General features: G+C 51.3%; 47 protein-coding genes, 5 tRNA genes and 1 pseudogene (2 of these 53 running past the window's edge). 34 read left to right on the forward strand and 19 right to left on the reverse strand.

Going from position 1 to position 57,671, the window contains the following annotated elements:
• From tssH to ACQE3Z_RS08110, 20 genes and pseudogenes are all read left to right on the forward strand, one after another.
• Positions 1–1,138 (forward strand): annotated as a pseudogene (gene tssH / locus ACQE3Z_RS08015) (type VI secretion system ATPase TssH) (its annotated part extends 1,466 nt beyond the left edge of the window); the annotation flags it as partial.
• Positions 1,139–1,337: 199 nt separating this feature from the next.
• The gene (locus ACQE3Z_RS08020; protein WP_426973195.1) at positions 1,338–1,871 is read left to right on the forward strand and encodes a fimbrial protein; all 534 of its coding nucleotides are present in this window, start codon (positions 1,338–1,340) and stop codon (positions 1,869–1,871) included.
• A 101-nt stretch (positions 1,872–1,972) separates the two neighbouring features.
• Positions 1,973–2,746, forward strand: a complete 774-nt coding sequence (locus tag ACQE3Z_RS08025) for a fimbria/pilus periplasmic chaperone (protein ID WP_426973197.1) — start codon at positions 1,973–1,975, stop codon at positions 2,744–2,746.
• Positions 2,747–2,911: 165 nt separating this feature from the next.
• On the forward strand, positions 2,912–5,479 hold the full coding sequence (locus tag ACQE3Z_RS08030) for a fimbria/pilus outer membrane usher protein (RefSeq protein ID WP_426973199.1): 2,568 nt from the start codon (positions 2,912–2,914) through the stop codon (positions 5,477–5,479).
• On the forward strand, positions 5,470–6,057 hold the full coding sequence (locus tag ACQE3Z_RS08035) for a fimbrial protein (protein ID WP_426973201.1): 588 nt from the start codon (positions 5,470–5,472) through the stop codon (positions 6,055–6,057). Before ACQE3Z_RS08030 ends, ACQE3Z_RS08035 begins: the two co-directional genes overlap by 10 nt.
• 89 nt (positions 6,058–6,146) lie before the next feature.
• Complete coding sequence (gene tssB, locus ACQE3Z_RS08040; protein WP_426973203.1) at positions 6,147–6,674, forward strand: type VI secretion system contractile sheath small subunit; 528 nt, start codon at positions 6,147–6,149, stop codon at positions 6,672–6,674.
• Positions 6,675–6,689: 15 nt separating this feature from the next.
• Positions 6,690–8,189: a type VI secretion system contractile sheath large subunit gene (gene tssC / locus ACQE3Z_RS08045; RefSeq protein ID WP_426973205.1), complete on the forward strand. Its 1,500-nt coding sequence runs from the start codon at positions 6,690–6,692 to the stop codon at positions 8,187–8,189.
• Positions 8,190–8,375: 186 nt separating this feature from the next.
• Positions 8,376–8,861: an Hcp family type VI secretion system effector gene (locus tag ACQE3Z_RS08050; protein ID WP_426973206.1), complete on the forward strand. Its 486-nt coding sequence runs from the start codon at positions 8,376–8,378 to the stop codon at positions 8,859–8,861.
• Between the two features lie 153 nt (positions 8,862–9,014).
• Positions 9,015–9,500 (forward strand): type VI secretion system lipoprotein TssJ, encoded by a 486-nt coding sequence (gene tssJ, locus ACQE3Z_RS08055; protein ID WP_426973207.1) that lies wholly within the window; start codon positions 9,015–9,017, stop codon positions 9,498–9,500.
• A gap of 2 nt (positions 9,501–9,502) precedes the next feature.
• On the forward strand, positions 9,503–10,849 hold the full coding sequence (tssK, locus tag ACQE3Z_RS08060) for a type VI secretion system baseplate subunit TssK (protein ID WP_426973208.1): 1,347 nt from the start codon (positions 9,503–9,505) through the stop codon (positions 10,847–10,849).
• Positions 10,849–12,216, forward strand: a complete 1,368-nt coding sequence (gene tssL, locus ACQE3Z_RS08065) for a type VI secretion system protein TssL, long form (protein ID WP_426973210.1) — start codon at positions 10,849–10,851, stop codon at positions 12,214–12,216. Before tssK ends, tssL begins: the two co-directional genes overlap by 1 nt.
• A gap of 47 nt (positions 12,217–12,263) precedes the next feature.
• Positions 12,264–16,061 carry a type VI secretion system membrane subunit TssM gene (gene tssM, locus ACQE3Z_RS08070; RefSeq protein WP_426973212.1) on the forward strand — a complete coding sequence of 1,266 codons (3,798 nt, stop codon included), beginning with the start codon at positions 12,264–12,266 and terminating at the stop codon, positions 16,059–16,061.
• 28 nt (positions 16,062–16,089) lie between these two features.
• Positions 16,090–16,779, forward strand: coding sequence for a T6SS protein Cts1T (locus ACQE3Z_RS08075; RefSeq protein ID WP_426973214.1), 690 nt, complete (start codon positions 16,090–16,092; stop codon positions 16,777–16,779).
• A 27-nt stretch (positions 16,780–16,806) separates the two neighbouring features.
• Complete coding sequence (locus tag ACQE3Z_RS08080; RefSeq protein ID WP_426973216.1) at positions 16,807–19,455, forward strand: type VI secretion system Vgr family protein; 2,649 nt, start codon at positions 16,807–16,809, stop codon at positions 19,453–19,455.
• A gap of 68 nt (positions 19,456–19,523) precedes the next feature.
• The gene (locus tag ACQE3Z_RS08085; protein ID WP_426973218.1) at positions 19,524–19,787 is read left to right on the forward strand and encodes a PAAR domain-containing protein; all 264 of its coding nucleotides are present in this window, start codon (positions 19,524–19,526) and stop codon (positions 19,785–19,787) included.
• Between the two features lie 4 nt (positions 19,788–19,791).
• Positions 19,792–20,634, forward strand: coding sequence for a TagK domain-containing protein (locus ACQE3Z_RS08090; RefSeq protein WP_426973219.1), 843 nt, complete (start codon positions 19,792–19,794; stop codon positions 20,632–20,634).
• Between the two features lie 17 nt (positions 20,635–20,651).
• Positions 20,652–21,449, forward strand: a complete 798-nt coding sequence (locus tag ACQE3Z_RS08095; RefSeq protein ID WP_426973221.1) for a type VI secretion system accessory protein TagJ — start codon at positions 20,652–20,654, stop codon at positions 21,447–21,449.
• Positions 21,436–21,927, forward strand: coding sequence for a type VI secretion system baseplate subunit TssE (locus ACQE3Z_RS08100; RefSeq protein WP_426973222.1), 492 nt, complete (start codon positions 21,436–21,438; stop codon positions 21,925–21,927). The genes ACQE3Z_RS08095 and ACQE3Z_RS08100 overlap by 14 nt, the downstream gene beginning before the upstream one ends.
• A gap of 1,105 nt (positions 21,928–23,032) precedes the next feature.
• Positions 23,033–23,641 carry a helix-turn-helix transcriptional regulator gene (locus ACQE3Z_RS08105; RefSeq protein ID WP_426973223.1) on the forward strand — a complete coding sequence of 203 codons (609 nt, stop codon included), beginning with the start codon at positions 23,033–23,035 and terminating at the stop codon, positions 23,639–23,641.
• Between the two features lie 25 nt (positions 23,642–23,666).
• On the forward strand, positions 23,667–26,528 hold the full coding sequence (locus tag ACQE3Z_RS08110; RefSeq protein WP_426973224.1) for an autotransporter outer membrane beta-barrel domain-containing protein: 2,862 nt from the start codon (positions 23,667–23,669) through the stop codon (positions 26,526–26,528).
• Positions 26,529–26,727: 199 nt separating this feature from the next.
• Here the strand turns inward: ACQE3Z_RS08110 and ACQE3Z_RS08115 are convergent.
• The 6 genes from ACQE3Z_RS08115 to aspA form a co-directional block, all read right to left on the reverse strand.
• Positions 26,728–26,803: transfer RNA gene (locus tag ACQE3Z_RS08115), tRNA-Phe, on the reverse strand.
• A gap of 109 nt (positions 26,804–26,912) precedes the next feature.
• A complete protein-coding gene (dicD, locus tag ACQE3Z_RS08120; RefSeq protein ID WP_426973225.1) occupies positions 26,913–27,491 on the reverse strand; it encodes a division control transcriptional repressor DicD in 579 nt (192 codons plus the stop codon).
• 75 nt (positions 27,492–27,566) lie between these two features.
• The gene (locus ACQE3Z_RS08125) at positions 27,567–29,306 is read right to left on the reverse strand and encodes a protein-disulfide reductase DsbD (RefSeq protein WP_426973227.1); all 1,740 of its coding nucleotides are present in this window, start codon (positions 29,304–29,306) and stop codon (positions 27,567–27,569) included.
• Positions 29,282–29,605 (reverse strand): divalent cation tolerance protein CutA, encoded by a 324-nt coding sequence (gene cutA / locus ACQE3Z_RS08130; protein ID WP_426973229.1) that lies wholly within the window; start codon positions 29,603–29,605, stop codon positions 29,282–29,284. The genes ACQE3Z_RS08125 and cutA overlap by 25 nt, the downstream gene beginning before the upstream one ends.
• A 106-nt stretch (positions 29,606–29,711) precedes the next feature.
• Complete coding sequence (locus ACQE3Z_RS08135) at positions 29,712–31,013, reverse strand: anaerobic C4-dicarboxylate transporter (RefSeq protein ID WP_426973231.1); 1,302 nt, start codon at positions 31,011–31,013, stop codon at positions 29,712–29,714.
• 123 nt (positions 31,014–31,136) lie between these two features.
• On the reverse strand, positions 31,137–32,573 hold the full coding sequence (gene aspA, locus ACQE3Z_RS08140) for an aspartate ammonia-lyase (RefSeq protein WP_250650988.1): 1,437 nt from the start codon (positions 32,571–32,573) through the stop codon (positions 31,137–31,139).
• 386 nt (positions 32,574–32,959) lie between these two features.
• Between aspA and ACQE3Z_RS08145 the strand changes: the two genes are divergently transcribed.
• The 4 genes from ACQE3Z_RS08145 (at position 32,960) to ACQE3Z_RS08160 (ending at position 36,164) form a co-directional block, all read left to right on the forward strand.
• Positions 32,960–33,421: an FxsA family protein gene (locus tag ACQE3Z_RS08145; protein ID WP_250650987.1), complete on the forward strand. Its 462-nt coding sequence runs from the start codon at positions 32,960–32,962 to the stop codon at positions 33,419–33,421.
• Positions 33,422–33,639: 218 nt separating this feature from the next.
• On the forward strand, positions 33,640–33,933 hold the full coding sequence (locus ACQE3Z_RS08150) for a co-chaperone GroES (RefSeq protein WP_275555655.1): 294 nt from the start codon (positions 33,640–33,642) through the stop codon (positions 33,931–33,933).
• Between the two features lie 46 nt (positions 33,934–33,979).
• Positions 33,980–35,626: a chaperonin GroEL gene (groL, locus tag ACQE3Z_RS08155; RefSeq protein ID WP_085069825.1), complete on the forward strand. Its 1,647-nt coding sequence runs from the start codon at positions 33,980–33,982 to the stop codon at positions 35,624–35,626.
• A gap of 190 nt (positions 35,627–35,816) precedes the next feature.
• Entirely contained in the window at positions 35,817–36,164 is a 348-nt protein-coding gene (locus tag ACQE3Z_RS08160) for a DUF4156 domain-containing protein (protein ID WP_085069827.1), read from the forward strand.
• A 77-nt stretch (positions 36,165–36,241) separates the two neighbouring features.
• Here the strand turns inward: ACQE3Z_RS08160 and ACQE3Z_RS08165 are convergent, their stop codons facing one another.
• The 3 genes from ACQE3Z_RS08165 to epmB all read right to left on the reverse strand — a co-directional run bounded on the left by ACQE3Z_RS08165 (position 36,242) and on the right by epmB (position 40,159).
• Positions 36,242–38,194, reverse strand: coding sequence for a fimbria/pilus outer membrane usher protein (locus tag ACQE3Z_RS08165; protein ID WP_426973232.1), 1,953 nt, complete (start codon positions 38,192–38,194; stop codon positions 36,242–36,244).
• Positions 38,195–38,264: 70 nt separating this feature from the next.
• Positions 38,265–38,693: a DUF1090 domain-containing protein gene (locus tag ACQE3Z_RS08170; protein WP_426973234.1), complete on the reverse strand. Its 429-nt coding sequence runs from the start codon at positions 38,691–38,693 to the stop codon at positions 38,265–38,267.
• Between the two features lie 437 nt (positions 38,694–39,130).
• A complete protein-coding gene (epmB, locus tag ACQE3Z_RS08175) occupies positions 39,131–40,159 on the reverse strand; it encodes an EF-P beta-lysylation protein EpmB (RefSeq protein ID WP_250650983.1) in 1,029 nt (342 codons plus the stop codon).
• A 40-nt stretch (positions 40,160–40,199) separates the two neighbouring features.
• On the opposite strand from epmB, the gene efp reads away from it, so the two are divergent.
• Positions 40,200–40,766, forward strand: coding sequence for an elongation factor P (gene efp, locus ACQE3Z_RS08180; protein WP_085069833.1), 567 nt, complete (start codon positions 40,200–40,202; stop codon positions 40,764–40,766).
• 133 nt (positions 40,767–40,899) lie between these two features.
• Entirely contained in the window at positions 40,900–41,034 is a 135-nt protein-coding gene (locus ACQE3Z_RS08185) for an entericidin A/B family lipoprotein (RefSeq protein ID WP_085069835.1), read from the forward strand.
• 89 nt (positions 41,035–41,123) lie between these two features.
• Here the strand turns inward: ACQE3Z_RS08185 and ACQE3Z_RS08190 are convergent, their stop codons facing one another.
• A complete protein-coding gene (locus tag ACQE3Z_RS08190; protein ID WP_426973236.1) occupies positions 41,124–41,663 on the reverse strand; it encodes a lipocalin family protein in 540 nt (179 codons plus the stop codon).
• Between the two features lie 198 nt (positions 41,664–41,861).
• Between ACQE3Z_RS08190 and ACQE3Z_RS08195 the strand changes: the two genes are divergently transcribed.
• Positions 41,862–43,310: a flagellin gene (locus ACQE3Z_RS08195; protein WP_426973237.1), complete on the forward strand. Its 1,449-nt coding sequence runs from the start codon at positions 41,862–41,864 to the stop codon at positions 43,308–43,310.
• Between the two features lie 4 nt (positions 43,311–43,314).
• Here ACQE3Z_RS08195 and frdD read toward each other — a convergent pair whose 3' ends face one another.
• From frdD to frdA, 4 genes are read right to left on the reverse strand one after another with little or no spacing between them, the layout of a single operon-like run.
• A complete protein-coding gene (frdD, locus tag ACQE3Z_RS08200) occupies positions 43,315–43,668 on the reverse strand; it encodes a fumarate reductase subunit FrdD (protein WP_426973239.1) in 354 nt (117 codons plus the stop codon).
• Positions 43,669–43,678: 10 nt separating this feature from the next.
• The gene (gene frdC / locus ACQE3Z_RS08205) at positions 43,679–44,074 is read right to left on the reverse strand and encodes a fumarate reductase subunit FrdC (RefSeq protein ID WP_426973240.1); all 396 of its coding nucleotides are present in this window, start codon (positions 44,072–44,074) and stop codon (positions 43,679–43,681) included.
• Positions 44,075–44,084: 10 nt separating this feature from the next.
• Entirely contained in the window at positions 44,085–44,819 is a 735-nt protein-coding gene (locus ACQE3Z_RS08210; RefSeq protein WP_250650978.1) for a succinate dehydrogenase/fumarate reductase iron-sulfur subunit, read from the reverse strand.
• Positions 44,812–46,602 carry a fumarate reductase (quinol) flavoprotein subunit gene (frdA, locus tag ACQE3Z_RS08215; RefSeq protein WP_426973241.1) on the reverse strand — a complete coding sequence of 597 codons (1,791 nt, stop codon included), beginning with the start codon at positions 46,600–46,602 and terminating at the stop codon, positions 44,812–44,814. The genes ACQE3Z_RS08210 and frdA overlap by 8 nt, the downstream gene beginning before the upstream one ends.
• A 210-nt stretch (positions 46,603–46,812) precedes the next feature.
• Here frdA and epmA point away from each other — a divergent pair, with 210 nt between their 5' ends.
• A complete protein-coding gene (gene epmA, locus ACQE3Z_RS08220) occupies positions 46,813–47,790 on the forward strand; it encodes an elongation factor P--(R)-beta-lysine ligase (protein WP_085069850.1) in 978 nt (325 codons plus the stop codon).
• A 53-nt stretch (positions 47,791–47,843) separates the two neighbouring features.
• On the opposite strand, the gene mscM is transcribed toward epmA, so the two are convergent.
• The 3 genes from mscM to rsgA form a co-directional block, all read right to left on the reverse strand.
• Positions 47,844–51,170: a miniconductance mechanosensitive channel MscM gene (gene mscM / locus ACQE3Z_RS08225; protein ID WP_426973242.1), complete on the reverse strand. Its 3,327-nt coding sequence runs from the start codon at positions 51,168–51,170 to the stop codon at positions 47,844–47,846.
• 9 nt (positions 51,171–51,179) lie between these two features.
• The gene (gene asd / locus ACQE3Z_RS08230; protein ID WP_426973243.1) at positions 51,180–52,079 is read right to left on the reverse strand and encodes an archaetidylserine decarboxylase; all 900 of its coding nucleotides are present in this window, start codon (positions 52,077–52,079) and stop codon (positions 51,180–51,182) included.
• Between the two features lie 104 nt (positions 52,080–52,183).
• On the reverse strand, positions 52,184–53,239 hold the full coding sequence (rsgA, locus tag ACQE3Z_RS08235) for a small ribosomal subunit biogenesis GTPase RsgA (RefSeq protein WP_426973245.1): 1,056 nt from the start codon (positions 53,237–53,239) through the stop codon (positions 52,184–52,186).
• 158 nt (positions 53,240–53,397) lie between these two features.
• Between rsgA and orn the strand changes: the two genes are divergently transcribed.
• The 5 genes from orn (at position 53,398) to ACQE3Z_RS08260 (ending at position 54,838) form a co-directional block, all read left to right on the forward strand.
• Entirely contained in the window at positions 53,398–53,940 is a 543-nt protein-coding gene (gene orn, locus ACQE3Z_RS08240; protein WP_250650972.1) for an oligoribonuclease, read from the forward strand.
• 150 nt (positions 53,941–54,090) lie between these two features.
• Positions 54,091–54,166, forward strand: a tRNA-Gly gene (locus ACQE3Z_RS08245).
• A gap of 147 nt (positions 54,167–54,313) precedes the next feature.
• Positions 54,314–54,389, forward strand: a tRNA-Gly gene (locus ACQE3Z_RS08250).
• A gap of 148 nt (positions 54,390–54,537) precedes the next feature.
• A tRNA-Gly gene (locus tag ACQE3Z_RS08255) sits at positions 54,538–54,613 on the forward strand.
• Positions 54,614–54,762: 149 nt separating this feature from the next.
• A tRNA-Gly gene (locus ACQE3Z_RS08260) sits at positions 54,763–54,838 on the forward strand.
• A 312-nt stretch (positions 54,839–55,150) separates the two neighbouring features.
• On the opposite strand, the gene ACQE3Z_RS08265 is transcribed toward ACQE3Z_RS08260, so the two are convergent.
• Positions 55,151–55,522, reverse strand: a complete 372-nt coding sequence (locus tag ACQE3Z_RS08265) for a hypothetical protein (protein ID WP_426973246.1) — start codon at positions 55,520–55,522, stop codon at positions 55,151–55,153.
• Positions 55,523–55,882: 360 nt separating this feature from the next.
• Entirely contained in the window at positions 55,883–57,022 is a 1,140-nt protein-coding gene (gene queG, locus ACQE3Z_RS08270) for a tRNA epoxyqueuosine(34) reductase QueG (RefSeq protein WP_250650971.1), read from the reverse strand.
• Between queG and nnr the strand changes: the two genes are divergently transcribed.
• A protein-coding gene (gene nnr, locus ACQE3Z_RS08275) for a bifunctional ADP-dependent NAD(P)H-hydrate dehydratase/NAD(P)H-hydrate epimerase (RefSeq protein WP_426973248.1) crosses the window boundary here: on the forward strand, positions 57,021–57,671 show its start. 873 nt of this gene lie beyond the right edge of the window; only the first 651 of its 1,524 coding nucleotides appear in the window; the start codon lies at positions 57,021–57,023; its stop codon lies beyond the right edge, outside the window. The genes queG and nnr overlap by 2 nt on opposite strands.

Raw genomic sequence — 57,671 nt, forward strand, 5'->3', positions numbered from 1 at the left:
TGCGGAAGAGGCGAAAATTCTCGATCGCCGTTGGACGCAAGAGTCTGAACTGGTTGCCAGCATTAACGATACGCGTCAGCAACTTCTGTCCGCTACGAAAGAAGAGTCAGGCGTACCAGAGCAAGAGACCGTGGCCTCTTTACAGGCTCGACTTAACCAACTGGAGGCGGCACTGAGCGAGATACGCGGCGAACAGCCGCTGGTTCAGGCGGAGGTGAATGCCGCAGTCGTCGCCTCAATTGTGGCTAACTGGACGGGTATACCTGTAGGGCAGGTACTGAAAGATGATGTCAGCACAGTCATGGAGCTGCCGCAGCGCCTGTCAGAACGGATCATTGGCCAGCCGTATGCATTGGCGTGCCTAAGTAAGAATATTCAGACTGCGCGTGCTGGCCTTGCCGACCCGCAAAAACCGTTTGGCGTCTTTTTGCTGGCGGGACCATCCGGCGTTGGTAAAACCGAAACCGCGCTGGCGATTGCAGGTCAGCTTTATGGCGGCGAACAGAATCTTATCACCATCAACATGAGTGAATATCAGGAAGCGCATACGGTTTCTTCACTGAAAGGTTCTCCACCGGGTTATGTAGGTTACGGTGAAGGTGGTGTTTTAACCGAGGCGGTACGCCGTAAACCTTATAGTGTGATTTTGCTGGATGAAGTGGAAAAAGCACATCCGGATGTTCATGAACTGTTTTTCCAGGTCTTTGATAAAGGAACGATGGAAGATGGCGAAGGCAGGCAGATAGACTTCCGTAATACCATTATTCTGCTTACCAGTAATACTGGCAGCGATATTATTAGCAGTGCTTGTGCCGATCCTGAAACCATGCCGGATGAAGAGAGCTTATTAACGATATTACAGCCTTCATTGTTAAAAGTATTTCCGGCAGCATTTTTAGGGCGGGTGACGGTGATACCTTATTTGCCGTTATCTGTTTCTTCATTACAACATATTGTCAATATTCATTTGAGTCGTATCGCAGCACGCGCGAAGGCCAATCATGACATTGCGTTAACGTTTAGTGATGAGTTGGTTCAGCATATTGTAGAACAATGTCCAGTAGCAGAAACAGGTGCAAGAATGCTGATTAGGTTTATTGAGAAAAATATTCTTCCTGAAATCGGCAGGGCTGTTCTCAATATGGCAGGGGAAAATTGTTCTAAAAATAAAAATTTTGCTATGCATGTAGTCCTGTCACATAGCAAGGATATCGAAATTATTAGAAACACGGAGGAAATGGCAACAGACTAACTGTTAAGAAAACAGGGCATAAATGGAGATGATAACAGTCTCCTTTTACTTAACGTTTAATAATAAGCATATAAGGGATTATCACATGCGTAATGTAAAACTGACACTGTGCGCAATGGCGTTGGCGGCTACATCGGCTTCGGTGTTGGCTGAAACTCAGGGCACTGTAACCTTTAATGGTGAATTAATTACGGAAACCTGCTCTATCGCCAGCGACTCTATTGACCGTCAGGTACAGTTGCCGACAGTATCCGTTCAGACGTTGAAGACGGCCGGTGCGACCGCAGGTTCAAAAGGTTTCGACCTGAATGTTGAAGGTTGCCCGCAGGGTATCAGCAAAGTGGCAGCGCACTTCGAAGCGATCGGCTCAAGTGGCGTGGATAGCGTTACTGGTAACCTGACTAACCAATTCACTGGAAGCGCGACGAAGGCGACAAATGTAGAGGTTCGTCTGTACAACTCTGATGAACAGCCCCTGAAACTGGGCGAAATGGGTCAAGAGTTCACCGTCAATAGCGGCAAGGCAACCATGCGTTACTATGGAGGTTACTACGCAACAGGTGCCACCACTGCAGGGAAAGTATACGCGCAGGCGCGTTATACCCTGGTTTATCCATAACTGTTGGTTTTTAGCTTGAAGCAGGGCGAGTAATCGCCCTTTTATTAAAAAACTTTGTTGCTATTTAATGTGATGGGATGTCATACATGCAGGGTAGCGCTATGAAATATCAATATGCGATTATTTTAAAATTAATCACTGCTTTTGTTTCTCTGGTTTTTATAACACAGAGCGCTTTTGCAGGTATGACGATTTCCGGAACCCGTATTATTTTCCCAGGGAATACTCGCGAAAAAACCGTACGAACAACCAATAAAGGCTCGGTACCGTTGCTGGCGCAGGTATGGGTTGATGATGGCGGCAAAAATGACGATATCAATAGCATAAAAGTACCGTTCACTGTCACGCCTCCGATTTACCGCGTCGAGCCAGGTAAAGGGCAGAGTGTTCGCCTTATTTATAATGGTATGAGTCTTCCTCAAGACCGTGAATCAGTGTTTTGGTTTAATTTACTGGAAATTCCGCCGGAAAATGAAGCAGTGAAGGAGTTGGATCGTCTTGAACTGGCATTCAGAACGCGTATTAAAATTTTTTATCGCCCGTCAGCACTGAAAAGCGGGAGTATTCAGGAAGTTGAGCAGCTGAAATGGGAAATTATTAGTCCTGCCAGGGGAATTAAAGTCATCAATCCGACGCCTTATTATATTTCATTCGATTCGGCTTATATTACATCCGGTAGTACGAAATCTTCGCTGGCTGTCGATATGATTCCTCCTTTTGGCAGCAAAGAAATGTTAGTTAATAGTAAGGCATCTCGATCAGCAACTATTGACAGCGTCACGGTTCGCCTGATTAGCGATTATGGCAGCATTGCGGAATATCAATTGCTTCCGACGACAGCTAATGGATTAACGATAAGTAAGCTACTCAAATAAACGTATCAGAAATTTTTCTGCAGGCTGAAATGGTTTTTTATTTGAGGTCAGGGAACGGAATTTTCTGCTCAGGGAGGCGGGGAAGTGAAATCAAAAGAAACCAGGGTATACGCACAGCGAATAATACGCGAATCGAAGATTACGTATGCTATCCGACGTACCTTCATGGCTTCTTTAGTTTTAATCGCGAGATTTTCGATATTCGCTTACGGCAGCGCCAATGCTTTACCTGCCAAGACGGACCCGGACATACGTGCAAAAATTGTAAAATTCAACAGTGCTTTTATTCATGGGCAGAGTGTGGATGTTTCCCGATTCTATAAGGGCAATCCAACGCCTGTTGGCGAGTATGTGGTACAGGTTTCCGTTAACGGAGAAAGCCGTGGGCAGCACAAGGTGTTGTTCAGATCAATAGAGAATAGTATTAGCGCACAACCCTGCTTTACGAAGGATGAATTGACCAGCCTGGGTATAAAGTATTCCGTCGAACCATTATCGACGGCACCTGAACAGCAAGATCAAAATAAAGAAGAATATATTCAATGCGCCACGATCGATAAATGGATTGCGGGTGCCGGGGCTAACTATACGGTCGGAGATTTTTACCTTGACCTGACGATTCCCCAGGCCTGGCTTGTACGGTATCCGCGCGGTTATACCGATCCCAACTCCTGGGATTCAGGCGTAACAGCAGCGTTGTTCGACTATAACGGTAACTTTTATGTCCAGCAGAACTCAGGCAGCTTTGTCAGTAATGAGGGCCGCTCGGTCAATGGCAACCTTACAATGATGGCCGGGTTAAACTTTTACGACTGGCGTTTGCGTAAACGGCTTAATACTAACTGGAGCAGCGTTGGCTCAAAGCATACAGAGTCTTTCCTTACTTATCTTCAGCGGGATGTTACGGCGCTGAAAAGTCAGTTGACCCTGGGCGACAGCACAACCAACGGCGATCTCTTCGACAGCCTGCTCGTACGCGGCATTCAGTTGCAGTCAGACGATCGTATGCTGCCAGACGGGCTTCGTTATTATACTCCGCTGGTACGCGGCATCGCTGAAACGAATGCCAGGGTTCAGGTCACGCAGCGTGGGAGGATCCTTTATGAAACCACCGTTCCGGCGGGGCCATTTGAACTGAGCGATATTGGTGCGATGGGCTATGGCGGCGACTTGCAGGCAACAATTATCGAGGCGGATGGCCGCCAGCGAACGCAGATTGTGCCTTTCTCGGCGCCGCCCATGTTGCTGCATGATGGTGTTTTTCGTTTTGGCGTTGCCGTGGGTAAAGTGCAGGACAAACCGTTGTCTGAAAAGCCGAGCCTGGCGCAGCTCTTCTGGCAGTATGGTTTGGGTAATATGTACACGCTATACGGCGGTGGTCAGTTTTCCGAAAATTACACCGCCGCTGGAATGGGTAACGCTTTCAACACACCGTTAGGTGGCTTATCGATAGATGTTATCCGTGCGTATAGCGAACTGGAGAAGGGTAAATCCTCCTCAGGAAACAGTTACAACATTAGTTTCAGTAAGTATTTGGATACAACCTCGACAGATGTCACGCTTGCCGCCTGGCGTTATTCCTCTAAGGGATTTTACAGTTTGAGGGATGCAATGCTGGAGCGCTACGGCACAAGAATCGATGATTATATGGTGGACTATCGGACCCGCCAGCGCTTTACCGTCAGCGTAGGTCAGCCGCTCTGGAATGGCGGAAGAGTGAATTTTTCCGGTAATTTTTACCAGTACTGGAAAGATCGTTCGGCGACCAGCCAATATATGCTCTCCTATAGCAAATCCGAGCGCTATTTTTCGTGGTCGCTTTCCGCTTCGCGCGCCTATAACAGCAATGGGCACAATGTAAACAGCGTTATGTTTTCTATCAGCGCACCTCTTGGCCGCAGCAATATGATAGATAAACCGGTTTTTAACACGATGTATTCCACCGTCTATCATGATAACGATGGTCGCAGCACGTTACAGGTTAACGCTATTGGCAGCCAGGGTGAGCAAAATGAGCTGAGCTATGGCGTTGCTACCTCAGTGAGCAACGCGAAGAATAACGTAGCGCACAGCACCTTTAACGGTAACGTCAATTATAGCTCGCCGGTCGGGCAGTTTGGTTCGACAGCATCGGTGGGGAACAAATCGAGCCAGTTATCGTTTTCGGCAAACGGCAGTGTAGTGGCGCACAACGGCGGCATCACCGCCGGGCCGCGATTGGGGGATTATCCCTTTGCGTTAGTGGAAGCGCCAGGTGCCGAAGGTGCCAGGATGTTGAATGGTTATGGCTCGCAAATTGATGCCAATGGTTATGCCATCGTGCCGTCGCTGACGCCATATCGTAAGAATACCATTGCGGTAAACACACAGGGCCTTCCGGACACAGTTGACATTCTGGAGAGCGAAAGCTCTGTTATTCCTCGCATGGGCGCGGCGGTTAAGGTCAATGTAAAAACACAGGTGGGCGAACCTGTCGTGTTAATTATCAAAGATTCGAAGGGTAAACCGTTACCGATTGGCTCTGATATCTACGATGAACGCAATAACAGTCTTGGTATTATTGGCCAGGGTGGTATGGCGTTTATTCGGGGATGGCAGGCGGAGAAAAATAACCTGTATGTTAAAAACGCCTCCGGTCAGCGCCTCTGCACTATTTATTCTAATGCTACTGTTACCCGGAAAATTATGGAAGCAATGGGACTTGTTACTCAGGTAGGAGTGTTATGTCACTAATTACCATCACCACTGCGAACTATAAATATCTTCGCAACTTGTTATATGCAACCCTGGTCAGCGGTATATTCATTTTCTCGGCCCGGGCATGTTTAACCAATTGCTCGATAGATTTAAATTTTACCGGGATCTATATAGATGAAACCTGCGAAGTTGTGATAAATAATGACAGCAGTAATGAGATAATAACGTTACCCCGAATCTCAACCGCATCGCTGCAAAATAATGGCAGTGAAGCTGGCAGCGTACCGTTTGATATTACGCTAAAGAATTGCCCCGCAAGCCACACAGTGACTCTTTTCTTCGATAGCAGCGTCACTGCGGCGGATAATAAAACAGGTAATTTAGTGAACCGTACCGGATTAACATATAGCGACAATGTGCAGATCAGATTAAGAAAGGAAAATAGTTCGCAGATTATTATTGATGATGCCGCTTCAGGACAGGATTATATTATTTCTTCTGCGGCTGAGCCAATAAGCCACAGATTTACAGCGAGCTATTATGCAAATGGGGACGCGGTGGTAACTGCCGGGAAGGTTTATGCGATAGCAGGCGTCGAGCTTGTTTATAAATAAAGGGAGGTTGGGCTGGCTGATTATTTTAAGTTAACCATCAAACGAACAACAATTTATCCATGAACGGTTATTGAAGAGTATTGACTACTATGAGCAAAAGCAATTCGCAGAAATTTATCGCACGTAATCGTGCTCCGCGCGTACAAATTGAGTACGACGTGGAAATTTATGGCAGTGAAAAGAAAATTGAACTGCCATTTGTAATGGGGGTTCTGGCCGATCTGTCGGGTAAACCGTTAGAGCCATTGCCGCCGATTGCCGACAGAAAATTCCTTAGCATCGATATCGATAACTTTGATGAGCGTATGAAAGCGATGCGTCCTCGCGTGGCATTTGCAGTACCAAACACGCTAACAGGAGAAGGTCAGCTAATGGTCGATATGACTTTTGAAAGTATGGATGATTTTTCTCCAGACGCTATTGCGCGCAAAGTCGATTCTTTAGCACAGATGCTGGAGGCCCGTACTCAACTGGCTAACCTCCAGACCTATATGGATGGTAAAGCTGGTGCGGAAAATCTGGTCATGAAAGTACTGAATGACAAATCGCTGCTGAATACGCTGGCTTCGGCGCCGAAGCCGAAACAGGCTGATGAAGCCACGTCCCAAAAAAATTGATGTAGAGAGAGAACTATGGCTACCCAAGTAGAAACTTCAAAACAGACAGCCACGAAGGAAGCGTCGCATAGCGATTTCAATACGCTATTAACCCGTGAGTTTAAGCCGAAATCCGAACAGGCGAAAACGGCGGTTGAACTTGCGGTTAAAACCCTGGCGGAACAGGCGTTAACCACGTCGATCACCATGGCTGACGATGCGTATAAGAACATCGCGGCGATTATCGCGGAGATCGATCTTAAGCTTTCCGAGCAAATTAACCTGATTCTGCATCACGAAGAGTTTCAGCGTCTGGAAAGTGCGTGGCGCGGTTTGCACTATCTGGTCAACAACACAGAGACTGATGAAAAGCTGAAGCTGCGCTTTATGGATATCTCCAAAGATGATCTGCGTCGCTGCATGAAGCGTTATAAAGGCATCGCCTGGGATCAGAGTCCGCTGTTTAAGCAAATTTATGAAGAAGAATATGGTCAACTCGGCGGCGAGCCTTATGGATGCCTGGTTGCGGATTACTATTTCGATCATAGCGCGCCGGATGTGGATCTGCTCTCGTCTATTGGCAAAGTCGCGGCTTCCGCTCATATGCCATTTATTACCGGAGCTGCGCCGTCCGTGATGCAGATGGATTCCTGGCAGGAACTGGCTAATCCTCGCGATCTGACGAAAATCTTCACCCAAAACCTGGAGTATGCGGCATGGAACTCGTTGCGTCAGTCTGAAGATTCCCGTTATATCGGCCTGGCGATGCCGCGTTTCCTTGCTCGCCTGCCATATGGCATCAATACCAACCCGGTGGATGATTTTAACTTTGAGGAGACCACTGACGGTGCCGATCATAACAAATACGCCTGGGCGAATGCCGCGTATGCGATGGCAGTAAATATTAACCGTTCGTTCAAGCATTATGGCTGGTGCACCATGATTCGCGGCGTTGAAAGTGGCGGCGTGGTGGAAAATCTCCCTTGCCACACTTTCCCGACTGATGACGGCGGCGTGGATATGAAGTGTCCGACAGAGATCGCAATTTCTGACCGTCGTGAGTCCGAACTGGCGAAAAATGGTTTTATTCCGCTGGTGCATCGTAAAAATACGGATTATGCGGCGTTCATTGGTGCGCAATCGCTGCAAAAGCCAGCTGAGTACTACGATCCGGACGCCACGGCAAACGCCAATCTGTCTGCCCGTTTACCATACCTGTTCGCTTGTTCACGCTTTGCACATTATCTGAAGTGTATCGTGCGCGATAAAATTGGCTCTTTTAAAGAGCGTGAAGATATGCAGCGATGGCTGAACAACTGGATAATGAATTATGTGGATGGAGACCCTGCTAACTCTTCTCAGGAAACCAAAGCGCGTCGCCCACTGGCGGCAGCGGAAGTGGTAGTGGAAGATGTTGAAGGTAATCCGGGTTATTACCAGGCGAAATTCTTCCTGCGTCCACATTTCCAACTGGAGGGGCTGACCGTTTCTTTACGTATGGTCGCGAAATTACCTTCGCTGAAAAATGTTGCCTGATATGGGCAATTAAACCAAAGAATAATCACGTCATTATTCTTTAAAGATGCGGATGCGTCGGGGATTACTGCGCTCCGTGAAAAGTCAGGAATTAATTTTTTTATTAAATAAGTTATATTCCTGGCGAAAACTTGCTGTTACACATTGTGTAACTTTATCCAATGAGAGCTGAAAAAAGGAAATATTATGGCTCAAGATATGTTTATTAAAATCGATGGCATCGAAGGCGAATCTCTGGATGCTACCCATAAAAATGAAATCGAAGTGCTTTCATGGTATTGGGCCAGCAGTCAGCATGCTAATATGCACAGTGGCTCTGGCGGCGGTTCTGGTAAAGCGACCGTTGAAGATTTCTGCTTTGAGCATTACGTTGATAAAGCCAGTACCAACCTTCTGAGCTACTGCTTGTCTGGTAAGCATATCAAGGAAGTTCAATTTGTTATGCGTAAAGCGGGTGGCGACCCTCTGGAATACCTGACCATTAAATTCACCGATGTCATTATTACTCGAGTGGAAACCGCAGGCTCCAGTGCAGATGAAACGCGTCCGCGTGAGAGAGTAACCTTTGCGTTTACCAAAGTTACTCAGGACTATGTCATGCAGAATGCTGAAGGCGCTAAATCCGGCGTTATTTCTACAAGTTACGACGTTAAAGCTAACCAGCGCAGTTAATCCTGCCCTGGTAAGCAATGAATTTTGCCGCTTCGGCGGCAAAATTCTCATCAGCTATATCGAACAAACCGTTTCATATTATGAAAAAATAGCGTGGTCAGGGATATGTTTTGCAGAACAGACATCAACCAATATTGGCCGAGAATGCTACAGATGCTGGCAGCAATTATGTTGGCAGTGGTTCTGGTTTCCTGTAGCAGCAATAGTGAGAGAAAAACAGCAGCCGGTGAAATAAAAATAAATCTAATTGCAGACAAAGATATTAACCCGAACGCCAGTGGACATCCGGCCCCGCTAAGTATTTTTATTTATAACATCAAGGAAACGGATGTTTTCAGTAACGCTGATTTTTTTGAAATTACTGATGGTAGCAGTAAACCTTTGTTGGCCGCTTCATCAAAAATCTATGAAGCGATATTACAACCAGGGGAAGCACGCAGTATTTTTATTAATCTCAATAACGATACGCGAACCCTTGGGTTTATTAGCGCATATCGCAATCTCAACGATTCGATCTGGTTAGCTACGTGGGATTTACCAAAGAAGACATCGTGGTGGGAAAAAGTCTTTAGCGACGATTCGCTTGAGTTGAATGCGCACTTTCATAAAACAGCAATGACAATTAAAAAAGTGGATTAACCATGAGAACAAATAAAGTCGTCTGGAGCGAAGGATTGTTCCTGCGCCCTCAGCTTTTTCAGCAGCAAGAACGTTACTTTGAGTATTACGCACACAAGCGAGCATCGACATTGAGTCCATTTTTCTGGGGATTCTCGCAGTACGAAATCGACCACGAAGCGCTGACTTACGGCAAACTTGTACTCCGTACCGCCCGCGGTGTTCTGCCGGACGGCACACCGTTTGACGTACCCGACCACGCCGACTTACCGGAACCGCTGACTATTCTGCCTGAACATCTTGGCAAGATGCTTTATCTGGCGGTTCCGCTGCGTCTTGATAACAGCGATGAAACCATCTTTAACCAGCACGATGCCAGTTCACTGGCGCGTTTCCGCGCCCAGGAAGCGGAGCTATGCGATACCAATGCTATTCGCCAGGGGCCGAAGCCGGTTCAACTGGCAATGCTTCGGCTGAAGTTGGTTTCGGAAACTGAGATGACAGAATCATGGATCGGTCTACCCCTGGCCCGGGTAAAGGCTATTCAGCCGGACGGCAGCATACTCTTGCATACGGATGATTATATCCCGCCTGTGACCGGATATGCCGCAAGCCTGCTGCTCAGAGAGTGGCTGACGCACCTTAACGGCCTTGTAAAAATGCGTGCTGAGATGCTGGCGAATCGCCTCTCTACCTCGGATGGCAAAGCCAGCGCCAGCGCGGAAGTCGTGGACTATCTGCTGCTGCAAATTTTCAATAAATATGAGCCGATTCTGGACCATTTACGACATATTCCTGAAATGCCGCCGATCGTTTTGTATGAAGAACTGGCAAAACTGGCGGGTGAGCTTTCAACATTTGTCCGTACCAAAACGCGTCGTCCGAAAACGGCACCCGGCTATGACCACGCCAGGCTGTATCCCTCAATTCGCCCGCTGGTGGATGACGTTCATGATTTGCTGAACCAGATCCTGGTACGGGCTGGGCAGCTTATCGACCTGCACGCTAAAGGTAATGGCGTCTGGTCCGCTTCGGTTCTGCCCAATGAACTGCAGTCGTTCTCAAACCTGGTGCTGGCGGTGCATGCTCAGCTGCCAATGGATGTCCTGCACCAGCAGTTCCAGGCTCAGACCAAAATCAGCGCTCCGCAACAACTCCATGAACTGGTTCGCTCGCACTTGCCGGGGTTGGTATTGCAGGGACTGCCGGTACCGCCGCGCCAGATCCCTTACAGCACAGGTTATGTCTATTACGAACTGCTTAAAAGCGGCCCTTTTTGGGACAAAATCTCGACGACCGGAGCGCTGGCGTTACATGTTGCCGGTGACTTCCCGGGCCTGAAAATGGAACTTTGGGGTATCCGGAGCTGATGAAAGACGATATCAACCCGCAGGGAGCGAATGCTTCAGAGAATGTTCACGACGAGAATGCTTCGCCGCAGGCGATGGGGAAATTTCTGCTGGATGATCAGGGCGACTGGATTCAGGATTCTGAAGCAGCGCCCATCAGTCGTAGCGATATGGCCGGTATGCACCAGCAGCCATTTAAAGATGACCGCTCCCTGCGAAGCGAAAGCGTACAGCAACGTGTATTAAAGGTAAAAGCCGCCAGGAACTCATTACTGGAAGCCGCTCAGCCTTTGTTGCGCGCACTGAGTGATATGCCTGAACAGATTAGCGACATTTCCCAAGTTGAACTCCTGAAAAACATGCTCAAAAGCCAGATTAATCTTTTCAGCATTGTCTGCGATGAGGTCAATATCCCCTGGAAAAAAATGGCTATTGTTCGCTATTGCCTTTGTACCGCGCTTGATGAAGCCGCTCACGCAACACCGTGGGGCCTTGAGGCTGGCTGGTCACAGAGCAACCTGTTGAACTACTTTGAAGGGGACAACGACGGCGGAAATAAATTCTTCCTGTTGATTGGGCGTCTATCGATGAATCCCAATGAGTTCGCTGACGTGCTGGAGGTGCTGTTACGCATTCTCGGCCTTGGTTTTGAGGGGCGCTACAGCATTATTGAAGACGGCGATCGACAGCTGACCAAAATTCGTCAACGTTTACTGACGCTGATTCAAAGTACGCGCAATACCACGCAATCGATCTTATCACCGCATGGGCTACAGCCTCCAGGTCCGGTGTTACGTGAAAAAAACATCATCCCGGTTCGGCTGACAGCCCTGTGCGCGGGCGTGCTGATTGCATCTACTTTTATCTGGTTTAAGTACTCGCTATTGAAACGCCTCGACGGTATCACCAGTGAGATCTACGCCATGCACAATATCAAAGTCACCACACCACAGCTCAAAATACGTCTCAGACTGGCTGTCTTGCTACGCAATGAAATCAAGAAACAACTGCTCAGCGTTGATGAAACCCAGAAGCAAAGCAAAGTGGTATTCAACGGAGATTCGTTGTTCCTCTCCGGCTCCACCTCGGTGCAACCAGAGATGGCGGAGATAATTAAACGTGTCGCCCACGAAGTTCGCCGCGTGAATGGTGAAGTACTGATTGTTGGCCATACCGATGCTACGCCTATTCATCGTCCGGAATTGCCCAATAACATCGTACTGTCGCAAAAACGTGCAGCAGAAGTGGCTCGCTATTTTGTTGCCGCAGGCCTGCCAGAGGACAAAGTAAAAGTCGAAGGGGCGGGCAGCAGTCAGCCGCTGGCATCTAATGATACTGCTCAGGGACGGGCGAAGAATCGCCGCGTAGAGTTTTTTGTCACGTATTAACGAGAACAACAATGCCTTATTTTAATAGAATCTTTGCGGCACGATTTTTGAAAACGCTGCTGATTGTATGTTGTATCGGGTTATTAATCGCTGCTATCTGGTTTCTTGGACCCTTTTTTGGTTTTGGCGATTCTCGTCCGTTACAGAGTGTTGAATCGCGCATAGTTTTTATCCTGCTGGCCGTGCTGTGTCTGGTTATTTTCTGGTTACGCTGGCCACTATTTATCGCGATAACCGCAACGCTGTGCGTGATGGTTTGGGTCTTTGGCCCGTTCCTGCTTGCGGGTGAAAACCATCCGCTGGCGCCGGTGAGCGTCAGGCTAGCGATTATTGCGATTTTTTTGGCCGGTGCACTACTGTATGGCCTGTGGTTGCTTCTGTTGGCGTTAAAAGATAATCCGGCGCTGTTGGATAAGTTTGCCCGCCGCAAGACCCCTGCTGCGGAAAGCGATACGTCCGAAATCTCTGCGGTTATTGCCAGCGCTATAGATTATGTGAATAAAAGTTGCAGCAATCTCTCTTTCTTTCAGCGTGTAATTTTAGCGCGTAAGCCCCTGGATCTTTTGCCGTGGTATATGGTTCTCGGTACACAAGGTGCAGGTAAGACTTCTGCAATTCTGGGGGCAGGGCAGAACTTCCCGCTGCCCGAGCAACTGAATCAGGTTGGAAAACCGGCGCAGCAAACACGTAACTGCGAATGCTGGTTTACTAATGACGCGGTCTATGTTGATACCTCCGGGAAATACGTTAGCGAGCCGGAAGCAAATATCAACGAATGGCACGCAATACTCAAAGCCCTGAAAAAATATCGGCCTGTGAAAGCGTTAAACGGAGCGGTAGTGACATTTACTGCCGCTGATGTGCTGGAGCGAAGCCAGGCTGAGCTGTTTGAACTGGCGGCAAGCCTGCGCGCCAGAGTGGATGAATTGCGCCAGACGCTGGGCGTACGTTTCCCTGTGTATGTCATGGTGACCAAGCTGGACCAACTGCCGGGGTTTGCTGAGTATTTCAGGATTTTAACTGAGCAGGAACGCGAGCAGGTCTGGGGAGTAACTTTTCCCTATGGCGATGCCAGAACGGCGTCAGTCGGCGAACTGAACGATCAGATAAAAGAAGAATTTTCTTTGCTTGAGGATCGTATTGAGCGGGACATGATCGTTCGCCTGCAGGAAGAGTATGACAACCGCGATCGCAAGAAGATGTATGCACTGCCGCAGGATTTCCTTCTGTTGTCAGAGCGGGTAGCCGAGGTTGTTCACAATATCTTTTTTGCTTCCCGCTACGATGAAACGCAAAGCTATACTCTGTTGCGCGGTATCTATTTTTCCAGCAGTCATCAGCCTGTAGGATTAAGTCTGCTGAATAACCAGAGCATCATACATAAATGGTCAAACTACGTTGAGGGCAAAACGCCAACGGCGGTGGCTTCGTTAACTGCCCAGCCGGAAGAGAGTAATTTTTTAATCAATAACGTGTCGTACGGTCGTCAGTATTTCCTCAAACAGCTGTTTAGCGAAGTGATCGTCAAAGATCTGGGGCTGGCGCGGTATAACCTGGCGAATGAATCGAAATATCGCCTGCAGCGTTTTTTTGGGCATACGTTCTCTATTTTGCTGGCTTTCATACTACTGAACGGTTTCTGGAATAGTTACCAGTATAACAACGATTATCTGGACGCTGTGGATACGAAAGTCAGTACGCTGGGTGGCGAAGTAAAACGTTTTGCCGATACCACAGCGGACAACTTGTTGCCGCGCCTGCTTACGCTTTCGCAATACCTTCCGGAATATCGCTCGCTGGATATATTCAATCCGCCGCTCAATTGGCGCTACGGCCTTTATACCGGTGACGAAGTTGCCAGGGCTTCTGATTCGTTATATCAGTTTTTCCTGCAACGACTATTATTGCCGCAGATTGAACACCAGGTTGCTCTGGCGCTTCAGGAGACGATTGATAACGGTAATTCCGAACAAATTTATCGTCAATTGAAAATTTATTTGCAGGTATACGGCCAGGGTGAATTCGATAAGCAGTACATGATCGCCAGTATTACCCATTTGTGGGAAATGACGAATAAGCTTCAGCCCTACGAAGAGCGTCGAATTTTTATCTCACACCTGAATAATCTTTTTGATTCTCCTGAGTGGCGACGCTTCGGGCAGGAGCCGGATGAAGGATTAGTGAAGTACGCTCGAGCCATGCTCGAACGTAAGGATCTGGCCAGCCGTTTGTACGAACGTATTAAAGACTCGGTGGCGCAGGATGTGCCTGCTGATTTGACGTTAAGTGCGATGGCTAAATCACGCGGCGGAGAGTTATTTTCGCCGCTCGACGAAAATGGAACAACGGTTATCCCCGGTCTTTTTACCCATGCCGGTTATTACGAGGCGTTTAAAAAAAAAATGGGTCCTAACCTGATTCCGCTGGTTCGTGAGGATGCCTGGGTGTTGGGTAAAACGGAACCTGACAACGCAGTCGCGCCCGTTATGCAGGTCAAAATGACTAACAGCGGCGCCTTGGTTAACCCCGTACAACAACAGATCCTGACGCTCTATTTGGATGAGTATACGCGGCACTGGCAGGATTTTCTGGGCAATATCCGCATCAAAATGCATGCGTTGTCTTTAGACTATGGTCATGCAGGTATGACGGCGGATATCTATATGCTGCGACAGTTGAGCGCATCGGACTCGCCGTTGGTTAACTTCATTACTCGCGTAGTCAGCGAAACCACGCTGATTAGTAAAGAGAATAAATCGCTGCTCGATAATGTCAGCAACAAGGGGCAAATCTTAAATGCGGCCGCCAAAGTAAATCTGGCCTATGCGGCGATGGAAAAGAAGTTGCTTCAGGAACGGGTAGATAATCATTTTGCTCCGCTGCGTGAGTTTGTGACCGGAGCCCGCGAGTCGGCGGGCGGAGCCTCTGCAATGGGGGGCGGCGCGGAGCTGAGCAAGCTGATGGGTGCGCTCAGTGAGCAATACACGTTGTTCGTTATCTATAACGATGCGCTGAAAAATGGCAATGCGATGGCACTTTCTGATTCCATGCGTCAGCTAAGTGCAGAATCGCAAACCTGGCCCGACCCGCTGCCAAACTTGATTGTGCCGTTACTGGAAGGCGTGTGGCATCGGGCGAGTGAGGGGGCTGTTGTCAGAAGTAATCGAGATATTGATGAGAAACTTGGCCGGGTATGTCGTGCTACTTTGCAGGGGCGCTATCCCTTTGCGAATAGCCAGCGAGAGGCGAAGCTCGCTGATTTCGAACGTTTCTTTGCCTCTGGCGGGCTGGTGGACGAGTACTTTAAAACTCATCTGACGAACATCGTGGATACCTCATCACGACCATGGCGCTACAAAGGCGATGTGGCGGATAGCGCAAACACCCTGGATATGTTCGAAAGAGCGGCGGAAATTCGAAATGCTTTTTTTCAGGACGAAGGAGGGCGTCGTTTTTCGCTCACTTTTGATATCTCGGTGCCTTATTTAGCGCCAGAAATTACGCAGTTGAATATGAATTTCGACGGTAAGCAGGTGAATTATGCGCACTGGCCTGTTTCTCCAGTTTCGGTTATTTGGCCTGCGTCGCGTATGACCTCAAGAGTGACGCTTAATGCCACGCCGCGTGTTGCGTCAGGAAATTCATCGTTAATGTTTACCGGCCCGTGGTCCCTGTTTCGCTGGATAGACAGCGCCAGTGATATTGTGGCGAACCATTCCGACGATATGCAGCTGGTATTTGATTTAGATTCACGACGGGCAAATATCGAAGTCACGGGGTTAACTTATAAAGACCGGCCTGTAATGGAACTGTTGAAAAATTTCCGCTGCCCCAGCGATTATTAAAAAGTGGCGACTATATATAGAGGGAACTATGTCGATACGCCTGTGTTTACTTGTCGATGAATCGTGTGCAGGTCAGTTTCGCAGGTTGAGTAAAACGCAGCGCGAAGTGCGCTCGATTATTACGCAGCAAATACTGCCAAGCATCGGATCCTCAATACTTGATAAATATTTACCGGAACATTATCCATGGTGCTTTGTTATTTCCGCTGCCTCACTTCGACAAAGGCATTCCTGCGTCGGCGCGTTTATGGTACTGCCGGATAAGCAAGGGAAAAAATTACTTGTTGTTGTTTATAGCCCGGTCTCTTATTCATGGTTGCAAAAAAATATGCATGTTGAATTTCCTCTGACATTCTGGGCTTCAAGAATTTTAAACATGGCACGGAAAAATGATCTGGTGAAAAAAGACTGGCAGCTGTTATGGCAATGGGTGAGGGCGCTCGGACGAAGTTATTCCCCCTGGTGGGAAAGGGTGCTGACACCAGCCTGGCAATTTAAAAATCAATCTCAGGTGTTACTCAGGGAGGGATCGCAGGAAGACTATTGCATTCGAAATAACGATGGTGTCGAGATTATGCCGTGGAAAAACTGGCCTGACTGTATTCAACAGGATGCAGGCATCTGGATTTGGCGGCAAAGCCGACACGGGAAAATATTAGATTCGCGGAGAATTCCGTTACAGCGCGCTGAGGCTAAATTGCCTGACGCATCATTTTAAGCTACTCACAACGCATCAGGTGATCGTATGTCACGAACCATTAAATTAAGTAGCCCGGCGATGCCACTGCTGCTTGGAGAGCCAGCGTTGATAATTTCAAAGCTGGATGGTGAAGAATCGCTTTCTTCGCTCTATTCTTACCTGATTACTGTCAGGACACCTTCTAATCCGCTTATTCCCTGGCAGGAGGCGTCGAATGTTGATTTGAAGTCATTAATCGGCAAAGAGATGACTGTTGAAATTGAGCTTGATGGTAATGGGCTTGGGGATTTTACTGGCATTGGCAAAGGTATCCGTGAAATATCCGGTATAGTGCAAAGAGCGCGATATATTGGTCGCGATGGCTACCAGGCGCTTTATGAAATTATCCTGCGGCCTTGGCTTCATCTTGCGGAATTAACTACCGACTTTAAAATATTTCAGCAGAAATCGGTGGTAAATATTATCGATGAGGTATTAGGCGATTATAACTTCCCCTTTGAGAAACGACTGTCAGGAAGCTATCCACTGCTTGATTTTCAGGTGCAGTATGGCGAGACGGACTTCGCTTTTATTGAACGACTGATGGAAGAGTGGGGGATTTACTGGTTCTTTGAACACAGTGAAAAAAGTCACAAGCTAATTCTGGTTGATAATGTCGGTGCGCATAAGCGTTTCCCAAGCGAAGCCTACCACGTTATTCAATATGCTTCCGACAATCCGAAGATGGATGAAGAATACATCAACCAATTCCATTTACAGGAAACGATTACCTCTGGAAAGTGGGTAACAAATGATTATGACTTTACTAAATCCCGAGCCGATATTATGGCGCTCGACAGTAAACCGCGGAAGACCAGTTTTAACCAGATGGAGATTTTTCACTGGCCAGGAGATTACGAGCAACCTGCTGTCGGTGAGCATCTGGCACGGGTGCGGATGGAAGAACGTGGAGCGTTAGGTTCGCGCTGCGAAGGTTCTGGCGAGTTGCGTGGTATAGCCTGTGGTTGCAGTTTTGAACTCGTGAATTACCCCGTAGAAAAAGCTAATCGTGAATATATGATAATGCGCAGTCATCTGTTGGTGGAGGAAATTAATCAGCTTTCTTCACAGGATGAATTTCGCTACAGCTGTGATTTTACCGTTCATCCAATGACCAAGATTTACCGACATCCGGTGACGGTAGCAAAACCAAAAACCAGTGGCCCACAGACAGCAATCGTCGTTGGGCCTCCGGGTGAGGAAATTTGGACAGATAAATATGGCCGCGTCAAAGTCCGTTTTCTTTGGGATCGCTACGGTAAGAATCGTGAATCTGATTCCTGCTGGCTGCGCGTCAGCCAGGCATGGGCAGGGAATAAATTTGGCGGGATCTATATTCCTCGTATTGGTCACGAAGTGATTGTCGACTTTATTAATGGCGATCCAGACAGACCCTTAATCACAGGCAGCCTTTATAACAACGTGACGATGCCGCCGTGGGATTTGCCAGCTAACGCGACACAAAGCGGGCTTATCACTCGTACCGTTGGCGGCGGGCTCAGTAACTACAATGGCATTCGTTACGAAGATAAACCGGGGCAGGAGCATTACTGGGAGCAGGCTGAACGGGATATGTCCCGTCTGACTAAGCAAAACGAAGTACAGACCATTGGTATGAACTCTGACGTCAATGTTGGCCAGTCGCGCAATCTGTTTGTTGGCGGGGACTATAAGTCTGATGTTGTCGGTAATAGCAGCGCTATGATTGGCGCTGCGTTGGCGATTCAGGTTGGTGGAAATCAGGACGACAATGTTATAGGAGCGAAAGGGATCAATGTCGGCGGCGCCTTTATGACTGCCGTCGGAGGATATCACTCGCTTTCCGTTGGCGGCGCTCATCAGGTGAATGTGGGAGGCTATCACTCCCTTGCCGTAGGCGGCGCGAGCACCATGGTAGCAGGCGGCGCAATGACACTCACAGCGGGGGGCGAGTTGGTTATTGCGGCTAAAAAAATAAAAATCATCGGTTCCAGTCAGGTGGTTATCCAGGGAGGACAAGTTGATATTAATCCCGGTGATAACTCTGATGGCGGCGGCGGCGGTGGCGGTGGCGGTGGTGGCGGGATGATAGGTTTACCGGGATTACCGGCCGTTTCCGCGCTGTTTGGCGTAATTATCCCATTACCGCCTATACCAACACCAACGCCGACCGTGTCGCCGACCGTGACGCCAACCGTGACGCCGACCGTGACGCCAACCGTGACGCCGACCGTGACGCCGACCGTGACGCCAACCGTGTCGCCGACCGTGACGCCAACCGTGACGCCAACCGTGACGCCGACCGTGACGCCAACCGTGACGCCGACCGTGACGCCGACCGTGACGCCGACCGTGACGCCGACCGTGACGCCGACCGAGACGCCGACCGAGACGCCGACCGTGACGCCAACCGTGACGCCGACCGTGACGCCGACCGTGACGCCAACCGTGATGCCGACCGTGATGCCGACCGTGATGCCGACCGAGACGCCGACCGAGACGCCGACCGAAACGCCGACCGTGACGCCGACCGTGACGCCGACCGTGACGCCGACCGTGACGCCAACCGTGATGCCGACCGTGATGCCGACCGTGATGCCGACCGTGATGCCGACCGTGATGCCGACCGAGACGCCGACCGAGACGCCGACCGGGAGTGAAACCATCGAACCTTAATTGTTTATTGAACTTAGTGGCGAGTCGCTTGCGCTCTCGCCATATTATTCCAACAAGGAGAATTAATAATGCAAAACGCAGGACGAGTAGGTGATGCCACCTCGCATGGTGGTGCGTTATGTTCTGGATCTGGAAATGTCTATATTAATGGCCTGCCCGCCGCAGTTGCCGGAGCAAGCGTAGCACCCTGCGCGCTGGGACACGGAGCCGCGCCAGTCGCGACAGGCGCTGTCACGGTTTTTATTAATGGTTTACCGGCAGCTCGCCTTGGTGATGTCACGGGTTGCGGTGCCGTTGTTGTGTCGGGGTCTGCTAATGTTTATATAGGCTGATGTCGTGAATATTCAATTTGAATGGCCCGCGTCGCGGGAAGCGATGAGTATTTCCAGAAATCTGACTGCTGACAATGCTGTCACGTTTGATGCGGTCAATGGAAACTTTAACGATCATAATAGTCATTTGGGTCATGATGCCGTTATTTTCTACTGGCGCATGGCCAGGCCCGTAATGCTGAGTTTGTGCGCGAGTCATGTCTGTTATCTGGATGGTATTGAGGTGTCATACGGAAGTGTTCATCCGTTGCGTGAGGCAAGCAAAATTCAGGTCGGGCACTTCAAGTTAGTTATAGTCGGCGAGGGCAATGACGAGATCGATGATCAGTCGTTCTTTCGGCTCATTTATCCCAATGGCGTTTGGCAGACGAGTGATAAACTTCCTGAGGTTGAAAACATTCTTCCTAACGGCGGGAGTTACGTTAATGATCTGCGCTATTTCAATGACGTCATACTCGCTCAGAATAAAGGCGACGATATTCTGAAAATGCTGGAATTAGAATATAAGCGATTTCTGATCTGGCAGGAGCAGGATAGCGGTTGCTTTGACGGAACTTCTCATCAGACTAATCACATTTTTAAAAAGGACTATCGTTTTGAAAGAATTAGAGAGCAGCTCAAAGACAAAACGCTGACTGAATGTGTTGTCGACAGAACTTTTCTGATGGAGAAAGTATGGCCGGAGCTGGAGCAGGGTGAACAGTGGGATGAACTTTTCGGGGAAGAAGAGAAATCCGATCTGCTTCGCTCTTTGTCTCCTGAACACATTGTTGCGAAAAGCAGATATCAAGTCCCTGAACTGGTATTTCAGGACTTCTATAAAGTGGGTCTGGACACTTATTATTAATCGAAGGAATCGATACTATGCAAAATTTTACATCTCTTACTCAAATGCTCAAAACTTCATCGTTGAATGAGCTGCAGAAACAGATACTGGAGCAAGTTAAATCGCAGCCCCAGGATCTGAAAGCACGAGAAATACTGTTCAAACTCTATTGTGTTGATGGTGCCTGGGATAAAGCGTTACTGCAGCTACAAACGCTGGCTCTGATAGATGATGGATTGAAAACACAGACTGAACTCTACAAAAACCTGGTATTCAGTGAAATGCAGCGTCAACAGGTATTAACCGGCGGGCGTCTGGCCGCAACCTTGCAGGATGATATGCCGGCGTGGATGTTGAAATTACATGAAGCGAACGCGGAGCATTATCAGGGCAACACCGAGCAGGCAGTTATATTGCGGGAAGAAGCGTTTGGCCTGGCACCCGAAAGCGCCGGGAAAAGCGACACCTTAGGGAACTTTTCATGGATAGCCGACAGTGATGGTCGTCTTGGTCCGATATGTGAGTTTATTTGTGCAGGCGGATACCGTTGGCTGCCTTACTCTTCCATCCAACAATTGAGCGTATCCAAACCTGAAGATCTTCTGGATTTACTATGGCTGCCTGCAACGATAAATGCAGATGGTGAAACATACTCCGGTTATATCCCGGCACGTTATCCCGCGGAAAACGCAGATCCCCAGGATAATAAATTAGGATTAAAAACGGAGTGGCAGCAATGGTCTGAAGTACTTTCTACAGGGAGCGGTAGGAAAGTTGTCATTACCGATATCAGTGAGCACTCAATTATGGAAGTTGGCGAAATTGTTTTCGGATAATAAGCGACAATATCTTCCCATCTTACTGGAGCGTCTTCAGGATGATGAGCCCAGAAGTCCTCACGATCGTGTCAGATCAATTGATATCAGAAAGATGCGCAGCATTGTTCAAAAGGATATTACCGATCTGATTAACCATACTAATATTGAGGATACACTGAATGAACGCCAACATAAGTTAGTTATGGAGTCGGTACTCAATTATGGCGTTTCGCCTTTGATCGGTAACATGGAGAATCATCGTAACTGGAATGTAATAGAGAAAACTATTCGTGATGCAATTTTACGTTTTGAGCCTCGGATAATTCCTGAGACGTTTCTTGTTCGCTCTTTACAGGACAAAGATGGGCTGGCCCGGCATGCTGTGGTTCTTTTTGAAATCAGAGCGATGATTTATTGGCAACCCAGACCCATTGATCTATGTATGAATGGTCATTATGACTTTGAGTCCGAAAAAGTAGATCTGAAACTGCTGTGATTATTTTTTATTTTCTCTTTTAACAGACTATTTCTGAGTTTTGGGGAATATCATTAAGATTTTTCTTGATTATTTATCCCAAAATTGCTCTAAATTATATTTTAAGGAGGGGTTATATTCCGAAAGAAATTTTTTCGGAATACACCCTTAAAAAATTTTAACTAATTATATGCTTGTTGTTTATTTTATTGATTATAATTTAATATATAGTTATTTTTTTAGATATATTTTATCGTTATATATATAAGATGTAAAAGGAGAACCGTTGGATAAAATTCCAGGTAGTGAGAGTAAAAACAAAAATGTATTTTAAGCCTTTTCTTATAGTCTTTCTTTATCTGTTTTATTATAATTCTCCTCCGTCTGTTATACATCGCTTCTGATCGTTCATTTTTTTGCTGGCTGGCTTTTGCTGTGCATGGAGTAATTGCAAGTGTATGGAAATCACGAGGTATGGGTGTGATGTATGTTAAATATACTATTGATGGATTGAAACTTTTATCAGATATCAGGATTAATTTTCTTAATCTTTAACCAGTTCGCTGATGATCGTAAAGGGCAGGTTATTTTTTATTGTCATTAGAGGAAAAAAACGTGATATTGCGTGTGTCATTTTTAGCGATGACATAGTGACAATTTGTACTGTTAATAAAAGAACTGTCGCAATCTGAATGTTGCTTATTTTATAGACTGTAATTTTCGGGGTTTTATTTTTTCTGATATTTTCTATTACTTTCTATGCCAAATGTAAACAGAGGACTATTGGACAGGATGTCAGGTAGTGAGTGTGAAGAGGAATTTTGAGCCTTTTCTTATGATTTTTCTCTGTCTATCTCCATGTAATTTATGTCTCTGGTTTATTTAATTCAATAGGTATCTTTCTGTCTGATCTGTAGTCTGTCTTAACTATTTTAATATAGATGGTGCACCATGATGCGGGAGGGTAGCGTTTAAAAGACCATTATATTGTGACCCAAACAGGTTGCGCCTGAATGGCCTGGCTTAGTAAGCCATTTCTGTTCGTTTGTTTTGTTTGCACTGTCTGGTGTTCGCTGTACTTGAGTAATTGTAAGTGGGTTGAAATTACAACGCATGGATGTGATGTATGTTGAATATATTATTGATGGATTCAAACTTTTACCTGATGTCAGGATTGAGCGCCTTAATTTTCAACCAGTGCACCGATGTCCATAAAGAGGAAGTTCTTTTTTTATTGCCATCACAAGAAAAAAACCATGATATTGCGGATATTATTTTCCGCGATGACATGGTGACGATTCGGATTTTTAATCAAAGAAGTATCTGCACTAGCCATGGATCAGGCCGGAGAGGGGATGAAGGGATGACAATTCACGTTCCATTTATAACCAAAAACCTGACCCTGGATGAAATTTCCATAAAGATCGGCAAAATACTTTCAATAGCCAGAGCCGATTATAACTTGTTGGTCAACAGGGAAGAGGCGTACTGGAATTTTGGCTTAAAAAAATATGCTCAGCTTTCAGATACTGAAAATGATGTAATGATTTTGGTTGGACGGGGTTACGACAGCACGGACATATCAAGAATTCTGAATCGTTCACGGAAAACAATCAGTACTCATTACCGTAATGCCAGCCGCAAGATGGGAGCGGTTAATCGGGCGGAATTTTACCGATATGCCTCATTTATTGCAAATTGCCGTCGGGATGAAAGAAATACGCTTTGCCTGTAGCTGAACAACTTAAAAGGAATTGACTATGAATAAGGACTTACATAATAAACGGCATTTGTATCTTTCTTCGCATTGCCAACTGTATATTTTACCCGTTTATCTTGTTTCATGTTCATACGTATGGGCAGTGAATACTGATGCAATTATAGCTAATGGGACTGTACGCACAATTGAAAATATAACCCTTGCCAATGGCACTAACGGCAATTTTATTATTGAGGCAAAAAACGGCGCAGATTTAACTGCCACAAATGTTGAACTGAATAGTTCCAGCATTCATGGAGGCGGAGCCTGGGTTGATAATAGCAAGCTCACGGCTCAAGGGTTGCAAATCAATGTCACCGGTCATCGGGGTGCCGGATTATATCTGGCAAACAGCAGTGTTGCCGCGATTGATAATATGACCATCACAGGCCAGGGAAGCGCGAATGGATTGGTGCTTGATGGTAGCTGGTCTGGCATGGGTAGCCTGGCAAAGGCAGACATCACTGATGGAACGATTACGATCGATTCTGGCGAAGCCATTCGAGTCAGCGCGGGCGAACTGACCTTAAAGAATGTATCGGCCAGTACCCAGGGCAATAGCAGCTATGCAGTCAATGTTAACTCAAATGCAAAAGTCGTTATTGAGGGAGGAGATTATTTTACGCAGGGCGCATATAGCGATGCAGTTTGGGTCGCCTCATCGGATTCCTCCGTTACGGTGGACAACGCTACCATTACTACTCAGGGTGACCGATCTATTGCGGTTAATGCTCAGCGAGGAAGAGCAAGCGTCACGAATAGTACTCTTGAAGCGCAAGGTGAAAACGCCTACGGATTGTATACCGAAAGCCAGATCCAGGGGGATGGACTGGCGGTCACAACCACGGGAACAGGTGGCGCGGGGATGTTTACGGCGTCTGGAGGGCAAGGGAGGCTGAATAACAGCACAATTGCAACGTACGGTAAGCTGGCTCCCGGCCTGCTGGCTTACCCTGGCTCGAAAATCACCGCCAATAATGTGGAGGTCAATACCGCAGGCAATAAAAGCTTCGGGGTATGGAGCCATGCCGGCACGCTGGATATCAGCAATAGTCTTATCTCCACTTCTGGCTATGGGGCTAGTGGATTGTTTGTGAATGGCTATTCCTCATCGCTGAAAAATGATGTATCGCTGGACAATGTGATGCTTCACGCAGATCAGGCACAGGCGATTCAAGTTGATACCACCAATCTGGTGCTGGAAGTAAAAAACTCCGTACTGACAGGAGGGAATGGTCAATTGATGACAGTCAGCAATTATGAAGATGCGCTCGATCCTGCCAATAACCTCTACAGCGACGTAACGTTTAGCGCAGTAAATAGTACGCTAAATGGCGATATCTCTGTGTCAGATCCAGGTAACGCGGTAGTGGTGAATCTTGCATCTGGCTCGGTGCTGACGGGAGCGGTTACTCATACAACTTCTCTCGTGCTTGATGACAGTAGTCGCTGGAACATGAGCAACAGCTCAAGCGTCGGGCAACTGATAAATAACGGCACTATTACATTTTCTGACGTAAACAAGTTCGACACCCTAACCGTAACGGGCAATTACTTGGGTGATGGTGGTCTGTTGGTGATGAATAGTGTATTAGGCGATGACGGTTCACCGTCAAACAAACTGATTGTCGGAGGGGACGTTCTCCAGGGAACAACCCGTATTTCCATTAATAATCTTGGTGGATATGGCGCAAAAACCGTTGAAGGTATTGAAATTGTTGATGTTGGCGGTACTTCCATCGGCAACTTTGTTAAGTCGGGCCGTATTGTTGCCGGGGCATATGATTACGATCTCGTTCGTAAGGGGGAAAGCTGGTATCTGACCAGCCAGTTAACGCCGGTTGACCCCGCGCCGACACCCGATTTCGGGTCGACGGCTGTTGTTCGCCCGGAAGGTGGAAGCTACATCGCAAATCTGGCGGCGGGAAATACCCTGTTTATGATGACGCTACACGATCGACTTGGAGAGCCGCAATTTAGCGATACGCTCCTGAGTCAGAGGGAAATCACCAGCCTGTGGCTACGACAGGTCGGCGGGCATAACGTGTGGCGCGACGGTAGCGGGCAGTTAAAAACCCAAAGCAATCGTTATGTGGCACAGCTAGGAGGAGATGTCGCGCGCTGGAGTACCGATGGTACAGATCGCTGGCATGTCGGGTTTATGACAGGCTATGCCAATAGCCACAGCACGACAGATAATCGCGTAAACGGTTATCACTCGAAGGGCTCTGTTAAAGGGTATAGCGTCGGGGGTTATGCAACATGGTATGCGAACCAAGAAAACCATACCGGGGCCTGGCTGGATAGCTGGTTACAATATAGCTGGTTTAATAATGAAGTGAGCGGCGAAAAACTGGCGGCTGAAATTTATAAGTCGCACGGATTTACCGCTTCGCTGGAAGGCGGTTACACCTGGAAAACCGGCCAGTTCTGGGGCAGTCATGGCACACTTAATGAGTGGTTTGTTCAACCGCAGATTCAGGCGGTGTGGATGGGTGTACGCGCCGATGATCATCAGGAAGCAAATGGCACCCGAATACAGGGCAAGGGCGACGGGAACTGGATGACCCGAATGGGCATTAAAACCTGGCTTAACGGTCACCACATGCGCGATAACGTTAAGCAGCGTGAATTCCAGCCTTATATCGCGTTGAACTGGTTGCATAACACGCGAAATTTCGCCACGAAAATGGATGGTATACGGGTAAGCCAGAATGGCGCGACAAATCTGGCTGAAGTGAAGATCGGGCTAGAAGGAAAAATTAATCCACGCTTGAATGTCTGGGGTAATGTCGGCGTACAGATAGGCGATGCTGGCTATAACGACACTGCCGCGATAGTAGGAATGAAATATAACTTTTAACAACCAGCTCTTGTCATGCAACAATTTGATGACGATGAAGCGGATAAACATGGTCCGGGACTTGCCTTCCTGCTGACACAGCGCTTGCGCTGGCCCTGTAGGATCAGCCTCAGGAGAGGGCGAATAATCGAATGCGTTCGATGAAGAGTCCGTACGCAGGAAAGCAAAAACCCGCCTTGTGGGCGGGTTCTTTAAATAGTGGTGCCCGGACTCGGAATCGAACCAAGGACACGGGGATTTTCAATCCCCTGCTCTACCGACTGAGCTATCCGGGCAACGGGGCGCATTAAACCGTAAAGGCTAACAGGGGTCAACGGCTTTCTGTGAAAAAGTTACGAAAATGCGGCCGATCGCCTGCTTTTCGCGCAGAGTGACGAAAAATTGTCAGGTTAGCGCGCCGTTTCGACGACAAAGCGCGATATGCAATACATCTTCCGCCAGCTGACGAGCAATAGCCACATCCTGCTGATTGCGTTTCACCAGCAGCTTGCTCAGACAGCCTTCCAGCACCAGCTCCATCTGATCGGCTATCAGCGTTGGATTATCCGTGCCCAGCATTGTTAACAGCTCATGGGTGTATTGCCAGGAGGCGCGTTTTTGCTGCTCGGCCAGCTGATGCACCGGGTGATCGGCCTGCGGGTAAAAACTACAGGCGGCAATAAACAAACAGCCCGGAAAGCGACCATTGCCGACGGATTCTTCCAGCACTTTATAACGTGCCAGCAGTTTCTCCTCGGCGCTGAGGGTGTCATCCAGCAGGAGCTGACGACGCCAGCTATCGATCTGTTGACCATGATAGCGCAACGCGTCATACAGCAACGCCTCACGGTCGGGCCAGAAACGTTTTAGTTGATCATAAGGGACCGCAACCTGACCAGCCAGCTCCTCCAGCGAGACGGTGCCCGCAAGACCATTTTGTTCCAGTACGTTTAGTGCGTGGTCGAGTACCTGTTCACGTTGCACGTAAAACCTCTCCTGTAAGCGTTTTTCTGTCGGTAAATCGGCAGTCACGTTCATTGAACCAGACTCCAGTGTCGTTTACCGCGCCAGTTTCTGCAAATGCGCCTGAAACGCGGCGGCGTTCAGATAACCTGTTATACGCGAGCCAGGGATCTCTTTGCCCTGTGCATCAAAAAACAGAATAGTGGGCAGCCCCAGCACCTGTAAATGCTGCAACAGCGCGCTATCCTGCTGGCTGTTGGCAGTGACATCCGCCTGCAGCAGCACCATCGACATCAACGCCTGCCGCACTCCGGCATCGCTGAAGGTATATTTGCTGAACTCTTTGCAGGCAACGCACCAGTCGGCATAGAAATCCAGCATGGTTATTTTGCCGTGCGCCTGCTGTAGCCGGGCATCCAGCTGCGCGACGCTGCTCACGCGAGTGAAGTTCAACTCCGTATGCGCAGCGGCAGACGTCTGCGTGCCGAAGGCCCACTGCTGCAAAGGCTGTGCGCTGACCAGCGCCGCCGCCAGCAGCAGTACCTGCGCCACGCGTAACCAGCCACGCCGCGCCTGCAGGCTGATAATAAAGGCCCAGGCAAAAAAGCTGACTGCCAGCAGGCTCCAGAGCCGCAGCCCCCAGCTATCGCCAAGGATACGCTCCAGCAGAAACACCGGCAGTGCCAGAATCACAAAGCCAAATCCTTCTTTAACCGTCTGCATCCACGGGCCGCTTTTCGGCAGCAGGCGATTGCCAAACAGCGTAACGGCAATCAGCGGCAGGCCCATGCCAAAAGCGTACAGCCACAGCGTGCCAGCGCCCGCCAACATATTGCCGCTTTGGGCAATATAAAGCAGGATGGCGCTGAGCGGCGCGGTGGTGCAGGGGGAACAAATCAAGCCCGCCAGCGCGCCCATCAAAAATACGCCGGGCAGCGAACCACCGCGTTGACGGTTGCTCCAGAGCGTCAGTCGCGTTTGCAGGCTGGCAGGCAGCTGCAGAGTAAAGAGGCCGAACATTGATAACGCCAGCAGCACAAACAGCAGCGAGAGCGCGATCAGCACATACGGATGCTGCAGCGCCGCCTGAAAGCGTAAGCCTGCGGCGGCAACCACCACGCCCAACAGCGTATAGGTCAGCGCCATGCCCTGTACGTAGACCATAGACAGCGCCAGCAGGCGGCCGCTCGATAGCTGACGGTTGCCGCCAAGAATGATGCCGGAAATCAATGGATACATTGGCAATACGCAGGGCGTGAAGGCAACGCCGATACCAATCAGCAATGCCCACAAGGGTGAGAAGGGCAGCGGCGTGCTCTCCGTTAGCGGCTTCTTGGCGGCGGAAGAGGTAACCGGCGCTGCAGCGTCGAAAGCGGGGGCTGGCTTCGTGAATGCCGCCGCGACCGCCGACAGCGGGATTTCACGCGTTTCCGGCGGATAGCAAAAGCCCGCTGCGGCGCAGCCCTGATAGCGCAGCGTCACACTGGCATTATCGCCAGCTTCCGCAATGGTTACCGGGATGGTGAGATCCTGCGGATAGATTTCACTCTTGTCGTAAAACTCATCCTCATGCGGCTGGCCTGTCGGCAACTGCAGCGGAGCCAGCTTCGCCTGCTTAGCGGTCAGGCTGATTTGCTGGCGGTAGAGGTAATAGCCGGGTTTGACCTGCCAGCGCAGCGTTAAACGATCGCCCTGCTGACTAAAATCAAAGGAGAAGGCCTCATTAACCGGCACAAAGCCGCTTTGTGAACCTTTATCAAACAGCCCGGCTTGCGCGGGCAAACAAAGAATGGCGCTAATGAATAATAATATTATCGAAGCGATGCGCTGAGCCATGACAGGTAATCACTCTCTCCATGTTGTACCGGCAGCACCAGTAGTTCGGGCGTATCGTAGGGATGTTCCGCTTTCAGCAATTCGATTAGCGCCTGCTGATGAGTGACATCGCTTTTAAGCAGCATCTGCACTTCGCTGGCGCTTTCGCGCTGCCCCTGCCAGACATAATAAGAGGTCGCGCCTGGTAAAACGGTTACGCAGCCAGCCAGCCGCGCCGAGAGCGCTTTATCAGCCAGCTGTTGGGCGGTGGCGCTGTCGGGGGCGGTACAAAGAACAATGACGGCGGTAGATAAAGTCATGGCTCGCTCCTGAGACTAAAAGTGCAATCATAGCACGGGCCGATGCGGATATTTTTGACTGGCGGTAAGCAGAGGTAACCCGGCGTGCACCGGGTTACCGGGGATGCTACGAAAACAGCTGTCCGAACAGAAAACCAAACGCCACCGACAGCACAATCGCGAGCGTGCCGGGGATCAGAAACGAGTGGTTAAAAACAAACTTGCCGATGCGCGTGGAGCCGGTGTCATCCATCTCAACCGCAGCCAGCAGCGTTGGGTAGGTAGGCAACACAAACAGCGCGGAAACGGCAGCGAAAGAGGCCACGGCAGTGATCGGTGAGACGCCCAGCATCAGCGCAGCAGGCATCAGTGCTTTCGTGGTTGCCGCCTGGGAATAGAGCAGGGTGGAAGCAAAAAACAGCACCAGCGCCAGCATCCACGGATGATTATTCAGCAGCTCTCCGGCCAGCATCTGAATATCATTGATATGCCCTTTTACAAAGGTATCCCCCAGCCAGGCGACCCCCATCACACAGATACAGGCGCTCATGCCCGATTTAAATGTGCTGGCGCTGAGGATAGCGCTGGTATCCACTTTACAGCTCAGGCAAATCAGCGTGGCGATGGTCAGCATAAACACCACAATCGCTTCGTTGCGCGGCAGCAGCGGATTCTGGATCAGACCGACATTTTCGCTGATTGCGGTGGCATAAAGCATGACGGCCACAATACCGATCAGAAACAGCAGCACCGAGCGTTTTGCGCCCGGCTTCTCTTCGAAAACCTGCGAGCCGCGCAGCGTCACTTCCCCTTTTGCCAGACGCGCCTGGTAAATTGGATCGTCCTGCAACTCTTTGCCGAGAAAGTTCGTTACCAGCGCCGCCACGAAAATCGCCGCCATGGTAGAAGGAATTGCCACGCCCAACAGCGCCAGATAGCCGATACCGCGCGGCTCAAGAATCCCGGCGAAATAGACCACGGCGGCAGAGATCGGTGAGGCGGTAATGGCAATCTGCGACGCGACAACAGCGATAGATAGCGGGCGTGACGGACGCACGCCTTGCTCTTTGGCGACTTCGGCAATAACCGGCAGCGTAGAGAACGCAGTATGGCCGGTGCCTGCCAGCAGCGTCATACAATAGGTCACCAGCGGCGCGAGGAAAGTAACGTAGCGGGGATGCTTACGCAGAAGCCGCTCAGCAAGGCTCACCAGGTAATCCATACCGCCCGCCACCTGCATAGCGGCAATAGCGGAAATCACGGCCATAATAATTTCGATAACATCGAAAGGAATGGCCCCCGGCTTCATTTGGCACAATAGCGTCAATACCAGCACGCCCAGACCGCCTGCAAAGCCGATGCCGATACCCCCCAGCCTGGCACCCAAATAGATTGCCAGCAGGACGATAACCAGCTCTACTCCCACCATAATATGACCCCTTATAAAGATGATAAAAATAATAAAAAGAAGTTAAAAATTTGTATGCTGCGGCAATAAAAAAGGCACGTTGTTCAGCGAACAGACGTGCCTGCAATGCGTTAAGAGTCGGGCTTAATTTTCATTTTCATCGGTATAGCGTTTTGCTTTATAAACAGGACGCATCAGGTTAGGAACGGAAAAGATATCGTCCAGTTCGGCTTCGGTCAGCAGACCGCGCTCCAGCACCACGTCTCTGACGCTTTTGCCGGTTTCAGCACAGATTTTTCCGACAATATCACCGTTATGGTGACCAATGTAAGGGTTGAGATAGGTCACGATACCGATAGAGTTAAACACGTACGCTTCACAAACCGCTTTATTGGCGGTAATGCCGTCAACGCATTTTTCCAGCAGGTTATAGCAGGCATTGGTCAGGATCTGAATAGATTCAAACATCGCCTGGCCGATTACCGGTTCCATCACGTTAAGCTGAAGCTGGCCTGCCTCGGAGGCCATGGTCACGGTAGTGTCATTGCCGATCACTTTAAAGCAAACCTGGTTTACTACTTCCGGCACCACTGGGTTCACTTTGGCTGGCATAATAGAAGAACCTGCCTGCAGCTCCGGCAGGTTGATTTCGTTCAGGCCGGCGCGCGGACCCGAAGAGAGCAGACGTAAATCGTTGCAGATTTTCGACAGCTTGACCGCCAGGCGTTTCAACGCGGAATGCACCATCACATAGGCGCCGCAGTCGGACGTTGCTTCGATCAGATCTTCAGCAGGCGTAACCGGCAGGTTGGTGACCTCGGCCAGTTTTTCTACCGCCAGTTGCTGATAGCCCTCCGGCGTATTCAGACGCGTGCCGATGGCCGTAGCGCCAAGGTTAACCTCCAGCAGCAGCTCGGCGGTTCGGGTAATGTTTTTAATCTCTTCTTTCAGCAGGACGTTAAAGGCGTGGAATTCCTGGCCCAACGTCATCGGCACGGCATCCTGTAGCTGCGTGCGACCCATCTTCAGAATCGTTTCAAACTCGATGGCTTTACGCTCAAAACCATCGCCCAACTGGGCGATCGCATCCAGCAGTTTCAGAATGGAGGCGTAAACCGCGATACGAAAGCCGGTAGGATAAGCGTCGTTGGTGGACTGGCATTTATTGACATGGTCATTCGGGTTCAGAAACTGATATTCCCCTTTCTGGTGCCCCATCAGTTCAAGCCCGATATTAGCCAACACCTCATTGGTGTTCATATTTACCGAGGTGCCTGCGCCCCCCTGATAGACATCAACCGGGAACTGGTCCATGCATTTGCCGTTATTCAATACCTCATCACACGCCTGGATAATGGTATTGGCAATATGACGAGGGATGGTCTGCAGCTCTTTATTGGCCAGCGCTGCCGCTTTCTTCACCATTACCATGCCGCGCACAAACTCAGGAATGTCGCTGATTTTATGGCTGCTGATACAGAAATTCTCAATCGCACGCAAAGTATGAACGCCGTAATACGCATCCGCCGGAACTTCACGCATGCCTAGCAGGTCTTCTTCGATACGAATGTTATTTGCCATGGGAACCTTCTTGTTAGAGCTACCGGTTACATCATTACAGGTGATGTGGTTATCGTGTCGGATTAAGCCCGGCAGATAAATTGTCCCTTATCGGCCTGGCCGCACGATCATAGGCTTAAGCGACACAAATATCTGAGTCCAGATCGCGATTCGAAGAAAAGCTGACGCAGAGCCAGCTTTAGGCTGTGATCATAATCCCAAAATCGCCGCAGGTGGGAAAAATCCAGCACCCTGGTTGAAAATTAACGTGCGCGCACCCATCTCTGTAGCTTATCTGCGCCATAGTTTGCTATGACGTTAACGCGACAACGCAGGTTGATCGCGTTTGAACTAAAGAATATCGCCGCTGCGCCGCAGGCGTGGCAGCCCGACTAAAGGAGAATACGGTGCGCTGGTTACCGTTACTAATACTGTTTTTATTCGCCTGGATTGAGATCACCCTGTTTATTCAGGTGGCGCACGTAATGGGCGTTTTACTGACGATGCTGCTGGTGATCTTTACCTCCGCCATCGGCGTGTCGCTGGTAAAAAATCAGGGCGTGAAGAACTTTCTGCTGATGCAGCAGAAGCTGGCGCAGGGAGAAAGCCCGGCGGAAGAGATGATCAAAAGCGTTTCGCTGATTATTGCTGGTTTCCTGCTGCTGCTGCCGGGATTTTTTACCGACTTCCTTGGCCTGCTGTTACTGCTGCCGCCGGTACAAAAACATCTGACCCTGAAGCTGATGCCGCACCTGCGCGTCTGGCGCGGGCCAGGGGCTGGCCCGGACAGCGGCTACACCATGGAAGGCGAATACGAGCGTAAAGACAGCGATCGTATTGGCCACGATAAAGATCATCAGGATCGTTAAAATTTTCACTCTGAACATGGCGGCAATGAGCCGCCATGTTTTTTTCTGCAGCCGCTTAGCCGGGTCGGCAAATTGATCCCAAACAAAAATTTTTTTTGTGTTGCCCCTTGAAAGCGATAACGGCTGTCCCTATCTCTTGAGCCACGAGGCCGGAAGCCCATAAGCCCGGCATTCATCCCTAAAATGACTGATTGGACTTCTCAAAGGAGAGCTATCAAATGAACATTCGTCCATTGCACGATCGCGTAATCGTCAAGCGTAAAGAAGTTGAATCCAAATCTGCTGGCGGCATCGTTCTGACCGGCTCCGCTGCGGCTAAATCTACCCGTGGCGAAGTGTTGGCTGTGGGCAATGGTCGCATCCTGGAAAACGGCAGCGTGAAGCCGCTGGATGTGAAAGTGGGCGACGTTGTGATTTTTAACGAAGGTTACGGCGCGAAAACCGAGAAGATCGATAACGAAGAGGTGTTGATCATCTCTGAAAGCGACATTCTGGCAATCGTTGAAGCCTGATTAGGCAAAAACCACATCGAACATACGAATTTAAGGGAAATTTCAAATGGCAGCTAAAGACGTAAAATTCGGTAATGACGCGCGTGTAAAAATGCTGCGCGGCGTGAACATCCTGGCAGACGCAGTTAAAGTTACCCTGGGCCCGAAAGGCCGTAACGTAGTGCTGGATAAATCTTTCGGTTCGCCGACCATCACCAAAGATGGCGTCTCCGTTGCACGTGAAATCGAACTGGAAGACAAGTTCGAGAATATGGGCGCGCAGATGGTGAAAGAAGTCGCCTCTAAAGCAAATGACACCGCAGGCGACGGTACCACCACCGCAACCGTACTGGCTCAGTCTATCGTTAACGAAGGCCTGAAAGCTGTTGCTGCGGGCATGAACCCGATGGACCTGAAACGCGGTATCGATAAAGCCGTTATCGCCGCTGTGGAAGAGCTGAAAGCGCTGTCCGTACCTTGCTCTGACTCTAAAGCCATCGCTCAGGTTGGTACCATCTCCGCTAACTCCGATGAGTCTGTCGGTACCCTGATTGCTCAGGCAATGGAAAAAGTGGGTAAAGAAGGCGTTATCACCGTTGAAGAAGGCACCGGTCTGCAGGACGAGTTGGACGTGGTTGAAGGTATGCAGTTCGATCGCGGCTACCTCTCTCCTTACTTCATCAACAAGCCGGAAACTGGCGCAGTAGAACTGGACAGCCCGTTCATCCTGCTGGTTGATAAGAAAGTCTCTAACATTCGTGAACTGCTGCCGGTACTGGAAGCAGTAGCGAAAGCCAGCAAGCCGCTGCTGATCGTTGCTGAAGACGTTGAAGGCGAAGCGCTGGCTACCCTGGTAGTGAACACCATGCGCGGCATCGTGAAAGTAGCTGCGGTGAAAGCGCCGGGCTTCGGCGACCGTCGTAAGGCGATGCTGCAGGATATCGCTATCCTGACCGGCGGTACCGTTATCTCTGAAGAGATCGGTATGGAGCTGGAAAAAGCAACGCTGGAAGACCTGGGTCAGGCTAAACGCGTTGTGATCAACAAAGACACCACCACCATCATCGATGGCGTGGGTGAAGAAGGCGCTATCCAGGGCCGCGTTTCTCAGATCCGTCAGCAGATCGAAGAAGCAACCTCTGACTACGATAAAGAAAAACTGCAGGAGCGCGTAGCGAAACTGGCAGGCGGCGTAGCCGTACTGAAAGTTGGCGCAGCAACTGAAGTTGAAATGAAAGAGAAAAAAGCACGCGTTGAAGACGCCCTGCACGCGACCCGTGCTGCGGTGGAAGAAGGCGTGGTAGCTGGCGGTGGTGTTGCTCTGGTTCGCGTTGCAGCGAAACTGTCTGAGCTGACTGGCCAGAACGAAGACCAGAACGTGGGTATCAAAGTTGCGCTGCGCGCAATGGAAGCTCCGCTGCGTCAGATCGTTTCAAACGCCGGTGAAGAGCCGTCCGTTGTGGCTAACATGGTTAAAGCTGGCGACGGTAACTACGGTTACAACGCGGCTACCGAAGAGTACGGCAACATGATCGACTTCGGTATCCTGGATCCGACCAAAGTAACCCGTTCTGCGCTGCAGTACGCGGCTTCTGTCGCTGGTCTGATGATCACCACCGAATGTATGGTGACTGACCTGCCGAAAGACGACAAAGGCGACTTAGGTGCTGCTGGTGGTATGGGCGGCATGGGCGGTATGGGCGGCATGATGTAATTGCCCCCAACGGCTTAGATTGTCTTAACCCCCTGTCAGAAATGGCAGGGGGTTTTTCTTTTGCCGCTGAAAAAGGTATAAGTAAACGCGCAGGTTTATACTGAACGTTTGTGGCAAGGGATGTTTAAGAAAACGCTCTCTTTTCTGATACGCTCAGACCGGATACTGACGATAATAAATGAGGAATCACATGCGGATTAAAGTCTTGCTGGGGCTTTCTGCAGCAGCGTTGCTGCTGGCGGGTTGTAGCACCTCCAAAGATCTAAGTGCGGCTGGCCAGCGCGTCACCTTTACCGATCAGCAACCGGGCAGTACCTGCCAGCTCCTGGGTGAGCTTACCGGTAGCCAGAGCAACTGGCTGAGCGGCGCTGGTGGTGAAAACAGTTCTCTGCGCGGCGCGGCAAATGATCTACGCAACCGGGCGGCGGAGATGGGCGGCAATGTGATTTATGGCGCAACCAGTCCTACGCAAAATATCTGGTCCAGCTTCGCTCCGCTCGATAGCAAAATGACCGGCCAGGTCTATAAGTGCCCGTAAGCCTTTTTTACCAGCCATAATCTGTAGCGTTATGCCGGTGCCTGTTGTGATATTTCCGGCTTAACGCTGTTATAAACTTATCTCCCTTCACCTCTCTCCGCCGGTAAAAAAACCGCCTTTACAATTGCGCCTTTGCTCGGCATCACGCTGTATTCCGTTTCAGGTAAAGAGACATTGTCCGGTAGCTGCCAACTGTTCAGCACTAACGGGTTAGCGCGCCAGGGCACCAGATAACCCACCAGCGCTTCACCTTTGGCGTTAGTGGTTACGCCGAATTGTTGATAGTTACCGATTCCCGGAGAATTCGGCACCACGATAAGCGCCATGGTATCGCTCATTGCCTGACCGAAGGTCACACCCTCTGAATGCAGTAAAACCGAACCGCTAATATCAAGATGATATTCGCTGGCCTGATTATCCTGCACAAAGCGCAAGGTGCTTTCTCCTGCATTGTACTGGTAACCCAGAGAAGCATCATACCGGCTGGCGTTGCGCGCAAAGTGCATCGCAGTTAGCTGGTAACGCAGGCTGTAATCAGGAAACATCGCGCCACTCAGGCCAATCTCCTGACTGGATAGCGAACCCCGGCTACGATTATGGCTGTAACTCAGACTGGGCGAACTGCCACCGGGGAGCGCTGGCAGCGACAGGCTAAAGGTTAATCCCAGCGTGGTTTCACTGCGGCTGTATCGCTCACGGCTGTGACCCAGCCACAAACTGATATCGAAATTATCCCGCGTCAGCAGGTAGCTCAGTGACAGCTCGCGTCGCTCTCCCGCCAGCCGCCGCCAGGTTTGTTGGGTATAGCGTAAGCTCAGGCTCTGATCTTCGTCTAGATAGCGGTTGATCCAAAATTCCTGCGTCAGCAAACGATACGGGAGGTCATCACTCCACCAGGCGCGCTCTTCTCCGACGTAGGTAATCTTTTCTTCCAGCGAACGATACTGCTGGCCGGATGGATAATAACGAAACAGGGCATTAAAGCTGGTGGCGCTGTCAAAAAACGCTTTAGCGTAGCGTAAACGCCAGACGCTGCCCTCCTGGCTTTGCGCGGAGGAACGATAGCGTGCCCAGGTGACATCGGTTGAAAATGCGCCCAGTCTGTGCAAATTAACACCTGCGCCTGCGAGATAGCTGGCATATCTTTCACTATGTTGTACACCGGCATAGAGTGTGATATCTGAGGCTACTCCCCGCGCCAGGCTGGCCTGAACAAAAACAGGGCGCGGCAGCGCACTGCCTCGCCATGGCCGGTATTGTCCGGCCACCAGTTCATAACTGCTATGGTTCTGTTGAACCAGAGCGGGCATATCAGTCCAGGGCAGATAACGGTTTGATTCGCTGCCGTCGCTCTCTTTTACCGTAAGCACCAGCGTTCCATCACGGGTGGAGGGGTAAAAATCCTGAATAACAAAGGAGCCAGGCGGAACGCGCCGCCGGTACAGGATCAGGCCATTCTGGCTAAGGGTTACTTCAGCATGATTTTTAGCGTAACCCTTTATCCAGGGAGAATAAGGACGCCATCTGTCGGGAAACATCGCCTCACTGGTCGCCAGGGTTATGCCGCGAAAAGGAAGAGAATCAAACAAGGTGTGGGTTGTTTCACTATCGCCTGCCAGCAGTTCTGCTCGCCAGGAAGTAATACTGCGCCAAAGGGTGGCCGAGCGGGTATATATGCCATGTTGGCCGGTGGGGCCCCGCCAGAGGGTATTTTGATAACGCAGTCGCCACGGACCGTAATTAAGGCCGTTATCAAGTTCTATTTCCAGCTCAGCGCCGGAGACAGTACAGCAACGTCCGCTCTGAAGATGGGCCAGCCGGGCGCGATAATCAATGAAAAATGCGTTAATGCCATCATCCCAGCGGCTGAAGCTGACCCTGCTCTGCCGTGGAGACATGGTGTTTTCAGGAATAACCCGCGTTAGCAGCCTGGCTTCTGGCTGATGGTTGTCATTTACTATTACCGGTACCGGCAGACTGGCATTGCCCTGCTGGCCAAACGCTATACCGAACAGCAAAATTAATGGCAAAAATTTCATCACAGAGGGAGGGCGGTCAGAAAACGGAAGCAGGGCGCTTCCGTTTATCAAAGCAGTAAGGTTATTTCCTCAGGGCAGCCAGTTCAGCACGGGCCTGTGCCAGTTCTTGCTCAATTTCCCGCAGGTCGGCCTGTTTTTCTTTTAGCTTGCGCTGATATTTTTTTACCTTATCCTGTCGGCCTGATGCCTGCGCTTCATGTAAATCCGCCTGTACTTCTCGCAGTTCATCCTGTTTTTTAGCCCGCTTTTTCTCCAGTTTGGCAACATCCTTTTGCGCACTGGCGATAACCCTGTCATGGGTACAGTGGGCTTTAACTTCTGCCAGCGCCTGTTTCAGGCCGTTAACTTTATGGATATTGCCATGATGCTGGGCAATTTCGATCTCTCTTTCCAGTACGGCGCGCTTAGTTGCACAGTCACTGTTACTGGCATGGGCGATATTAGCTATGCCGGTGAAAATAATGGCGGAAAATAGCGCAAGCTTTTTCATCGTAACTCCTTGTAAAAAAATATTATCCGAACTTTTTCTTTATATTTACCAACAGCAGTGGAGTAAACGGTAAATAAAAAAGGTAAAATCCGGCAATGCTTTCTCTTCCCGAATCACAGCGTTTACCCTGAACATCTGGCGCTATTTACATGATTATCGGCAAAGATTATTTATCTCTGGAAGGGAAAGGCCAGACTATTGTCGGGCAAAAACAGCTGTGCTGGCTATTTAATTTTCGTTATGGGTTATTTGAATGAGCTTTAGCGATTGTTGGTAACAGAAAATACTTAAAATAAATAATATTTTGTAGCTTATTTAATAAGTGAGAAAAATAGTGTTAAATGAATTTTCTGTTTCTTAAAAAATGAAGCCGGCATTGGCATAATTTTGGTCAGGGAAAATATTGTCCGGTAATAAGATCATTACCGGACGTCCAGTCAGGATTGTCTGAGCTGTAAATCGAGCGGTGTTTTGCTTGGCTCGCCACCGATTTCCCGCGCCAGTTTCGGCACCAGATAACCGGAGACCAGCGCCAGCAGCTGTCGCATGATGGCGCGGGCCGTCTCGTCCGGAACATAGAAATGCGCTGCGCCCTGCACTTTATCCAGCACGTGCAGGTAATAAGGCAGTACGCCAGCATCAAACAGCGCATTGCTGAGCGCCGCCAGCGTGTGTGCGTCATCATTGATGCCGCGCAGTAAGACGCTTTGATTAAGCATGGTTACGCCAGCGCGCTTCAGCATGGCGATACCGTGGCGTAGCGCGTCATCAATCTCCTGCGCATGGTTGATATGGGTCACCATAAGCACCTGCAGACGCGAGCTTGCCAGACGCTGGCACAAACTCTCTGTGATCCGCGCCGGGATCACTACCGGCAAACGGCTGTGAATACGCAGACGCTTTAAATGCGGGATCGCTTCCAGTTCGCCGATCAGCCAGTCCAGCTCATGATCCTTTGCCATCAGGGGATCGCCGCCGGAGAAAATGATCTCATCCAGCTCCTGATGATCGCGGATATAGTCCAGCGCGCGCTGCCAGTTGCGCTTGTTGCCCTGATTATCCTGATAGGGAAAATGACGACGGAAGCAGTAGCGGCAGTTCACCGCACAGCCGCCTTTTACCAGCAGCAGCGCCCGATTTCTGTATTTATGCAGCAGCCCAGGCACAACGCTGCTCTGCTCATCCAGCGGATCGGTACTGTAGCCGGGCGCATCAATAAACTCCTGGCGATCGGTGATCACCTGCAGCAGCAGGGGATCGTTGGGATCGCCTTTTTTCATGCGTTGCGCAAAGGCACGCGGCACGCGCAGGGCAAAAAGCCGACGCGCATCCTCTCCGGCAGCCAGATGTGGATGGTGATCCAACGCTAAAAAGCGTAGTAATTCATGGGGTTCAGTGATGACGTCTGCAAGTTGTTGCAACCAATCTTCTCTGGATGGGGTATTTAGGGTTACAATGTGTGCCATTTTTTTGGCTAAGTACCAGTATTAATTGTAGAGGGCCTTTATGGCGACTTATTCTAGCAACGATTTTCGCAACGGTCTCAAAATCATGTTCGAAGGCGAACCTTACGCTATCGAATCCAGTGAGTTTGTTAAACCGGGCAAAGGCCAGGCGTTCGCACGCGTTAAGATGCGTCGTCTGCTGACCGGCAAGCTGATCGAAAAAACTTTTAAATCTACCGACTCCGCCGAAGGCGCTGACGTGGTGGATATGAACCTGACTTACCTCTATAACGACGGTGAGTTCTGGCACTTCATGAACAATGAAACCTTCGAACAGCTGGCTGCTGATGCGAAAGCCGTAGGTGAAAATGCGAAATGGCTGCTGGATCAGGCCGAGTGCATCGTGACCCTGTGGAACGGTAGCCCGATTGCCGTTACGCCGCCGAACTTTGTTGAGCTGGAAATCGTTGATACCGATCCGGGCCTGAAAGGCGATACCGCAGGTACTGGCGGCAAACCGGCCACCCTGACCACCGGCGCGGTGGTGAAAGTTCCGTTATTTGTGCAGATCGGCGAAGTGATCAAAGTCGATACGCGCTCTGGCGAATACGTATCTCGCGTAAAATAAGCTTTTATCAGGCGCATCTCCCGGATGCGCTTTTTTATTGCGAGTCATTTCCTTTGCGGTTACGGGCAAGCTGTTAATTTCCGGCTATGCTTTATTTGCTGTACTTTCAACTGTAACCAACAAGGAAATGGCTATGTCTAAGAAAAGTATTGTTGCTATCTTTTCCGCTCTGATTCTTACTACTCTGCTCTCCGCTTGTAATACTACGCGCGGCGTAGGCGAAGATGTTGAAGCTGGCGGTGAGGCGATTCAGCGCGGCGCCCAGTAAATTGAACGGTGCGGAACGCTGTTCCGTACCGGCATTTTAGCCTGCCCGCACTGTTAATACTCGCTCACCACTCTGCTTTAATTACCCGTTTACGGTGCCGTCACGCCGTCCTGTTTTACCCATATCAGCTTATCCACCGGGAAACCGGCCGTGCGCGCCTGTGCGGTGAGCTGCTGTTTAATGGACTCATCCAGTTGCGGAGTTCGCGACAGGATCCACAGATAATTATGGTTCGGCCCGCAGACCAGCGCATAGCGATAGTCGCTGTCGAGCGCAATCACGTTATAACCAGCATAAAACGGGCCAAAGAAAGAGACTTTGAGTGCCGCACGCTGCGGCGAACCGGTAAAGTAAGCTTTTCCGATGCTCTCTTTCCAGCGCTGCTTTTCAGGGCTGTAACCGCGATTAATGACCTTCAGACCGCCATCGTCCCGTTTGCTGTAAGTGGCAGTGACGTGATCAAGCCCGCGTTCGAAGCGGTGATCGAGACGGGCAATTTCATACCAATGTCCCAGATAGCGATCGGCCTCAAAGTTCTCCACTACCGTGACATTTTTGGGCGGCGTCGTACTGCAGGCGACCGAGAGCAGGGCACCTACGCTGGCAATAAAGCTTTTCCACAATGACATAATGCTTTCCTGATAAGTTTTAACGGCTTAAGTATAGGACGTCAAAACGTGACGCGCCGTTAACTCAAAAAAAATCAGTGGATCTGCAAAAAAGCCGCGCGATGCCTGGCGGTAAGCCTGTGTAAACCCGTTAAAGCCATCTGTTTCTGCGCCGATAACCTTTCTACTCTAATAACAGTCAGTGAAGAATTTCTTATCATGGCGACCATTAACACCAATCTGTTATCAGCCAATGTGCTGAAAAATCAGGCAAAGGACGCCTCACAGCTTAGTCAGACTATTGCACGACTTTCATCGGGACTACGTATTAATAACGCGAAAGATGATGCTGCCGGTCAGGCAATTGCTAATCGTATGACTGCCAATCTTGGTGCCGATAAGGTTATTGGCCGTGGGCTGGATGATGGCATCAGCCTGTCGGAAACCGCTGACGGCGGACTGGACTCTATTTCCCAGCTGTTGATCCGTGCGAAAGAGCTGGCAATCCGTTCGGTGAACGATGCGTTATCTGACAGCGATCGCCAAAGTTTGCAGGATGAGTTTCAGCAAATCAGCGACACTATCGATCAGATCGCCGGTAACACAGAAATTTTCGGTAAGTATCCGCTGGCTCCGGCGCAGGCGGAACTGCCGCTGAAGCTGGGCAATGTGTCGTCGGCAAACAGTAAATTTCCAGTGCCGGGCTCCAACTATAGTTTTACGTCCGGGATCGTTTCACTGACTTATATTCCGGCGGGCGCAACCAATATTAATTTGCGCATCGACTCTTACTCATACGATGACGATATCCAGATTTTTACCCGTGACGGCAAACATCTGACCGGCACGGCGCTGCAGGGCAGCGATGCTGATTCCACCTGGCTCAGCAAAGGGGTTTCCAGCGCGGCCCAGGCTGACAGCAGCGTGATTACCGAAGCGAATGGCTTTTTGCCAGGCGCCAGCTATGATGACTCTCTTTTGTCGCAGGGTGGCAGCAGCTATAACATCAACGGCAGCGCTACTCAGAATTATAATGGTATGACCATTACCTATAGCGGCGATGGTGATCGTTATGAAGATGCCAGCACCGGCGGCTACAACGATGGCACCGTTTCCACCGGCAATTCACGGGAAAATATCGCGATTGATAACGTGACCGAAGACCTGCTGATCATGGTGGTGGGCAACGGCTCTTTTGCGGCGCGTATGACCTGGGGAAATATGCCGACGCCGACCTATACGCCCGCAGAACCGGTCAAGGTCAGTACCCCCACGCAAATTGTAACCAGCGCCAATTTTGGCGACGATTTGCAAACCAAAACCATCCCGCCGACGCCTTCCGATAGCGCCTCGTTAGGACTGGCAGCGACGCGCCTTAATCCAAAAGAAGAGGCGACAAGAGCGCTGGGCGCGCTGGATACGGCGCTGCAAACCGTTAGCGGCTATCGTGGCGAATATGGCAGCACGATAAATAGTCTGGAATCAACCCGGGCAACGCTCTCCGCGCAAACGCAGGCGACCACCGCAGCGCGCAGCCGCATTATGGATGCAGACTATGCGCTGGAAGCCAGTAATCTGACGAAAGCGCAGATTATCCAGCAGGCCAGCAATGCGGTGCTGATCCAGGCGAACCAGCAGCCGCAGATGATGCTGTCGTTGTTGAAATAACGGCTTACAGCGTTAAAACGCCGATAGCGGCCACCACCGTAAGGATCGCCGCCAGCCCATAGAACCACCATTTGCTGGCGGGAATAGAAAACTGAAGATCGTGCGCGCCATGATGCAGGCGATGCAGCGCGCACCATAACGGCAGGACGATCGTCAGCAAAATCAGCCCGCGACCGGGCATGGTAGCGGCAAACTGCCGAATACGCTCATAGCTTAGCGCGTCCTCCGGCCACCAGCCCAGCGGCAACAGCAGACCAATCAGCAGAACCGCAACCGGCGATACCACAGCCGCCCACATTCCTCCCGCGCTAAACAATCCCCAAAACAGCGGCTCATCCGATCGTTGTGGTTGTTGCATTGTTTCCTCCTTATTGCGCCAGAGCCAGCCACAGTGCTGTCAGCGTTACCAGCAGAGTGACGATCCACAGAGCGAAAATAATCGGCTGCGGCTTCAGCTTTTCACCTTTCACCATCACAATGGCTGCCCTGGGCGCCAGCCCAAACCAGGTTTTGCTGTGCAGCAGCGCGGCGGCCAGCGTCGCCAGGTTGAACAGCAATATCGCCGGATGCTGGAGAAAATCCACAAAGCTCGCCCAGGATTCAGGGCCTCCCTTCAGGGCATAGAGGCCGAAAATCAGTTCCAGGCTAAACCATAGCGCAGGCAGAGCGGTGCCTTCACGCAGCATATAAAAGCGATAAAAAGCCAGCTGCCGCCACCAGTTGGTTGATACCGGCGCCAGATAAGGTTTGCGTTTACTTATCATTCACAGCTCCTTAGTGCGGTTTCAATCGGGCGATCAGATAATCTTTGGCGCTAGCCACCTTGCCCTGCTGGATAGCCGCAGCCGGATCGACATGTTTAGGGCAGACTTCAGAGCAAAAGCCAACAAAGGTACAGGGCCAGACGCCATTGTCGCCGTTTAACAGCGGCATACGTTCAGCCTTGCCGCGATCGCGGCTGTCCAGATTGTAGCGATGCGCCAGGGCGATAACGGCCGGGCCGATGAACTGCGGATTAAGGGCAAACTGCGGGCAAGCGGCATAGCACAGGCCGCAATTAATACAGCCGGAAAACTGATGATAGCGCGCCATCTGCGCCGGGGTTTGCCGGTTGGCGCCCTGCGCCGGAACGCGTGGATTGCCAATAATGTACGGCTTAATCGCCTCCAGGCTGGCGATAAAGTGGCTCATATCCACCACTAAATCGCGCTCAACCGGGAAATTAGCCAGCGGTGCAATGCGCAGGCCCTCCGGGTAATCACGCAAAAAGGTTTTACAGGCGAGTTTAGGAATACCGTTAACCATCATGCCGCAGGAGCCGCAAATCGCCATGCGGCATGACCAGCGCCAGGCCAAGTCCAACGCCAGGTTATCTTTGATATAACCCAGCGCATCCAGTAACGAGGTTTGTTCATCCCATGGCACCGCAAAGTGTTCATCATGCGGTTTAACGTCCTGTTCCGGGTTATAGCGCTGGAGAGTGATATTCAGAGTCGGCTGTTTATTCATGAGGCGTCTCCTGCGCCTGCGCGGCGTCCGCCTGTGCGCCATATAAGCGCTGGGCAGGCGGCAGGCGGGTAATGGTTACCGGGGAGGTTTCGATGCGCGGCGCGCCATCGGCGTTAAAGAAGGTCAGCGTATGATACAGATAATTTTGATCGTCGCGCTGTCGGCAGCCCTCATCCAGCCGCTGATGAGCGCCGCGGGACTCTTTGCGATGCATCGCCGCATGCGCCATACATTCGGCTACGTTCAGGCTATGCTCCAGCTCAAGGCTGTAAAGCAGTTCCGTATTGAAAACGCTGCTGCTGTCGCTGATATGCAGGCGCTGGTAGCGCGCTTTTAAATCCGCCAGCGTATCGATCGTCTGCTGCATCAGCTCAGGGGTGCGATAAATCCCGCAGCCCAGTTCCATACTGCGGCCCATCTCATCACGCAGCGCGGACCAGCGCTCTGTGCCTGGCTGATTAACACGCGCCAGCAGGCGCTGTTCCACATCTTTCGCCTGCGCGGTTAACGCCCGCTCGCTGCTGGCAGGATTCTCCAGAGCCCGTTCCGCCGCCTGTTCGCCAGCCAGACGCCCAAACACCACCAGCTCCGCCAGCGAGTTAGATCCAAGCCGGTTAGCACCATGCAGGCCGATGGCGGCACACTCTCCGGCGGCAAACAGCCCATTGATACGCGTTTCGCCGCGCGCGTCGGTTTCAATGCCGCCCATGGTGTAGTGCGCCGTCGGACGTACCGGAATCGGGGCGGTAACCGGATCCACGCCAACGTAGGCTTTGCTCAGCTCACAGATAAAAGGCAGCCGCTCATGCAGTTTCCTGGCACCGAGATGACGCAGATCGAGATGAACCACTTCGCCGCGCGGGCTGGAGAGGGTGCGGCCCGCCTGCCACTCATGCCAGAACGCCTGCGACACTTTATCGCGCGGCCCCAGCTCCATATATTTGTTTTTGGGCTGGCCGGGCGGCGTTTCCGGCCCCAGGCCGTAATCCTGCAGATAGCGATAGCCATCCTTATTCACCAGAATTCCGCCTTCGCCACGGCAGCCTTCCGTCATTAAGATGCCGGAGCCAGGCAGGCCGGTAGGGTGGTACTGCACAAACTCCATGTCGCGCAGGGGAACGCCGTGACGCAGCGCCATGCCCATGCCGTCACCGGTAACGATGCTGCCGTTGGTGTTATAGCGGTAGACACGTCCGGCACCGCCGGTGGCCAGCACTACGGCGTTGGCGCGCAGCGTGACCAGCGTGCCTTCCATCATATTCAGTGCCACCAGACCGCCGACACGCTCCTCATCCACCAGCAGATCCAGGACAAAGTGCTCATCGAAGCGGCGAATTTGAGGATATTTCAGCGAGGTCTGAAACAGCGTATGCAGCATATGAAAGCCGGTTTTATCAGCGGCAAACCAGGTACGCTCGATTTTCATGCCGCCGAAGCGACGCACGTTAACCGTACCGTCCTGTTTGCGGCTCCATGGGCAGCCCCATTGTTCCAGCTGGATCATCTCCTGCGGACAGTGCTGTACAAAGTAATCCACGACATCCTGCTCGCACAGCCAGTCGCCGCCAGCAACCGTGTCGTGGAAATGGGCATCAAAACTGTCATGCTGCTGGGTAACGGCGGCGGAGCCCCCTTCGGCAGCCACGGTATGGCTACGCATAGGATAGACTTTTGACACAAGGGCAATGGACAGCTGCGGTTGCGCAACGGCAGCGGCAATCGCCGCTCGCAAACCCGCGCCGCCCGCGCCGACAACCACCAAATCGGCCTGAATGCTCTGCACGGTGACCTCCCGTCGAATGTTTGATAACTCTTTTGGGGTAGGAAGTATATGCCACCTGGAGAGGCGCAAAATTGACCTGTTCAGGTATTACGGTGGGAAAGCCGGCCTGGTCCGGCGGAATAAAGTTTGTTGGATTTATCAGCCGATATTTGTTTGATAACCATGATACGAGTAGACTGCATCCCCTTGTTTGACTGAGGAGTAAACCCCATGAGCGAGACGGCAAGCTGGCAGCCGAGCGCACCCATCTCTAACCTGTTGAAACGCGCGAAAATCCTTGCGGAAATTCGACGTTTCTTTGCCGATCGCGGCGTACTGGAGGTGGAAACCCCGGCAATGAGTCAGGCAACGGTAACCGATATTCATCTGGTCACCTTCCAGACCCGTTTTGTCGGACCCGGCGCTTCGCAGGGGTTAGATCTCTGGTTAATGACCAGCCCGGAATATCATATGAAGCGTCTGCTGGCGGCAGGCAGCGGGCCGATCTACCAGATGGGCCGCAGTTTCCGTAATGAAGAAGCGGGACGTCACCATAATCCGGAGTTCACTATGCTGGAGTGGTATCGCCCGCATTATGATATGTACCGCCTGATGAATGAGGTAGACGATTTGCTACAGCAGGTGCTGGAGTGCCAGCCGGCGGAATCGCTCTCTTATCAGCAGGCGTTTATCCGTCATCTGGAGATTGATCCGCTCTCGGCGGATAAGGCACAGCTGCGTGAAGTAGCCGAGAAGCTGGGCGTAGGCGATTTAGCGAATGCCGAAGAGGATCGCGACACGCTGCTGCAACTGCTGTTTATGTTGGGCGTGGAAACAAAGATTGGTCAGGATAAACCCACCTTTATTTACCATTTCCCGGCAACGCAGGCTGCGCTGGCGGAAATCAGCACCGAGGACCATCGTGTCGCGGAGCGGTTTGAAGTCTATTTCAAAGGGATCGAGCTGGCGAACGGCTTCCGTGAACTGACCGATGCGCGCGAACAGCGTCAGCGCTTTGAACAGGATAACCGTCGTCGCGCCGCGCGAGGCCTGCCGCAGCAGCCGATTGACAACAATCTGCTGGCCGCGCTGGAACATGGCATGCCCGCCTGTTCTGGCGTCGCGCTTGGCGTTGATCGTCTGGTAATGCTGGCGCTGAAGGCGGAATCCCTGAGCGAAGTGATCGCTTTCCCGGTTGACCGCTGTTAAACCCATCCGGCAGGCGTGCGTTTAACGCCGCCTGCCGTTAAGCCAGCGATCGACTACAGCCCGCCCGATTTAAAGGTATGCGAGGCGGGTGAGCCGTTACTGGCTGGATTCCGCTTCGCCGCCGTCTCCATACGTACCTGGAATGGCGGGAACGGCATCTCAATATCGTGCTCACGAAAGCCCTTCAGGATCAGCTGATGCAGCTCATGACGCAGCGGCATACGATGTACCATCTCCGCCGCGTGAATACGTAGCTCAAACAGCTGGATCCCCTGCTGCAAATCCACCAGAAACACTTCCGGCACGGGCGTATCCAGCACATAGGAACAGCGTTCGCAGGCGCGTTGCAAAATCGTCGTAACCTGTTCGCTGTCTACGCCCGCTGGCGCAGGCACGGTAAGCACCACGCGCGTTACCGAGTCAGAAAGCGACCAGTTAACAAACTGCTCGGTAATAAACGCCTTATTCGGCACGATAATCTCTTTGCGATCCCAGTCGGTAATGGTGGTTGCACGCGTATTAATGCGCGTAATGCTGCCGGTGAGATCGCGGATAGTCACCGTATCGCCAATGCGAATCGGCTTTTCAAACAGAATAATCAGGCCGGAAATAAAGTTGGCGAATATCTCCTGCAGGCCGAATCCCAGCCCTACACCCAGCGCCGCCACCAGCCACTGCAGTTTCGACCACTCAATACCGATCATGGAGAAGCCCATCAGGCCGCCAATCAGCAGCAGCAGGTATTTGGTCAGCGTGGTAATGGCGTAGCCGGTGCCGGGCGTCAGGTTAAGATGCTGTAACAGCGCCAGCTCCAGCAGAGCGGGCATGTTACGCACCAGCTGCGTGGTTACAATAAAGATCAGAATCGCGATCAGCACCGAGCCCAGCGTAATCGGATGCAGGCTCTCCACGCCCTGTACCGTACTACTGACGTCCCACAGGCGAATATTCTCCAGGAAAGCGAAGGCTGAATGGATTTCAGACCACAGTACTATTACCGAGAGCAGCGCTATCAGCGTCAGTATCGAACGCACCAGACGCAGCGACTGCGCGCTAATGGCATCCAGATCGATCACCGGTTCGTCAATCTCGACGGCGTCCGCCGTTTGTGCGGTGGTTTCTTCTTCACCGCGCGCGCGTTGTGCCAGCATTTCAGCACGACGCTGACGCGCGCGATCAAAGGCGATGCGGCGGCGCTGAATCAGCATCCAGCGGCGAATAATATGGTAAATCACCAGCAGCAGGAACCAGATGGCGACGGAGGTTTCCAGCCGCGCCAGCAGCGCCTGGGCCGTAGCCAGGTAGCCGGTGCAGGAGGCGAGTGCCGCCGCCAGCGGAATACAGATCAGGATATTCCAGAAGATCCGGTTAAGAACGTTATCACCGCTGCCTTCATTATCCAGCCAGAGCGGAATACCGGCGCGTTTCAGGCTGACCGTAACCAGGCTCAGCGCCCCACAGATCAGAATAAAGCACAGTCGTCCCAGCGTGGCGGAAAACTGGCGATCCTCCAGATTTGCGAAGGTGATCAGTAACATAATCAGCGGAACCATCAGACCGATAGAGAGCGAGTAGTAGCGCATCGCGCGTGCGACCCGCAGCTGCGGCCAGCGGAAATGAACGATAAATAAGCCGTTCGAACGCGCAAAGGCGGCGCTGATCATAAAGGCCCACAGCAGCGGCAGCGTGGCGGTGACGCCATCGCCAATGGCGACCGCCACCGGATAAGGCCAGGCATGTTGCAGACCAAAACCAAAGGCGGCCCACAGTACCGGCAGGGGCAGGGCAACCAGAATGGACCAGAAAACGGTGCGCAGCGTCAGGGTGAAATGATCCTGCGTTACTTTGCCCACGCGGCTGGCGGAGCGCGCCAGAAAAGCGTTGTAATGACGGCGCGAGCTGATGCTGAAGCCAACCAGCAGCACGGCGCCCAGAATCGGCAACACCGTTTCACGATTGGTTATCATCATCATCAGCGCGCCGCCCAGCTGGCCCAGCGTATCCAGCGACAGCAGCCTGGTCAGGTCACGCGCCACTTCCAGCGGGTAGCTCAGGCTCAGAGGATTGACATCGGCGGTCCAGAAAAGATAGCGGTGGGCGGCCTCTTTGATTTCACCCAGTGCATCCTCCAGCTGGCTGTTGGCGACCTTCAGCTTGGTAACTTCCAGAATCAGGGTGTCGCAGCCGGAAATCAGCGAGCCGAGCAGCTCCCGCTGGGTTTTGATCTGAGCATCAAGAATACGGTTCTGCTCACTGGTCAGCGGCTGGCCGTTTTCCTGCTTCAGCTGGCGCAACTGCTGCTGCTGACTGAGCAAGTCTTCATAATGCAGGCGCTGTACCCGTAGCTGCCCCATCTCACTATCCAGCTGCTGTGAAATCGGCATTTCCGGCAGGCGCGCCACCTGGGCGCGCAGCGCCTCGCCAAGTAAATTAGACGCGCCAAGCCACTGCGACTGCTCGCGAATAGTGCTGAGCGCCTGACGTACCTGAATGGTTTGGTTGGTGGCCTGCCGCTGTTGCGAAGCAATTAGATCAAGGCGTTGGGCCTGCTGATTGAGCGCGGCGGAAAGCTCACGGTTAACATGAAACTGCTCGGTGATAGATGCTGGCAGATCGCCGCTGTTTTCCGCCAGTTGTTCGGTACGCGCCAGCGCCAGCTCCGCTTCATGCTGGCGCAGACTGTTTAACTGATTACGCAGTGCCTGCAGGTAATCATCCAGCTGCTCCGCTTTTTTCTGATGCACTTCGGCGCGCATGCGCGCCAGCTCCTGGCGATTGTTCGCCGACAGCTGTGCCAGCTCTAATTCGTCAACGCGCGCTTTTAAGGCCGCCGACTCCGCCTGGCTTGCATAACTTTGTGCGTGAGCGAGAGCGCCCGATGCGGCAGAAGGGGCCTGCAGGGCGCGATCGCTTTCGCTTAGCGCACGCCGCGCTTCGGTTTGCTGCTGCGGTAGCTGACCAAGCGAATCACTGATCTCTCTGGCGCGATCCTGCTCCTGCTGCGCCTGACGCCCTTCCTCCAGCAGCTGGCTGCTGATTTGCAGGATCTCCTGCTCCAGCTCAGCGCTGCTCATCCCGTTGCGTAGCGAGCGCGCACTATCGTTCAGACCGGCAAGCTGCTGGCGCAGTTCACGCGCCAGTTTAGGAAAATCATCAATGACTTGCTGATATTGCTTTGCCCGCTCCAGCGACTCGTTGCGGGCTTCAAGAAAGCTCAACGCTGATTCCAGCGTTTGTATCACTTCAGCCTGAGCAGGCGTGGAGCGGGCGGATTTCGCCAGCTCCAGCTCCTGGCGCACCAGCGCCGCATCGGGTGCGCTGGCAGCGAAGGCGGACAGGGTGAAAAGCGAGAAAAAAAGAAAACAGAGAATCAGGCGCACGCTAGAGTCTTATTGGTGATGTAAAACGGTTTCCGCATCGGTACGCGCCAGAGCCATAGCCATCGGCTGGCCAAGACGCGTTTTGCTTTCAGCCTCCAGACTTTCTGCCAGCTTAATGCGACCCGGTGCGAACAGATTAATAACGGTTGAGCCAAGCTTGAAGCGACCCATTTCCTGACCTTTCAGCAGCACTACCGCGCCTTCTGCATCGGCACCCGGCCAGCTCCAGCGTTTAATCACCCCTTCACGCGGCGGCGTAATGGTGCCCGCCCACGCGGTTTCAATACTGCCGACAATGGTAGCGCCAACCAGAATCTGCACCATCGGGCCAAACTCGGTATCGAAATAGCAGACAACGCGTTCGTTACGGGCAAACAGGTTGGGAATATTACGGGCAGTAAGTGGATTTACTGAATAGAGATCGCCCGGCACGTAAATCATTTCGCGCAGGATACCGTTGCAGGGCATATGTACGCGGTGGTAATCACGCGGTGCAAGATAAATAGTGGCGAATTCGCCGTCGCGGAACTGAGCCGCCATCTGACGATCGCCTGCCAGCAGCGCTTCCAGGGAATAGTAGTGGCCTTTTGCCTGGAAAATGGTTTCGCCTTCAATATGGCCTAACTGGCTGATGGCGCCGTCGGCCGGCAACACCAGCAGGTTCGGATCGGCATCAATCGGACGCGCTTCATCGCGCAGCGGACGGACAAAAAAGTCATTGAAGGTACGATAGCTGGCGGTATCTGGCTTTTGCGCTTCGGACATATCGACCCGGTAGAACCAGACAAAGATATCGATCACTGCTTTAGTCAGCCAACCGGCACGTTTGCCAGCCGCCCAGCCAGCCAGCTCGGTGAGCCACTTTTTAGGGAGCAGATGATTCAGGCCGAGTTTAATTGAATCCAACACGTTAGCCTCCTGGCTTAATCACACGACGTTGAAGAAAAAGGGGGCGAATTGTAGCAGCGACAGCCCGTTTAGGCTAACGCGCCGATGATGCCATAATTGCAGCATTAGTCTTCGCTGTTACCAAAGTTTTTACGCGTTTTTACCTGCGCCATGCTCTCCAGAATGCGGTGATAATTTTCGAAGCGGGATGCATGAATCATCCCGTTTTCCACGGCTTCACGGATGGCGCAGCCGGGATCGTTATCATGCTTGCAGTCACGGAATTTGCAGCCGCCTAAAAATGCACGAAACTCGATAAAACCCTGAGTAATTTGTTCCGGCTCCAGATGCCACAGGCCGAACTCGCGCACGCCGGGCGAATCAATCACGTCGCCGCCATGCGGGAAATGGTACAGGCGCGCGGCGGTGGTGGTGTGCTGGCCTAATCCGGAGACGTCAGAGACATCATTGGTCAGGATCGTTTGGTCGATCAATTCCAGACCGAGCAGCGCGTTAAGCAGGCTCGATTTCCCCACGCCTGACTGACCGGCGAAAATACTTATCTGACCGGTTAACGCGGCTTCAAGATCGGCAAGACCCGATTTTTCATAGCTGGAAACCATCAGCACGCGATAGCCGATATGGCGATAAATATCCATCTGCTCATTGACAAAAGCGCGGCCTTTATCATCCAGCAGATCGGTTTTATTCAGCACCAGCACCGGTTCAATACCGAGCGTTTCACTGGCGACCAGATAGCGATCGATAATATTCAGCGACAGTTCAGGCACGATAGCGGAAACAATAATAATCTGATCAATATTGGCCGCAATGGGTTTGACGCCGTCATAAAAATCGGGACGCGTCAGCACCGTACGACGCTCATGTACCGCTTCAACAATGCCTTTTACCGTTGCGCCGCCTTCAACGCCAGGACGCCAGAGAACACGATCGCCGGTAACCAGAGAGCGAATGGTGCGGCGAATATTGCAGCGGTGAACCTCGCCCGCGCTATCTTCCACGTCCGCATGCATGCCGAAGCGGCTAATGACAATGCCGTCCTGCGCTTCACCAAACAGGCTGTCATCTGGTTCAGGCTTATCCGCACGCTGTTTTAATCGACGTTCGTGGTTGGCGTTAACGCGACGCTGCTGGCCTTTAGACAGTTTATTTTTACTCACTCTTCCTCACAGGGATTCCGACGGTTTCGCCTTGTCAGGCAAAACGTCTATGATACACCGTGGGCTGAATTACGGCGAGCGACGCGGCGCGGCTTTGCGCGGTCTCTTGCCGTTCAGCCTGATAAACCAGACTGAGACTGCCAACTGCGGGATAAAACATGGGAAATGAAAACAACCTTATCTGGATCGACCTGGAAATGACCGGGCTGGATCCGGAACGCGATCGTATTATTGAAATTGCGACGCTGGTAACGGATGCCAATTTAAATATCCTGGCGGAAGGGCCAGTGCTGGCAGTACATCAGAGCGCGGAACAACTGGCGCTGATGGATGAATGGAATGTGCGCACTCATACGCAAAGCGGGCTGGTGGAGCGCGTCAAAGCAAGTGAATATGGCGATCGCGAGGCGGAGCTGGCTACGCTTGAGTTTCTGCGTCAGTGGGTGCCTGCTAACGCTTCGCCGATTTGCGGCAACAGCATTGGGCAGGATCGTCGCTTCCTGTTTAAATATATGCCGGAGCTGGAAGCCTATTTCCACTATCGTTATCTGGATGTCAGCACGCTGAAAGAGCTGGCGCGACGCTGGAAGCCCGAAATTCTGGCGGGCTTTAAAAAAGCAGGCACCCATCAGGCGCTGGACGACATCCGTGAATCAGTAGCGGAACTGGCCTACTACCGCAGCCATTTTTTACAGCTGTAGCGCCAGGATAGGCTAAAAAAGCGGCGTTTTGCCGCTAAAATCAGCAAATGCATCGAAAGCGCAAATTTTTGCCCTCAAGGGCTTGCAGGGCAAAAGTTTTCTCGTATAATGCGCTCCCCGTACCGATGAAGATTTTAATCGGCTACGCAGGCGGGAATAGCTCAGTTGGTAGAGCACGACCTTGCCAAGGTCGGGGTCGCGAGTTCGAGTCTCGTTTCCCGCTCCAAATTTGAAGGGTGTTGAAAAAACACAACGTATCCTGGTCAGGATTTTGGGTCGCAGCAAAACGGCAACGGAACGAACTCAGGAGCTTACTGAAGTAAGCAACCGGAGTGAGTGAAGAGAGCCAGCGCAGCCTGAAAAGAAAGATTATGCGGGAATAGCTCAGTTGGTAGAGCACGACCTTGCCAAGGTCGGGGTCGCGAGTTCGAGTCTCGTTTCCCGCTCCAAATTTGAAAGGTGTTGAAAAAACACAACGTATCCTGGTCAAGGTTTTGGATTGCAGCAAGGCGGCTACGGATCAAACCTCAGAAACTTACTGAAGTCAGCGCCTGTGGTAAGTGAAGAGAGCCGGTACAGCCTGAAGAAAAAGATTATGCGGGAATAGCTCAGTTGGTAGAGCACGACCTTGCCAAGGTCGGGGTCGCGAGTTCGAGTCTCGTTTCCCGCTCCAAATTTGAAAGGTGTTGAAAAAACACAACATATCCTGGTCAGGATTTTGGGTTGCAGCAAAACGGTAACGAAACGAACCGCCAGGAGCTTACTAAAGTAAGCAACCGGGGTGAGTGAAGAGAGCCAGCACAGCCTGAAGAAAAAGATTATGCGGGAATAGCTCAGTTGGTAGAGCACGACCTTGCCAAGGTCGGGGTCGCGAGTTCGAGTCTCGTTTCCCGCTCCAGTTTCATCATCGGTTTACCTCCTTTTATCCTTATCTTCCCTGCTATTATTTTATCTCTGTTTTGTCGTTGTGTTTCCGTCACCGTTTCTCCTGTACGATTTCATCCGTTTTAGCACATCTCACGTCTCTTTTTGCTGCCGTTGCATGGCGCTGAAAAACGTTATGCGTTAACCCGGCCGCATCCATCGCATAGAACATACCGTTTGCGCACTGATTGTCCCTTAAGCCAGCGCAGCCGTCTTCAGGCAAACCGGCTGTCACGCAGCCAGCAAGAAGGGATTCTGGACGGCTCGCCAGATCCTGACCGACGGTTCAGCCAAACACCTCTGCTGTAACCAGCATGGGATCATTCAGTCGTCCGGGGCTTTTCAACGGCAAAAAGACCACAACATCAACGGCGAATTCAGTCAGGAAAGTGGAGAACGTATCCATAGCGAAGAGGAAAAAGTAATTTTTAAAGGCTGATATTTTATTGTGATACAGGCATTTTTTTAACGGAAGTATCCTGGAGTAATAAGGGATCTCCTGCCTGGCAATGGAAAAAATGGCGGGTTGAATATTGCCAGGGAAAAGGGCTTGTATTTGCCTGGCAATACGTCCATAATCCGTGCCCTCTTCAGTGCCAGCGAAGGGCGCGGATTCAATTTCACTAGTGCCATACCGCCGCTTTTGGGTGAGATTCATTCGCAGTGAAAGGGTATCAGGCTACTCACTATCCTTGCTATAAGAATGATGGTTTTCTCGTTCATAAGGTGTAAATGTTATCCACAGCGGTAAGCGGCGTCACACAAGACACAACACCAGAAGTCAAATCTGTTTAAACAGACTTATCCACAGGATAGGTTTCTCTTCGCTTGCATGAAGCCATTATTGTTTGCTTACAATATTCTGATAACCATTTGAAATATATGAATATGATAATATTTCAATTTGTTATGCTGGCCGCTTGCGCTTCTTGTTTCAGTTGAATGACAACGACTTTTTATTTTTATACACAGCTTGTGGAAAAGTCATTGCGCTTAGCGCGGGTGATTATATAAGCAGTTATGCATCACGCGGCAATCCCTTTTCAATGGCGCGCACCAGACGTTTTTGCTGTGGTCGCTGCACCTCAATAGCGTTTTCTGCCCGTTTAATCTTTTGCTGCTCCAGCGCCCAGTGAATATGCTCATCCAGCATGGGATTTTCGCCCAGACGGCTGGAAAGCGCCGCGATATTTTCCGTATCCCAGGGCGCATTGCCCAGCGCGACGGCGATATTACGCAGCCAGCGTAAATGTCCGATACGGCGAATTGCCGAGCCTTCCGTAACACGTAAAAATTTCGCCTCATCCCAGGCAAAAAGCTCGGTTAACGGTGGCGCATGCAACGCGGCGCGCGGGCTAAAGTCATCCTCATCGCTTAACTGACCGAAACGATTCCACGGACAAATCAGCTGGCAATCATCGCAGCCGTAAATACGATTGCCGATAAGTGGGCGAAACGCCTCCGGGATCGCACCTTCCAGCTCAATTGTCAGGTAAGAGATGCAGCGGCGCGCATCCACCACATAAGGTTCAACAATCGCACCGGTTGGGCAAGTGGTGATACAGGCGACGCAGCGGCCACACTGTTCTTGCTGAGGGCGATCGACCGGCAGCGGCAAATCGATCAGCAGCTCGCCAAGGAAAAACCAGGAGCCCGCTTCGCGGTTAAGTATAAGTGAGTGCTTACCTGTCCAGCCGAGACCTGCTTTGGCCGCCAGCGGGCGTTCCAGAATTGGCGCTGAATCAACAAACGGGCGAAAATTAACCGTTTCGCAGCGCTCACGTATTAAATCGCCGAGCTTTTTCAGTCGATTGCGTAATACTTTGTGATAGTCGCGGCCTAAAGCGTAGCGGCTGACATAACCCAGGCGGGGATTTTTTAGCGTGCTGGCAAAGGCGGCTTTTGCCGGCAAATAATTCATCCGCACGCTAATTACGCGCAGGGTGCCTGGCAGCAGTTCATGCGGGCGGGCGCGCATCATGCCATGCCGCGCCATCCATTCCATCTCGCCATGATACTGCTTATCCAGCCAGGCCTGCAGACGCGGCTCTTCCAGGCTGAGATCGGTATCGCAAATGCCGACCTGCTGAAAGCCGAGCGACAGTCCCCACTGTTTTATATCCTGAGCAAGCTGTTGAAGATCGAGAGGGTGTGACATGACTGACCATACTGAGAGAGAAAACGCCCACAGTTTACCACACTCCGTGTGGCCTGCGCAGGCGCTGCGTCAGCTGGAAACCGAAGGCGCTGATCATCTTGGGATCACGCTTTATGAACTGATGCTGCGCGCCGGTCACGCTGCTTTTGATACGGTTCGCCAACGGTGGCCGCACGCCAGACACTGGCTAATATTATGCGGGCAGGGGAATAACGGCGGCGATGGCTATGTTATTGCGCGACTGGCGCAGGCGGCAGGCTGCCAGGTGACGCTGCTGGCCTGCGAAAGCAGCCGTCCGCTGCCGGAAGAGGCCCAAAGCGCGCGCGCGAGCTGGCTGGAGGCGGGCGGAGAAATTCATGCGGCGGATGCTATCTGGCCAGAGCAGGTGGATATTATCGTGGATGCGCTGCTTGGTACCGGACTAAATCGCGCGCCCGCTGTGCCTTATGATGCGTTGATTGAGAAGGCGAACCGGCATCCGGCACCGATATTTTCTGTGGATATGCCTTCCGGGCTGGTCGCGACCAATGGCAGCGCGCCGGGCGCGGTGATTGAAGCCGCCATGACGCTGGCGCTGGTGGCGCTTAAGCCTGGCCTGCTTACCGGCAAAGCGCGCGACTATGTCGGTGAGTTGCGTTATCACGCGCTG

Origin of the sequence: Pantoea sp. FN0307 (assembly GCF_050113815.1) — a bacterium.
GTDB lineage: Bacteria > Pseudomonadota > Gammaproteobacteria > Enterobacterales > Enterobacteriaceae > Mixta > Mixta alhagi.

Excerpts from the sequence above, each read along its gene's own strand:
- ACQE3Z_RS08020 (WP_426973195.1), top strand. The coding sequence starts at position 1,338 with ATGCGTAATGTAAAACTGACACTGTGCGCAATGGCGTTGGCGGCTACA.
- ACQE3Z_RS08025 (WP_426973197.1), top strand. The coding sequence starts at position 1,973 with ATGAAATATCAATATGCGATTATTTTAAAATTAATCACTGCTTTTGTT.
- ACQE3Z_RS08030 (WP_426973199.1), top strand. The coding sequence starts at position 2,912 with ATGGCTTCTTTAGTTTTAATCGCGAGATTTTCGATATTCGCTTACGGC.
- ACQE3Z_RS08035 (WP_426973201.1), top strand. The coding sequence starts at position 5,470 with ATGTCACTAATTACCATCACCACTGCGAACTATAAATATCTTCGCAAC.
- tssB (WP_426973203.1), top strand. The coding sequence starts at position 6,147 with ATGAGCAAAAGCAATTCGCAGAAATTTATCGCACGTAATCGTGCTCCG.
- tssC (WP_426973205.1), top strand. The coding sequence starts at position 6,690 with ATGGCTACCCAAGTAGAAACTTCAAAACAGACAGCCACGAAGGAAGCG.
- ACQE3Z_RS08050 (WP_426973206.1), top strand. The coding sequence starts at position 8,376 with ATGGCTCAAGATATGTTTATTAAAATCGATGGCATCGAAGGCGAATCT.
- tssJ (WP_426973207.1), top strand. The coding sequence starts at position 9,015 with ATGCTGGCAGCAATTATGTTGGCAGTGGTTCTGGTTTCCTGTAGCAGC.
- tssK (WP_426973208.1), top strand. The coding sequence starts at position 9,503 with ATGAGAACAAATAAAGTCGTCTGGAGCGAAGGATTGTTCCTGCGCCCT.
- tssL (WP_426973210.1), top strand. The coding sequence starts at position 10,849 with ATGAAAGACGATATCAACCCGCAGGGAGCGAATGCTTCAGAGAATGTT.
- ACQE3Z_RS08075 (WP_426973214.1), top strand. The coding sequence starts at position 16,090 with ATGTCGATACGCCTGTGTTTACTTGTCGATGAATCGTGTGCAGGTCAG.
- ACQE3Z_RS08080 (WP_426973216.1), top strand. The coding sequence starts at position 16,807 with ATGTCACGAACCATTAAATTAAGTAGCCCGGCGATGCCACTGCTGCTT.
- ACQE3Z_RS08085 (WP_426973218.1), top strand. The coding sequence starts at position 19,524 with ATGCAAAACGCAGGACGAGTAGGTGATGCCACCTCGCATGGTGGTGCG.
- ACQE3Z_RS08095 (WP_426973221.1), top strand. The coding sequence starts at position 20,652 with ATGCAAAATTTTACATCTCTTACTCAAATGCTCAAAACTTCATCGTTG.
- ACQE3Z_RS08105 (WP_426973223.1), top strand. The coding sequence starts at position 23,033 with ATGTTGAATATATTATTGATGGATTCAAACTTTTACCTGATGTCAGGA.
- ACQE3Z_RS08110 (WP_426973224.1), top strand. The coding sequence starts at position 23,667 with ATGAATAAGGACTTACATAATAAACGGCATTTGTATCTTTCTTCGCAT.
- ACQE3Z_RS08125 (WP_426973227.1), bottom strand. The coding sequence starts at position 29,306 with ATGGCTCAGCGCATCGCTTCGATAATATTATTATTCATTAGCGCCATT.
- cutA (WP_426973229.1), bottom strand. The coding sequence starts at position 29,605 with ATGACTTTATCTACCGCCGTCATTGTTCTTTGTACCGCCCCCGACAGC.
- ACQE3Z_RS08135 (WP_426973231.1), bottom strand. The coding sequence starts at position 31,013 with ATGGTGGGAGTAGAGCTGGTTATCGTCCTGCTGGCAATCTATTTGGGT.
- aspA (WP_250650988.1), bottom strand. The coding sequence starts at position 32,573 with ATGGCAAATAACATTCGTATCGAAGAAGACCTGCTAGGCATGCGTGAA.
- ACQE3Z_RS08150 (WP_275555655.1), top strand. The coding sequence starts at position 33,640 with ATGAACATTCGTCCATTGCACGATCGCGTAATCGTCAAGCGTAAAGAA.
- groL (WP_085069825.1), top strand. The coding sequence starts at position 33,980 with ATGGCAGCTAAAGACGTAAAATTCGGTAATGACGCGCGTGTAAAAATG.
- ACQE3Z_RS08160 (WP_085069827.1), top strand. The coding sequence starts at position 35,817 with ATGCGGATTAAAGTCTTGCTGGGGCTTTCTGCAGCAGCGTTGCTGCTG.
- ACQE3Z_RS08170 (WP_426973234.1), bottom strand. The coding sequence starts at position 38,693 with ATGAAAAAGCTTGCGCTATTTTCCGCCATTATTTTCACCGGCATAGCT.
- epmB (WP_250650983.1), bottom strand. The coding sequence starts at position 40,159 with ATGGCACACATTGTAACCCTAAATACCCCATCCAGAGAAGATTGGTTG.
- efp (WP_085069833.1), top strand. The coding sequence starts at position 40,200 with ATGGCGACTTATTCTAGCAACGATTTTCGCAACGGTCTCAAAATCATG.
- ACQE3Z_RS08185 (WP_085069835.1), top strand. The coding sequence starts at position 40,900 with ATGTCTAAGAAAAGTATTGTTGCTATCTTTTCCGCTCTGATTCTTACT.
- ACQE3Z_RS08190 (WP_426973236.1), bottom strand. The coding sequence starts at position 41,663 with ATGTCATTGTGGAAAAGCTTTATTGCCAGCGTAGGTGCCCTGCTCTCG.
- ACQE3Z_RS08195 (WP_426973237.1), top strand. The coding sequence starts at position 41,862 with ATGGCGACCATTAACACCAATCTGTTATCAGCCAATGTGCTGAAAAAT.
- frdD (WP_426973239.1), bottom strand. The coding sequence starts at position 43,668 with ATGCAACAACCACAACGATCGGATGAGCCGCTGTTTTGGGGATTGTTT.
- frdC (WP_426973240.1), bottom strand. The coding sequence starts at position 44,074 with ATGATAAGTAAACGCAAACCTTATCTGGCGCCGGTATCAACCAACTGG.
- ACQE3Z_RS08210 (WP_250650978.1), bottom strand. The coding sequence starts at position 44,819 with ATGAATAAACAGCCGACTCTGAATATCACTCTCCAGCGCTATAACCCG.
- epmA (WP_085069850.1), top strand. The coding sequence starts at position 46,813 with ATGAGCGAGACGGCAAGCTGGCAGCCGAGCGCACCCATCTCTAACCTG.
- orn (WP_250650972.1), top strand. The coding sequence starts at position 53,398 with ATGGGAAATGAAAACAACCTTATCTGGATCGACCTGGAAATGACCGGG.
- ACQE3Z_RS08265 (WP_426973246.1), bottom strand. The coding sequence starts at position 55,522 with ATGAATCTCACCCAAAAGCGGCGGTATGGCACTAGTGAAATTGAATCC.
- queG (WP_250650971.1), bottom strand. The coding sequence starts at position 57,022 with ATGTCACACCCTCTCGATCTTCAACAGCTTGCTCAGGATATAAAACAG.